This is a genomic window from Martinezella sp. CNPSo 3964, assembly GCF_057784375.1.
In genome coordinates this window covers 1-57671 of the sequence record NZ_JBXSOW010000004.1, presented here as the reverse complement: position 1 = coordinate 57671, position 57671 = coordinate 1, and the positions used below count along the sequence as shown (strand labels likewise).

The window sequence follows — 57671 nt, the reverse complement described above, 5'->3', positions numbered from 1 at the left end:
ATCCCCGTCAAGATCATGATTGCGATTTTCCTGGACGCGTTGATGTATGGCCACTCACCCAGTTTCTATATACTCCATGACACTAGTGGCTTTGCATTCATCATATGATCCTGTAGTCGAAGGCAGATGACGCACAAGTTTCTTGCTCTCCTCCTGATCGGTCTTGCGCTTTCCGCATGCGAGCAACACGGCACCGAGGCTGTGGATTGCCCATCGCAAGGGCCTAACCTGGAAGCCCAGGGTCCCAATGGGGTGTATGAGTTCCGCGAGGACTGTGAACCCAATGCCTTGACCTGTATCGATCCTAACAAGAAGGCGCGAACGGGTGACGGCACCGTCATCTGCAGGCTTCGGAAGCAATAGAGGTTATCTGCAAGTCTACCGAATTCTTGCAAAAGAGATCAGTCCCTTTTCGCTTTTGCAGCAAGTCCGATAGCAGGCCTTTGCCTGCTATTCCCCGTGTTCAGCGCAAGACTGTGATTGGTGTGATTTGCACCACCTCACAACGCTATCGGATCAATATTACGCCAATCGTTCGCACCGCATGGCGATCGCAATAAACCGGCGCCTGTGATGAAGCCAAATGCCCCATTTGAGCACAGGAACGGGTCTCACGTGCCGGGAATTGGCTCCCAGGCCGAATTGCCGGTATTGGAGAATTGGGGGATGTGGGCGAGGCTCTGAATGAGGTCGCAATCGGATCCCAGCGTCTCCTTCCAATCGCCAGCCTCAGTCAGGATAACGCCAATGCCGACGACCTCGGCACCGGCCTTGCGCACCAGTTCCAGCGAACCCTTGAGGCTTGACCCGGAGGCGACCACGTCGTCGACGACAAGCACGCGCTTCCCCTTGAGAAGAGGTATCGCCGCGCGGTCCAGCAGCAAGCGCTGCTCGCCCTTGGAGGTGATGGACGAGATGCGTTGTTCCAGCGCATTTGCCAAATGGATCTTCGGCGACTTCTGCAAGACGACATAATTGTCGAGGCCGAGCGCACGCGTTACTTCAATGGCGACGGGAATACCAAGTGTCGCCGTGCCGACCACAATGTCGGGCTTGAGCGATGCGAATTTGGCCGCAAGCTTGACGCCGACATGCTCGCCGAATTTCACGCCGAGATCGATGACCATCATGAGGGAAATGGCAAAATCCGGCTTGATCGCTACGATTGGCAGATCAACGGCATAGCCGGCAACATCGACCTTCCAGTTCTGTCCGGTTCTCGGGTCCATGGTCTCAGAGGTCATTGGTCTTATCCTTCATGCTAAGGCGTTGCTCGACCATCAAGCCGACTTCTCGCCAGGTTGTTCGCTTGTGTTTCAGATCATACCCGTAAAGGGTGAGGGAAAACGAGATGGCATGCGCCATGCGGATCGCCTGGACGAGCAGCGGAATGCCGCGTGCCAGCGCGAAGCGCAATTTCGTCGGCAGGCTGACATCGTCGATCTCCATGCCGCGAGAACGCTGAGCATCTGCAATGCGCTCGAAATCGTCGCGCAGCATGGGAATGACGCCGAAGGTCAGCGACAGGACGAGCGTGGCAATGGACGGCAGCCGCGCAGCGCTTGCCGCCGCCAATATTTCGCCCGGCGAGCTTGTCTCCATGACGAAATAGAAGGCGGCTGTCGTCGTCACCAGCCTGGCGGCCATCGCCGCCGCGACCGACAAGGCCTCGGGTGTCGAAAGACCCTGTAGCCAGAGATTTATCATCCAGCTCACCATGACCATGCCTGTCAGCAGCGTGGCGCCGTTGACGTAGCCACGGAGACCGGGGACCTTCAAGCCCCATAGAAGGGCCAGGCAGATCAAAGCAAGGGGTACGCCGAACCGCCAGTCCGGGGCAAACCAGGCGGCCAGCATGATGATGAAGGCAATTCCCAGCTTGATAAAGAAATTGAGCTCATGAAGCCGCGTCATGCCATGCTCCATGCTGTCATATCGTAAGGCGCTTGCCAGCCCAGGGAACGGAAGGGACTGCTTTGCCAGCCGTCTTCGGGCACTCCCTCGAACGCGATCGTGCCATTGTCGAGGATCATCAGGCGGGTGGCCAGATCGTCGACCAGTTCCAGATCATGCGAGATCAGCATGACCGCCCGCCCCGAAGACTGCATTGACGAGATGAAAAGTTCCAGCATTTGCCGGCCTTTGATGTCTCTGCTCAATAACGGCTCATCGATGATGGCAACAAGCGCGCCGGTCGCATCGGCGCAAGCAAGGCCCAGCAACGCCTGTTGGCGGGCCGAAAGAGCAAACGGATTGGCTTCCGCCAGCTCGGAGAGCGCGTAACGTTCCAGCGCCGCCGTGGCGCGCGCAATGACGGCCGGATCGTTCGACGACGCACTCGATGCCGTAATCGCAAAGATCACCTCACCGAGTACTGTCATGTTGAACAGAATATGGCGCATGTTTTGGGGAATATAGGCGATCTTGCGCGCCCGCGCTGCGACAGACCAGTCGTCGGCCTTTGTCCCGTCGAGGAGAATGGAACCCGAAGTGGTTTTCACCAGCCCGAGGATCGATTTGAACAGCGTCGTCTTGCCAGCGCCGTTGCGGCCGATAAGCGCCAACACCTCTCCAGCCCGGACATCGAAGCTGACGTCCTTCAGCACCGGGTTTCCACGCGAGCGGGAAAGCTGGCTTGCCAATCCCGAAACAGTCAGTAGCGGACGGCCCGGCTCGACGGTCTGCCGCGCGGACCGGGAACGCATCGGCGGCAGAATGCCGGCCTCGATCCAGGCGGCATCCTCTCTAAGTACGGTCTCCACCGGCATGCTTGCAGAAACGCCGCCGCGACGCAGCAAAGCGATGCTGTCTATCACGGTGCATAGTGCCAAAGGGTCCTGCTCCGAGATCAGCAATGTCGGAGTGCTGTCCAGCACTTTCTGCAGGATGTTGGAGAGCCGCACGCGCGCGGCCGGATCAAGCCCGGTCGTTGGTTCGTCCAGCACAAGGATCGATGGGCTCGAGACGATTGCCGCAGCAATGGTGACCATTCGCCGTTCACCCCCCGAAAGGGTCAGAACCCGACGGCCGCTCAAGGCCTGCAATTCGAACTCGGTCATCAGTTCGGCGAGCCGATCCCGGATCGTGTTTCGCTCGACGCCCTTGTTTTCCAGCGGAAAGGCGATGACATCCTCAACGCAGATATCCCAAAGCTGGTCTTCGCTATTTTGCGACACGAAGCCGATCGCGCCGAACAGCTCTTTCTTTGTGAAGGAAAGCAACGGACGGCCATCAAGCTCCACCTGCCCGGAGAATTCGGCAACTGGAATAAGGCGCGGGATCAGGCCAGCGGCAACGCCGAGCAATGTCGACTTGCCGCTGCCGGCTTCACCACAGACGAGAAGTCGTTGCCCCTCGTCGAGCATACAATTGGTTTCGGCAAGCACCGGTGCGGCACCGCCGAAACCAATCGTCAGATTGGCAATATTGAGCACTTGTTGATCCAGATTCGGTTCAGAAGCGCTTGAAACCGGTGGGATGAGCACTCTTCAGAATTTTCAGGGCCGGGATGATTAGAAGCGGCGTGCCGACGACCATGGGCACGATGTCGGACAGGCCGAGATAACCAAAACCCCACCAGAACGGGAAAATGCCGAGATAGGCAAGGCTTGCAGACACCGCCGCCACCATAACCAGTCCGACGACGAGGCAGACGACGGCAATCTTGATCAGCGTGCTGCGATCGAAGGCCGTCTTGGCCGGATCGAAAAGGAGCCCGGGCACAAGGCCGGTCAAGCCAACCATGATGCCATCGACGAGAAGCGAATGCGCAGGTATGAAGGTGCCGGCCAGAAGCGACCAGACGATGGTGCCGAGATAGCCGCAAATGAAGCCGCTGCGCCAGCCGAGAAGAATGCCGATCACCGATGGCAGGAAGGCGAAAATGCGCCACTGAATGACGCCGGGGACGAGCTGGATCGGATTGGCATAGGCCCAAAGCACGCCAGTCGCAGCCGCTGCCACGATCGAGAGAACGATGGGAAAGAGTGTATTGCCGTCTGTTTGTGATACGGTCGCTGGTTGCATGATCTTGGTCCCTTTAAAAAGTAATTTCCAGAAATTCTCGGAAAACCCATTGGTACGGCTCCCCGCGATCATTCAGGCGCAGTTCGCGCTCTTTTATTGACGCATCCCGTCACTCAAATCCCGCACTCCGTCCAACCACGAACGGAGGCCAGGACATCACACTCTATCGACCCTCGGGGTCCCTTACAGGTCATCGCTCTGGCCCCTAAAACTCACAGGGGACGATGGAAATAAGGCAGCGTAACGCGCAGATTGGAATTGCAAATAGGAATGAATTGCCCGCTCACGAAAGTTCTCTCCAAAACTCAAATGACGTACAGGAAATTCAAATCACAAAACCACTCATGATTGCATATGAAATCTGATGTAACACACGCAATATCGGCAGGCCAATCCAATCATTCGCACGGCGCCCAATGGTTGTGGCAAAGATAGCTCAGCAAGTCGCTGGCGCCATGCTTATATCCGCGCGACGTCTTTCTGGGCCACGGAACGTCTCCGCCGGATCTGCCCGATAGGCTTGTTGACCAAAGCACGGTCTTTCGTCCAAGCATCCTTTTCGGTCGCGGCATCCGGCGTCGCCACTCCATCGACAATATCAAACTGCGGAATATGGCCCAGACTGGTCACCAGCTTGGCGTCCTCTCCGAGCAGGTCCCGCCAAGAATGACCTTCGGTCAGAATGGCGCCCGCCCCAATTATGTTTGCGCCGGCACGACGCACAAGCCTGATTGCCGCCGCCATGCTGGAACCGGTAGCGATGACATCATCGACAACGAGAACACGTCTGCCTTGAAGCAGCTTTATCGAACGGCGATCCAGCAGAAGACGCTGTGGTACTGCGGTCGTGATGGAGCGAACATCCTCAACCAAGGCGTCCGCAAGGTGAAATTTGGGTGATTTCTGCAAGATTACATATCGATCGATGCCAAGGCGCCGCGAGACCTCGATGGCGACAGGGACGCCCAAGGTGGCGCTTCCAACGACGATGTCAGGCCGCAACTGCGCAAAATGACAGGTAAGAGCGTCGCCGACGAGATCTCCGAACCGGATACCCATGTCGATTACCATCAGCAATGCGATTGCCCGCCGATCGCTCAGCTGGACGATCGGCAGGCTGAAATTCTCGCCGGCAATCTGTACCTGATGGGTTTGCGGGGTCTCCAGATACATACTTGCGGCCTTCTTGGCACCATTGATTGCATTCAAATTATTGTCTTAATAGACACTAGGTCACACAATTTTTACAACCAACAAAATTCGTCCGGTGTGTTTCCTTTTCTTCAACGAGGTATACCTCCCGAATGAGCAGACTCATGTTTTCTCGCTTCGCGCACTACCTCGACGAGATCGCCAACCATGGCTCGATCAGAAAAGCCGCGGAAAAGCTGAATGTGTCGGCTTCGGCGATCAACAAGCAGCTCATCAGCGCCGAGGAGGAATTCGGTGTTGCCCTGTTCGAGCGCCTGCCGCGCGGCATGCGGCTGACATCGGCGGGCGAACTGCTCGTCAACGGCTACAGGGAATGGAATAAAGACCTTTCCCGCATCAAATCCGAGATCGAAGAACTGAAGGGGCTGCGCCGCGGCGAGGTGAAAATAGCCGCCGCCCAAGAAACCGTGCCCGATTTTCTGCCCGCAGTGATTGCGCGGTTCACGAAGGATCATCCTCGTATCCGCAATGCGATCGCAGTGGAGGATTCCGATCGCGTCCGGCAGCTGGTCAGGGACGGAGGCGCAGACTTCGGACTGACCTTCAGCCCCCTGCCCTTACCGGGGGTCATTGTTACGCGCTCCGCCGACTTTCATCTCATCGCCATGCTGCCCGCAGATCCCGGCGTAGAGCAACCGGACAGCATCTCCATAGGCGAATTCTTCAAGAAGCCGACGATCGTTCCCGACACCAGCAGTCATCTACGGGATGTCGTCGACATTGCAGCGGCGCGCATCGATATCCGCTTTCAGCCCGTCTTGACGACCAACAGCCTGTCGCTCATGCGTTCCATGGTCCGCGAAGGCTGCGGTTACGGGGTTACGGCGCTCGCTTCCGGCATGACGCTCCCACATGAGGACGGATTACACTACGCTCGCATAGCCGACAGCGGCTTGCCGCCAATGGTACTTTCCCTGATCGTTGATCCCAGGCGCAATCTCTCGATGACATCCATCATTGCCCGCAGGTACTTTGAGGAACATCTCGATGAGATCGCGGTTCGAGCCGGAAAAGCACCCCCGCATTCATTGGAGTAGTCAGTCTTCTATCCGGGCAAGCTGCCCGCTGCACGACGACCGCATCTATCATGGCACTACCTCGTCTCCATCAGGATTTATCAATCAAAGGTAGCAGACATCGCGCTTTCCACGGCAACCCGAGATGTCAGCGCTCGTGTCCTTTTTCGTAAGCGACATGCCGTGGCGCCGGCGCTCGGCATTATCCATGCGTTGCGAAAGTACTCCGGAGGCCGCGGAAACAAGCATCGCTGCGTATTCGGACAGAGGTTGTCAAGGACACCCTGCCGTTGAAGAAAAGGCAACACACCGAACGAATTTTGATGCTTGCAAAAGTTGCACAAGCTCACGCCTATAGGGGACAATATCTTCTAATGCTAATTCTCGAGGTAGCAAGGGAATGGCGAATGATTATACCCCATACGAGTCCTATAGAAGAGCACGAACGAGACTCCGCCTTGTTCCCGCGCCAGAGCCGCGCCTCATCGAACGGCAAACGGAAGGCATTCCCCTGCCTGAGGCCAAGTCATATCTTTTAAGCACAACCGACGGAACAATCCGGTCGGTGATGCTTCCCGCCGGCAATCGGATCGAGCACATCCACAAGTTGGTCGGCTCCAACGGGGTCGATGTCGTTCGCATCGAGGACTCTCATCTTCTCTATGCCGACAATAACAGTCTTACCGACGGGCTTTCCAGCGTAGCGGATTTGAAGGGCCACCCCGCGCCGCTGGCTGGCAATCTGTTGATCCTTGGCAAGGATGAAAGCGGCAAGACCGCAAGCGTCCGAGCAAGCATCGACGATGTCGCTTCCTGGTTTACGATCATTCGCCCGGTTTTCCTGCCCGTTTTCGAGACCCTGTGCGAATCTCAAATTCTCAGCACGCGCGTCATCCGCCTGGATGTTCGCATTGAACGGTCGATCCCAAATGTCATCGACTAGGGCCTGAGAAGATGTGCTGTCTCACGCTACGATTCGGCTCATAGGACAGCGCCCTCCCGGAGAAGGTAAGGCTGTCAGAAATCCTCCCATACCGGACTTGCCGCTGGTGAAGTCTTTCCAAAAGCGGAGCGCAACTTCTCGCCCAACGCTCTCTGACCGGAAAGCTCCGCGCCCCTGTTGGGAGTTGCAGATGTCTTCAGGGGTGTTGCAGCTTTCTCTCGGGGAGAAGCCGCCAGCTGCACCACCTTTCCTGCCGTATGATCCAATTTGAACTGAGCAAGACGCGCGGACAACGATGAGACTTCACTTGCCAGCGTATGGGTCGCGGCATTGGATTCCTCGACCATTGCGGCATTTTTCTGCGTTGCCTGGTCCATCTGATTGACGGCGGTGTTGATCTCCTGAAGCCCGGTCGATTGTTCTCTTGCCGATTGCACGATCGCCTGCACATTGCTGTCGATCGATTGCACCTCCTGAACGATCGCACGAAGCGCCTCTCCCGTCTGACCGACGAGATTGACGCCTCTTTTGACCTGATCGCCCGACGAATGGATCAAGGCCTTGATTTCCTTTGCTGCCGTGGCGGAACGCTGCGCCAGCTCGCGGACTTCCTGGGCAACGACCGCAAAGCCCTTGCCCGCCTCGCCCGCGCGCGCGGCCTCGACGCCGGCATTCAGCGCCAAGAGATTGGTCTGGAAAGCAATGTCGTCGATGACGCCAATGATATTGGAAATGGACTGGGAAGACTGCTCAATGCCATTCATGGCCTCGACCGCGCTATGAACGATCTGACCCGACCTCTCGGCGCTATCCTTGGTACGACCGACCAGTGCGGCGACCTCTTCGGCACGCGTGGTGGAATCCTTGATGGAAGTCGTGATCTGTTCAAGCGCTGCGGCGGTCTCCTCGACGGAAGCTGCCTGCTGCTCAGTTCGCCTGGCCAGATCATCCGCACCCGTGCGAATTTCCTCCGATCCGCACTGAATCACCGACGCGTTTTCGGAGAAGGAGATCATGGCCGCCTGCAGTTTCTCGACCGAGGCATTGAAATTGCCACGAATTTCATCGAGGGCCGAGGTGAAGGGCTGATTGAGCCGCGCGGTCATGTTTCCGTCGGAAAGCTGCTCAAGCCCGGCGGCCAGCTCGCCAACAGCGAATTTCACTTCCGCTTCCTGGGCGTCGCTGATGCGGACACGCTCCGCCTGCTCGGCCTCTTGTGCGGCGCGGCTGGTTTCGGCCTCTGTTTCGAGCCGAACCTTTTCGCGATTATTTTCCAGCAAGATGTGCAATGAGCGGGAAAGGTCGCCGATTTCGTCGCGGGCCGCGCGATCCCTGAGCGTGACGTTCAGATCACCGTTGGCAATCTGGTCGGTTTCAGCGATGACATTCTCGATGCGGCGAATGAAGCGCCGCGCGATCAGCCAGCCGGCAAGACCGAGGAGAACAGTGGCGATCGAGGTCACTGCTATTGCGTTTCTGACCACACTGTTGACCTGCGCAAAAAGCGTGGCTTTCGGTACGGCAACGATCGCGTACCACGATATGGCATCGGTCAGCTTTACGGGCTCAGCAACAGCAAAATAGGCAGTGCCGTCAGCGCTGGTGATTTCGCGCTCCTTACCGGGATTGGCGATCAGCTGGTCCCAGCCGGCCGTCTCGGCGCCGCCATCTTTTATGTTCTTTCCGATCAGCGCCGCGTCGGGGTGGCTGATCATGCCGCCCCCAGCAGTAACCAGGCTCATGAAGCCGGTCCCCATTGGGTGTATGGCGGAAATCGCCTTCTGGGCATCGTCGAGGGCCATGTCCAGGCCGGCCACGCCCACAGGCTTTCCGCCGATCATGATCGGTTGGGCAATGGAGGTCATCAGCACCTGCTTGCCGTCGATCGCATAGGAATATGGCTCGATGACAACGGTCTTTTGCTGGGTGAAGGGTAGCTGATAATAGTCGCCAGCACCCGATACCGTGTAGTCCGCGAGAGGAACATGGGTGATCTGGCCGCCGCTACGAACCCAGTAGGGAATATAGCGGCCGGTGGCATCATGGCCTTCCTTGCCGACGAAATCCCTGTCCTTTCCATCGAAGGCATTCGGCTCCCAGCCCGTCCAGACACCAAGGGCCATCGGATTATTCACGAGCATATTTTTCAGGATTGCGTCTGCGGTTGTTCGGTTCGCATCGCCGGCGTCCTTCATGGTTGCAAGGACGGTCTCCAGCGAATTGACGACAGCAATCGCCGTGCCAAGGGCCTTTTCCGATCCGGCTGCGGTCGTGCTCGCGATCTGGCGCATCTGGTCGAGGCTCGATTGGCGAACGGTCGTGTAGGCTGAATCAAACAGGATGGCGGACGCGGCCACCGTTGCGATGACGCCGCACGCGGCGACCGAGAAAATATTGCGGCTAGTTGCGGATTTCAAAATCATATCACCACCTTGTTGGGTGGCGTTGCGATCGCGCGGCGCGCCCCCCGCGTGCCTCTGACAGAAATAATATTCCGCAAGCGGCAAACAACGATCCAGGCCGCTTGTATCAGGATGATGCTAGATATTCTTGATTAAAATTCGGTATCCGCAGGTATAGATGTCACCGCCAAAACCAATATGACTTTTAATCATCAACAAAGCTCCGGAAGCATTTCTCGGAATTTAACGATTTTGACGGAATGAATGCCGCGGAATGGATATCGCAACGCAAAATTAGAAATATCAATTATATTTCATTTGCCTGATACGATCACCCATCGGTGTGAAGGCGTACCGAACGGCTTCAGGATTTCAGCGCGTGCCGGACCCTCAGGATCGCGAGGGCAACCGTTCCGATCACCACGGGAATAGAGATCAGCATGTAGATTGGATCGATATGAATACCGGCATGATCCGCCGTCTCGATCGCGACCTTGATCAGGCTCAGGAGATAGTAGCTGATCGCGATGATCGACAGACCCTCCACCGCACGCTGGATCTTGACCTGGGTTTCGGCGCGCTCGGCCATGGCCTGGATCTGAATCGCGTTCTGAACCTCGATCTCCACTTGGATACGGGTCTGGAGCAAGTCGATCAAATGCATGGTCGCATGCGACAATTGCTCAAGTCGCAGCGCAGTCGCCTCACAACTTCTGATCGCGGGCTTGAAACGGCGCGCGACGAACACGCCAAACCTCTGAAAACCCGCGACATGGGTTTCGCGCAACTCGGCTATGCGCTCCTCGACGATCTTGGCATATGCGGCCGTTGCGCCAAAGCGGTTGCGCGTCTGCGCCGCCGCGGAGATCACCTCTGCGGAAAGCTGAGAAATTTCATCGAGCAGTCGCTTATGGTCTTCCGCGGAAGTCGACACGTGCCGATTGGTCAACTCGACAAGCTTTCGGTCGTAGCCACCAAGAACAGGACCAAGCCGCCGCGCCTCCGGGAAGCCCAAAAGCGCCATGACGCGATAGGTCTCGATTTCATATATTCTGCGCACCATGCGGCCGAGCCGGTAGGCGTTGAGGTCATGATTGAAGAGGATCGTCCGGCTGGTACCCCTCTCTCCGACGCGAAAGTCCGAACAAACGAGTGCCGCTCCGCCGCCAATGGTGGACGCCGCCGTATCGCCGAATTGGAACGTCGAAAGGAGAGGTCCGAGTTCGCTCGGCGCCGATCCGCAAATGAGAATTTCCAGTCGGCAGATGAATGACCAGTCGGCCAGACCGGCGACCCGTGCCGCCTCATCGATCTCCAGGGAGCCCGAAGGCCAGATCGAGGGATCGGCCTCAAGAGGCGTAACCCGGGTGACGGTGACGAACTCGGTGTGAAATTCGATCTGTGTTCGAGGACCTTCGATTGCATCCTCGGCAACGACGACGCGGTGGCTCAGGTCTGAGATCGACGGTGACGTGCCCGACAGAGCTATATGCTCGACGAGCGCCGGACCCGAAAAGTAGATCGATGGTCGCGCGTGAAGTTCCGAATTGAAATCGACTGCCACCGTTTTCGCTCCCCCAAGCAAATGCCTGCCTTAATCGTATGCCGGCCATTGCGGCAATCGGCAATGCTTCGATCCCTGCGACAGAGTGTCCCGAGGTTTTGAAGAGCCGCCTTATTCGGCCGGATTTGGACATAAGGTAAGCTCGACGCAACCAACATTGATCGCATGACTTGCGAACCGAGACTTTCGGTAGAAAATAGCGGCGAACGCGCGATCAGGCTCAGAGAACCACATAAAAGGGGAGTTGCATGACAAATGTCGCAAGCACGGGGTTGCCGGGCCTTCTGGGGCAGGATCACACGGGCATCACTGTTCCCGATCTCGATGAAGCGCTGGATTTCTTCGTCCGGATACTCGGCTGCAAACATGCCTACACATTCGGCCCGATCGGTGATGATGAGGGCGATTTCATGCGCCGGGCGCTGGGCACTCATCCACGCGCCCGCATCAGGCGTGCCGCCCTTATTCGCATCGGTCACGGCTCCAATCTGGAACTCTTCGAATATGAAGCACCGGACCAGCGCCGCCTTGAACAAAAGAACAGCGACATCGGCGCCTTCCATGTCGGACTTTACGTCGAAGACATTCAGGCGGCCAAGGCTTACCTCGACGCGCAAGGCATCACGACCCGCCTCGGCCCGCTCCCCATCAGCGACGGGCCGAATGCCGGACAGAGCATTCTCTATTTCCAGTCACCCTGGGGACTGCAATTGGAGGTCATCAGCTATCCCGGGGGCATGGCCTACGAGAAGACGGCCGAAACCATTCTTTGGTCGCCAAAATCTCCAGAAAAGTGATGATCCGCACGGACACCAGCTCAGATGTGCAGGGCATGGCCGAGTGCCTTCAACGCGGCCTCTTGCAGGCTTTCGCTGCGGGTCGGATGGGCGTGAATGGTGCCAGCAATGTCTTCCAGCCTGGCGCCCATCTCAAGCGCCAGCGAGAACGCGCTTGACAGTTCCGAGACACCGGCACCGACTGCCTGCAGACCAAGGACCAGATTCGAGTCCGCACGCGCCACCGCCCGCACGAAGCCGTCTTCCGACTGGGTCGTCATCGCGCGGCCGTTGGCACTGAACGGAAAGAGACCGACGCGGATTTCGTAACCTTGGACCCTTGCCTCCTCAGGCGACAGTCCCGCGGTAACAATCTCCGGATCCGTAAAGCAGACAGCCGGGATCGCGCGCTTGTCCCAGACCCGCTTGCGGCCGGCAACGATCTCCGCGACCATCTCACCCTGCGCCATGGCGCGATGGGCAAGCATCGGCTCGCCGGTAACGTCGCCGATCGCATAGACGCCGCGCATGGACGTGCGGCAGTGCTCGTCGATCCGGATGAAACGGCCGGCGCGATCAAGATCGAGCTCTTCGAGACCCCAACCTTCTGTGCGCGGCTTGCGCCCGACGGTGACGAGAACCTTGTCTGCAGCGATCCGCTCCTCCTCTCCGGCAGCGGTCTCGATCAGCAGCGCCTCTCCCGAATAGGCCTTCGCCTTTGCCCCCGTCAGCACATGCACGCCAAGCTCACTAAGGCGCTTGGCAACCGGTTTGACGAGTTCGGCATCATACTGCGGCAGGATCTGCGCCATCGCCTCGACCACCGTGACCTTCGCACCCATCTTGGCGAAGGCGGTACCGAGTTCCAGGCCGATATAACCGCCGCCAACGACGGCGAGCGTGCTGGGGACACTCGGAAGCGACAGCGCTTCCGTGGACGAGAGGATCGCTCCGCCGAAGGGCAGCGACGGCAACTCCACGGGTTCGGAGCCTGTCGCAATGACAACCACTTCGGCGCGGATGATCTGGGTTCCGGTCTCGGTCTCGACCTCGACGGTCTTGCCGTCACGGAATTTAGCCTGTCCGTGCACGATCTTGACCTTGGCCCTGCGCAAGAGACCGAGCACGCCGCTGTTCAACCGGCCGACGATACCGTCCTTCCAGCGCATGGTCTGGGCGAGATCAAGCTTGGGTGCCTCGACCGTAATGCCGAGCGCATTGGGGCTGGTCATGTGGCTGACCTTTTCGAACTCCTCGGCCGCATGGATCAGCGCCTTGGAGGGAATGCAGCCGATGTTCAGGCAGGTGCCGCCAGCCTTGGTAGATTCGACGATCACCGTATCGACACCGAGCTGACCGGCGCGAATGGCGCAGATATAGCCGCCGGGGCCGGCACCGATGACGAGGAGCTTGCAGACGATTTCTTTCATGTCATCAACCTTCGATGAAGATCAGTGCGGGGGTTTCCAGCAGCGCCTTGATCCGCTGCACGAAGACTGCCGCATCCCAGCCGTCGACGATCCGATGGTCGAAGCTCGACGAGAGGTTCATGATCTTGCGCGGGATGAACTGGGTGCCATCCCAGACAGGTCGGGTCATGATCTTGTTGACGCCGACGATCGCCACTTCCGGATGGTTGATAATCGGCGTCGTGACAATGCCGCCAAGCGCGCCGAGCGAGCTGATGGTGATCGTGGAGCCAGAAAGCTCCTCGCGTGCCGCGGTACCGTTGCGGGCGGCCTCCGCGAGGCGGGCCAGTTCGGCCGCAACATCCCAGATCGACCTTGCTTCGGCGTGGCGAACAACTGGCACGGTGAGGCCAGATGGCGTCTGCGTGGCGATGCCGATATGGACGGCGCCATAGCGGGTGACAACGCCGGCATCGTCGTCAAAGGTGGCATTGACACCAGGCTGTTCGCCAATCGTCTTGACCAACGCCCGCATCAGGAACGGCAAGATCGTCAGCTTCGGCTGGTCAGGCTTGCGCCCGGCGTTCATCGTCCCGCGCAGATCCTCGAGGTCTGTGACATCAACCTCCTCCACATAGGTGATGTGGGGGATGCGCGAGCTCGCGAGACGCATCTTCTCGGCGATGCGACGGCGCAGGCCAGTGACCTTGATCTCTTCGATGTCTGTCTTGCGGGCAAGCCCAGGTGCGACAACGGCGACGGGCTGGGCACCCCGCGCAATGAACTGATCGAGGTCTTCATGCGTGATGCGACCAGCCGGGCCTTTACCGATCACCTGGCGCAGATCGACGCCGGCCTCCTGAGCCCGCAAACGCACGGCAGGCGAAGCCAGCGGCCGCTCTGCCGGCTCGCGAGCGGCGAGACGCTCCGCGATTTTTTCCGGCTGAATGACCTTGGTCTCGGTAGCCGGCCTGGCCGGAGGCGGCGCGGCCGGCTTAGCCTCTACAGGCTTCTCTTTCGCGAGCTCGACCTTCGCAGGCGGCTCATTCGTAGCGGAGGAAGCCACGCCGGCTTCACTCCCACGATCCCCGGCGACCTGGATACGCAGCAACGGCGCCTTGACAGCGACCGTATCGCCAACATCGGCGCCAAGCCAGAGCACGACACCTTCGACCGGAGAGGGAATTTCCACCGTCGCCTTGTCAGTCATTACAGCAGCGAGAATCATGTCCTCGCGCACCGGGTCCCCCGGCTTGACATGCCATTCGACCAGCTCCGCCTCGGCCACGCCTTCGCCCACATCGGGCATCTTGATGACAAACTCGCCCATCCTCAGCCCTCCATCACTTCTTTCAGTGCCCGGCCGACGCGGGCGGGACCAGGGAAGTAGTCCCATTCCTGCGCGTGCGGATAAGGCGTGTCCCAGCCGGTTACGCGCACGATCGGCGCCTCGAGACTGTAGAAGCAGTATTCCTGAACCAGCGAAGCGATTTCGCCGCCGAAGCCGGAGGTGAGCGTCGCCTCATGCACGACGACGCAGCGGCCGGTCTTCTTCACCGATTGGACGATGGTGTCGAGATCGAGCGGCAAGAGGCTGCGCAGGTCGATTACCTCGGCGTCGGTCCCCGTCTCTTCCGCCGCGGCGAGCGCCACATGCACCATCGTGCCATAGGCCACGACCGTGACTGCACTGCCGGACCGGCGGATTTCCGCCTTGCCGATCGGGATCGTGTAATGCCCTTCCGGAACCTCGCCGAGATCGTGCTTCGACCAGGGGGTAACAGGCCGTTCGTGGTGGCCGTCGAAGGGTCCGTTATAGAGGCGCTTGGGTTCGAGGAACATCACCGGGTCCGGATCTTCGATCGCCGCGATCAACAGGCCCTTGGCGTCGTAGGGGTTGGAAGGCACGATCACCTTCAGTCCGCAGACATGGGTGAAGAGTGCTTCCGGGCTCTGGCTGTGCGTCTGGCCGCCAAAGATGCCGCCGCCAGTCGGCATGCGGACCACGATCGGGCAGGTGAAATCGCCGTTGGAGCGGTAGCGGATGCGTGCCGCCTCCTGAGTGATCTGATCATAGGCGGGGTACATGTAATCGGCGAACTGTATTTCCACGCAAGGTTTGAGGCCGTAAGCCGCCATGCCGATTGCGGTGCCGAGGATGCCGGATTCGTTGATCGGCGCATCGAAGCAGCGGGTCTTGCCATACTTGGCCTGGAGTCCCTGCGTGGCGCGGAAAACACCGCCGAAATAGCCGACGTCCTCGCCGAAAACGACGACATCGTCGTCACGCCCCATCGAGACGTCCATGGCGCTGCGAACGGCCTCGATCATTGTCATTCTTGCCATGTCAGTACCCTGCCTTCTGCCGCTGGCGGCGGATATGGGGGGGCATTTCCGCGTAGACGCCTTCGAAAATGTCGCGCACGGACGGCTTGCCGCCGGCATGGAGCGTACCGTGGCTCTCGGCCTGCTTCTGCGCCTCGATGACCTCGTCGAGAATTTCGGCCTCGGCCTGGGCGTGGCGTTCCTCCGACCAGACACCGCGCACGATCAGATGCTTCTTCAGCCGCAGCACCGGATCACCGAGCGGCCAGGCCTCGGATTCGGTTTTCGGACGGTACGCGCTCGGATCATCGGAGGTGGAATGAGCACCGACGCGGTAGGTGACATATTCGATCAGGGTCGGCCCGAGATTGCGCCGGGCACGCTCGGCCGCCCATTTGGCGACGGCGTAGACGGCCAGATAGTCGTTGCCGTCGACACGCAGCGCCGGGATACCAAAGCCGAGGCCGCGGGCCGCAAAGGTGCCGGAGCCGCCGCGGGCAATGCCTTGGAAGGTTGAGATGGCCCACTGGTTGTTGACGATGTTGAGGATGACGGGCGCCTTGTAGGTGGAGGCGAAGACCAGCGCGGAATGGAAATCGGATTCGGCAGTCGAGCCGTCGCCGATCCAGGCGGCAGCGATCTTGTTGTCGTTCTTGATCGCCGAGGCCATCGCCCAGCCGACGGCCTGCACATATTGGGTGGCAAGATTGCCGGAGATCGTGAAGAAGCCATGCTCCTTCGACGAATACATGATTGGCAGCTGCCGGCCGCGCAAAGGGTCCGCCTCATTCGAGTAGATCTGGTTCATCATCTCGACCATCGGATAGTCGTCGGCAATCAGAAGCCCCGCCTGGCGGTAGGTCGGGAAATTCATGTCTCCCTTGTTCAACGCCTTGCGGAAGGCGGAGCTGACCGCCTCCTCGCCGAGATGCTGCATGTAGAAGGAGGTCTTTCCCTGCCGCTGCGCCATCAGCATGCGGGCGTCGAAGGCCCTGAGCTTCATCATGTTGCGCAGGCCCGTCAGCAACTCCTCATCGGAGAGCAGCCCAGCCCATGGACCGACCGCCTCGCCGTCGCGATTGAGAACGCGGATAATGGAATAGGCGAGATCGCGGATCTCTTCCGGCGCCACGTCGACCACCGGCTTTGGTACGGCACCGGCTTTGGCGATCTTGACGTTGGAGAAATCCGGCTGGCCGCCGGGCCGGACCGCCGGCTCTGGCACGTGCAGGCTCAGATTTGGAACCTCGTTCATGTCCTGTGATACCTCCCTTGTCGACCGCCCCGCCCGTTGCTCCCCACGGCGGGCACAGCCGCAAACATTCTAGGAAAACATACTATAAGTTGCGCGCGATAACGATGCGCTGAACATCGCTCGTTCCCTCATAAATCTGACAGATGCGAACATCGCGATAGATGCGCTCGACCGGATAATCCGCCATGTATCCGTAGCCGCCATGGATCTGGATCGCATCGGAGCAGACCTTTTCGGCCATCTCCGAGGCGAACAGCTTGGCCATCGAGGCTTCGGTGAGGCAGGGTTGCCCCTCCTCCTTCAACTGCGCTGCGTGCAGCACCATCTGGCGGGCCACCTCGATCTGCGTCGCCATGTCGGCAAGCCGGAAAGCCACCGCCTGATGATCGATGATCGGCGAGCCGAAAGCGGTGCGCTCGCGGGCATAATCACGCGCCGCCTCGAAAGCCGCGCGCGCCATGCCCACGGATTGCGATGCGATGCCAATGCGCCCACCCTCGAGGTTCGACAGGGCTATCCTGTAGCCGTCGCCCTCCGCACCGAGCCGATTTTCGGCAGGGATGCGCATGCCGGTAAAGGCGATCTGGCATGTATCGGACGAATGCAGGCCGAGCTTGTGTTCGACGCGCACGACTTCATAGCCGAGCGTATCGGTCGGTACGATGAAGGCGGAAATGCCCTTCTTGCCGGCATCGGGATCGGTGACAGCGAAGACGATGATGACATTGCCGTTCTTGCCAGAGGTAATGAACTGCTTTGCGCCATCGATGACATAGTGGTCGCCGTCGCGGCGGGCGCGTGTCTTCAGGTTCGAGGCGTCGGAGCCAGCCTGTGGCTCGGTCAGGGCAAAGCCGCCGATCCATTCGCCGCTTGCCAGCTTCGGCAGGAAACGCTGCTTCTGCTCCTCCGTGCCGTATTTCAGGATCGGCACGCAGCCGACGGAGCTGTGCACACTCATGATGGTGGAGCAAGGACCGTCTCCGGCGGCGATCTCCTCGAGCGCCACAGCATAGGCGATCACACCCGTCTCCGAGCCGCCATAGGCTTCGGGCACAAGCATGCCGAGGAAACCAAGCTCGCCCATCTCCTTCAGTTCTTCACGAGGGAAGCGGCTTTTCTCGTCGCGCTCCGCAGCACCCGGCGCCAGCCGCTCGCGGGCAAAATCGCGCGCCATGTCGCGGATCTGGATCTGGTCTTCTGTCAGAATCATTTCCGGTCTCCTCCTCGAAACCGTTCAGCTCAGTTCAGTTCGACGGCCATCGCCGTTGCCTCGCCGCCGCCGATGCAGAGCGTCGCCATGCCGCGCTTCATGCCATGACGCTTCAGCGCCGAAAGCAGGGTGACGAGCACGCGCGCGCCGGATGCCCCGATCGGATGGCCGAGCGCGCAGGCGCCGCCGTGAACATTGACCTTGTCATGCGGCAAGTCGAGATCGCGCATCGCCGCCATGGCGACGACGGCAAAGGCCTCGTTGATCTCGAACAGGTCGACATCCCCAAGGTTCCAACCGGTACGCTCGCCGAGCTTGCGCAACGCGCCGATCGGCGCGGTCGCAAAAAGATTGGGTGCCTGCGAATGCGTCGCATGGCCGACGATGGTGGCAAGCGGTGATATGCCCTCGCGCTCTGCCTGGGAGCGCCGCATCAGTACCAGCGCGGCGGCGCCATCGGATATGGAAGAGGCATTCGCGGCGGTTACCGTGCCGTTTTCGCGGAAGGCGGGCTTGAGCGTCGGAATCTTTTCCGGCTTCGCCTTGCCCGGCTGCTCGTCGCGGCTGACGATGAACTCGGACCGCCCTGCCTTCACCGTGACGGGAATGATCTCGGCATCGAATGCGCCCTCTTCGATCGCATTTCGGGCGCGGGTCAGGGATGTGACCGCGTAGTCGTCCTGTGCCGCGCGGGTGAACTGGTAGGCTTCGGCACAATCCTCGGCGAAGGTGCCCATGAGGCGACCCTTGTCATAGGCATCTTCCAACCCATCCAGAAACATATGGTCGATGACGCGGCCATGCCCGAGCCGGTAGCCGCTGCGCGCCCGGTCGAGCAGGTAAGGCGCATTCGTCATGCTCTCCATGCCCCCGGCAACCGCGACCGATACGCTGCCGGCCGCGATCAGATCATGCGCCAGCATGGCGGCCTTCATTCCGGAGCCGCACATCTTGTTGACGGTGGTCGCCCCTGCGGCAAATGGCAGGCCAGCCCCGATTGCTGCTTGTCTCGCCGGCGCCTGACCCTGTCCCGCTGGCAGAACGCAACCGAAGACCGTTTCCTCCACGGCCTCCGGGCTGATACCGCTTCGATCGAGCGCAGCACGGATAGCGGCGGCACCGAGCTCCGGCGCAGTGGCATCTTTAAGATCGCCCTGGAAGCCGCCCATTGGCGTACGGGCTGAACCAACGATGACGATTGGATCTTCTCGCGTCATATCAAAACCTCCCGTGCCGAGCTTGCCTCAGTGTGGCGCCATGCGCAAAGCACCATCGAGGCGGATGACTTCGCCATTCAACATAGTGTTCTCACAGATGTGGCGTACCAGTGCGGCAAATTCCACCGGCCTTCCGAAGCGCGGTGGAAAGGGTACGCTCTTGCTGAGTGAATCCTGTACTTCCTGCGGCATGCCGGCCATCATCGGCGTCTCGAAAATACCCGGCGCGATGGTGACGACGCGAATGCCGCTGCGGGCCAATTCCCGGGCGATCGGCAGTGTCATGGCGGCGACGCCACCCTTGGAGGCCGCATAGGCCGCCTGACCGACCTGCCCATCGAAAGCAGCAATCGAGGCCGTATTGATGATGACGCCACGCTCGCCCTCCGCGTCAGGTTCTCCCTTGACGATTGCCGCGGCAGCGAGCCGGATCATGTTGAACGTGCCGATAAGATTGATGCCGATTGCGCGGGCAAAGCTGTCGAGCCGGTGCGGGCCATTGCGGCCGATCACTTTTTCGCCGGGCGCGACGCCGGCGCAATTGACCAGGCCGTGCAGATGACCGAAGCGTTCCAGCGCCGTGTCGATCGCGGCTTGAGCGTCCTTCTCCTGCGTGACGTCAGTCCTGATAAAGGTTGCGCGCGCCCCAAGTTCGCCGACAATGCCGGCACCAGCATCGTCATTGACATCGGCAATGACCACGTTCGCGCCTTCACCTGTCAGCATTCGCGCAACTGCCGCCCCAAGGCCCGAGCCACCACCGGTAACGACGAAGGTTTTTCCCTGGATCAACATGGTCGCTCTCCTCCAGCGCAGTCGATTTCAACCGAGGGCCTCCACGCTTCGTGCAGTCGCCCGCAGTATCGTATCCCCGGCAGCGCGCGATTCACCTTGCGCCTCGCCCAAGCTTATCGTCGCACGATATTGCATTCGATGACAAAAGCGTCTCAAATCATCGGCCAGTTTTACCATATTTCGCAGGTCCTGACGATGACGGAAACCGCACGGCGAATGATATCACCTTTCTTCGTGAAAGAGGCCATCGACTGCCTTCGGCGGCAGGGGAAATCTCCCGAACGATTGCTGGCGACACTCGGCCTGTCCGCTCAGATCGACGTGCCGATCTCCGCGGAGAGCTACGGTGCGCTCTGGCTTGCGATCGCGGCCGAGATAGACGACGAGTTCTTCGGCATGGGCGGCAGACCCATGCGTCGCGGCAGCTTCACGCTGCTCTGTCATTGCGTGTTGCATGCAAGGACCCTCGACCAGGCGCTGCGGCGGGCGTTGCGGTTTTTGAACATTGTGCTGGAGGACCCGAAAGGGCATATCGACGTGGTCGATGGGCTGGCGCATATTGTGCTAACCGACGGGAAGGACGCGCACTCCGCCTTTGCCTACCGGACCTACTGGATCTTGCTGCACGGCATCGCCTGCTGGCTGATCGGGCGCCGCATTCCCCTGCGAATGGTCGATTTTCGCTGCGCCGAGCCGGGGCATGGCGCCGACTACCGGCAATTTTTCGGAGCGCCCGTGCGCTTCTCGCAACCGGCGAGCAGGCTTGCCTTCGATGCCTCCCTCCTGAAACTGCCCGTGACGCGCAGCGAGCAGGCTCTGAAGCAATTTCTGCGCAATGCGCCGGCCAATATCCTCGTGCGTTACCGCTATGACGCCGGCCTTGCAGCGAGCGTGCGCAAGCGGCTCCGCCAATTGCCACCTGCCTCATGGAAAGCATTCGATGATTTGGCCGCACAAATGCGCATGTCTCCTTCGACGCTGCGGCATCGCCTGCATGCCGAGGGCCAGAACTATGCCGCCATCAGGGATGAAATTCGCCGCGATCTTGCAATCGAGATGCTGCAAACGACCGAGTTCGGCGTCGGGGAGATCGCGACACGCCTCGGCTTCTCCGAACCCAGCGCCTTCCATCGGGCATTCCGAAAATGGACCGCAAGAAGCCCCGCTGCATTTCGGAAGGAGATGACCGCGCGAAACCGGTGACTATGCTCGACGATGCCCGTTTCCCGACGGCTTGTCATGCGAAAGGCTCCGCTGGCATTCCTTGTCAGTCCGTGCTCGCCCTACCGCGTCAGCGCGTTGGCAAGCCAATTCGCAGCATGCTCCGCCGCAGGCTTGCGGCGTGTTCTGGCCGGGAGCAGAACATAATACCGGTCCTCGGTGGGCATCTCGGCCACTTCCAAGGCGACGAGCGTGCCGTCCTCCAGGAAGGTCTGGATAAGAAGACGCCAGCCTAGCGCGATCCCCTGCCCGGCGCGTGCGGCCGCGATCGCCTCCGTATAGTGATTGAAGCGAAGATGCGGCCTTATTCGCAAAGCCCGGCCTGTCTCCTCGGCCCATTGCGGCCAGGACAGCCATGATCTGTCATGCACGTCTGTCTCGATAAATTCGTCGGTTTCGCTGAGATTGCCGGACGGACGCCGGTGGAGATAATCGGGCGAACATACAGGGACGACAAAGTCCTCCTGGGAGGCAACCACCTTCGCGTCGGCGAATGGCGGCCTCCCATAACGAATGGCGATATCGATATCGCCGGCGTCCAGATCAATTCTTGCATCCTGCGAGACGACCCTGATCTGCACGCCCGCGTTCTCCCGCCGAAACTCTGCCAAGCGTGGAAGTAGCCAGAAGGAGGAGAAAGCGACGGTCGCGCCGATCGTCACCACGTTCTGCTGGGAGGACCTGACCGCGTCGATCGTGTCCGCAATGTTCGCGAAGCTCTGAGCAAGCGTCGTTCCCAGGGTGAGGCATTCCGCGGTCGGTTCGATGGCGCGGTGCTTGCGTACGAACATCGGTAGCCCGAGTTCCTCCTCCAACGTTGCGATCTGGCGACTGACAGCTGCCTGCGTGACGCCAAGCTCGGCCGCAGCCGCGGTAAAGCTCCGATGCCGCAGAACGGCCTCGAGCGTCATCAATGCCGTTAGGGACGGAATTCGCCGCCGAAAGTTCATCAAACATCCCTCGCATTACATAAAGTTATGGATTGCAGAAAATTAATGCCGTTGAAGCATAGCCGATGCAAGGGCAAACTGCGGACCGTCGAGGCATAAGAGGTTATCATGCTAAACAGGCTCCCATCTTCCATCTCTGCCCTCCTTGAAGCACGCGCCGATGGTTATTCCCTGCCTGCCGGCCTCTATATCCGCGAGGATGTCTTCGAGGCCGATATCGACGTCTTCTTCCACAAGCACTGGATCTGTGTCGGCCTCGATTGCGACGTGCCGGAACCAGGCGACGCCACCGTTGTCGATATCGGCAAGACCAGCCTGATCCTGCTTCGCGACGACGATGACGAGATCCGCGTGCTTCACAACGTCTGTCGCCACCGCGGATCGCGCCTGCTTGATGCTGGCAAGACGATCGTCTCGAAGCTCGTCTGTCCCTATCATACATGGACGTATGAATTGACCGGCGAGCTAAGCTACGCGCCACACATGGGCAGGGATCTGGACAAGCAGTGTCACAGCCTGAAGCCGGTGAACTTCAAGTCTATCGGCGGCCTGATCTATGTATGCCTCTCCGACAATCCGCCGGAAGACATCGCGGCCCTCGAACAAGCAATGATCGAACGCCTTGCACCCTACGACATTCGCAATGCCAAGGTCGCTTATCAGACCGACGTCATCGAGGACGGTAACTGGAAGCTCACGATGGAAAACAATCGCGAGTGCTACCACTGTTCCGCCAATCATCCCGAGCTCTGCGTATCCTTCGTCGACCTCGACTTCGGCTTCGATCCGGAGACGCTGAACCCTGAGGACCGCGAGCAGGCCGCCGAGCATTTCCGGCTCTACGACGAACGGACAAAAGCCTGGGAGGCGGATGGCTTTCCGTCGGCGGCGGTCGAGCAGCTCGTCGATTGCGCCACGAACTTCCGCACCCAGCGCCTGATCATTGCGGGTGCCGGCGAATCCCAGACACATGATGCGACTGCGGCATCGTCGAAACTGCTTGGCCAGATGACCCGCAAGGATCTCGGCGATACGCATCTTTGGGGTCACAATAGCTGGAACCACTTCATGGGCGATCACGCCGTGGTCGCAACCGTCATCCCGCTGTCGGCTGGCAAGACGCTCGTCAGAACCAAATGGCTCGTCCATAAGGACGCTGTCGAAGGCAAGGACTACGACCTCGACAAGCTCACCGACGTCTGGATCGCCACGACGGACCAGGATGCGGACCTCGTTGCCCGCTCGCATGCCGGCGCGCTCGACCCAGCTTACCAACCCGGCCCCTATTCTCGGTTCTCGGAAACCAACCTGGACAAGTTCGCGGCGTGGTACATTGATCGGATGCGCGCCCATGGGTATTGAGTTCGCTCAAATGCAGCGCGGTCAGGCCGCTGTTTGGGATCCGGAGCACGACGAAACGCTTGTATGCATCGACGTGCACCAGGAGACGCATGACGTGAAGAGCTTCACGTTCGCATCTCCGGAAGGCAAGCGCTTCAGCTTCGATGCCGGGCAGTACTTTCTGTTCGACTTCCCGATGGGTTCGGATGGTGAAGCCCGCTGTTACAGCATCTCGTCGTCGCCCCACCGCGGCAACGCGTTCACCGTCACGGTCAAGCGCGTACCCGGCGGCAAGGTCTCGAACTGGCTGCACGACAACATGGCTGCCGGCATGACGGTCAGGGGTCAGGGACCGCTCGGTCACTTCATCCGCCCGAAAGGGGAAAAGGCTAAACTCCTGCTGCTCTCGGGTGGGTCGGGCATCACGCCCGTCATGTCGATCACGCGCGATCTGGCGGATCGATACGAACCCTCGGATATCGTTTTCCTTCACGCAGCGCGCACGCCTACCGACCTCATCTTCCGCCATGACCTTTCCGGTCTCGCAGCGCGGATGAAAGGTCTGCGTCTCCATTTCCTGCCGGAGACAGTGGTTGGCGAACCGGCTTGGCCAGGGCTGACCGGCCGGATCTCGGCCGAATTCCTCAAGCTCGCGGTTCCCGACATCGCCGAGCGGGTCGTCATGTGCTGTGGTCCGGCACCTTTTATGGCCGCAGCCCGCTCGATTACCACCGCACTCGGCGTCCCCGCGTCAAACTATATCGAAGAGAGCTTCGATGCGGCTGTCATCGACGAACCTGGGCTGGACGTCGAGCAACAGCCTGCCCAGAAGGTCTATCAGGTCGAATTTTCGAAGCAGAAGCGAACGCTGCAAGTCTCTTCCGATCAGACGGTACTCGCAGCCGCGAAGAAGGGCAGCATCAGGCTTCCTTCGTCCTGTTCGAATGGCATGTGCGGCACGTGCAAGTCGAAGCTCGTCTCGGGCTCTGTCGAAATGAACCACAATGGCGGGATCAGACAGCGCGAAATCGACGCCGGGATGTTCCTACCTTGCTGTTCGAAGCCGCTTAGCGATCTTGTCGTTGATCGCTGACGAAGGATCGATGGGAGGGGAAATGCTGGGTGGAGAAGAGAATTCGTCGCCTTCATCCGCAGCACCCGTCTTCAAGGACGACCGCAAGCAAGCCTATCTCAACCCTGATGGTGCCGATCGTCCTCTGATCAGCCCGATCCCATCATCGACCCTGGACAGTGCAAGACGCTACCGTCTCGGGCGTTTGCGGGCGAAGATGAAGGAATGGGACTGTCCGGCGCTCCTGCTCTACGATCCGGTCAACATCCGCTACGCCTTCGACTGCTCGAATATGAGCATCTGGACAATGCACAATCCGTCCCGATATGCGCTCATCCTTACCGACGGGCCGGGGATCATGTTCGAATTCGAAGGATCGGAGCATGTCAACAATGGCCTGCCCGGCATCGACGAGGTCCGAACATCGAAGCCCTTCCTCTTCTTCACTGCGGGCAATCTGGTCGAGGAGCGGATGAAAGCATGGGCGGACGAGATTGCAGACGTGGTCAAGCTCCACTGCCGCAACGGCAGGATCGCCGTCGACAGACTTGAACCGGGGCCTGCCCATGAACTGCAAAGCCGCGGTTTCACGTTGCTTGACGGCCAGGAGCTTGCAGAGCGCGCGCGCTCGATCAAGAGTGCGGAAGAAATCGAGCTCATGCGCTGGACGATTCGCGTCTGCGAGGCTGGGATGGCCCGGATGTACGCAGTCTCCGAGCCGGGCCGCACCGAACGGGAAATCTGGGCCGAGCTCCATTTCGAAAATGCGCGCAGCGGCGGCGAATGGCTGGAGACCAAGCTTCTGACCGCAGGCCCGCGCACCAATCCCTGGTATCGGGAGTGCTCCGACTACATCATCAAACGTGGCGAGATGATCTCCTTCGACACCGATATGATCGGGCCTTATGGCTACTGTGCCGACCTTTCGCGGTCATGGACCTGCGGGCACGTGGCAATGAACGGGAAGCAAAGGGGGCTTTACGCGGCGGCAAGAGAGCAGATCGAGCATAATCTTTCGATCATTCGACCTGGCATGACGTTTCGCGAGTTCAACGAGAAGAGCTGGCGAATTCCCGAAAAATACATTCCCCATCGTTACACCCTGGCCGCGCACGGCACCGGCATGGCCGATGAATGGCCTGGAATTCTGCTGCATCCGGACTTTGATGAAAATTTCAGCGGCGTCATCGAAGAAAACATGGTGCTTAATATCGAAAGTCTCATTGCCGAAGACGGCTCCGAAAGCATCAAGCTCGAAACCCAGGCGCTTGTCACCGCTATCGGAATCGAGCGTCTTGATACATTCCCCTGGGAGGAGATCTGACCGCAAAAGGGATCGGTCGCCTCCGATACCGGGCTAATCGTATGGTCGTGCGGGAAAGTCAGATAATGGCGGCCATTGTCGCCGACCTTCACATAAAGCTGCGGCTCCCCACTCATGGATCTCGAATGCCCTACGAGGCACATCCACGGTGACCCTATAGGCCATCCCCGTCAGCCGCTGGCAATCTTTGCAGTGACAGATCGATACCCGTTCGGGATCGATTTCCGCCTTGTACGAAACAAATCCACAATGACATCTTCCGTCTATGTGCACCTGCCTCACCCCATTTCTCGCTGTATGCGATAGCTGAGGTCTAGGGCGGCGCCAGAACGGTTTCCACCGAAATGGCGCCGCCTTCACCCCCTTAGGCAGGCAGAGCGCCGCTCTTCCTGGCGGTCCAGGTGGCGATGTAGTCCATCAGGCCGGGCGACAGGCAATCATAGGGCTCGAGGCCGGAAGACTTCAGCTTCGACCGGACCTCGTCCATCTTCGAAGGATAGAACCCGCTTTCGATGATCGAGGAGACGAAGGCCGCAAAGCCCGGCTGCGCCCAGCCCTTGGCTTCGAAGCGCTCAGGGTGGATGAACGACAGTCCCTGGAAAGGATGCTCGCGTTCGACCGGCCCGTACATGTGGACTCCGCATTCCTTGCAGGCGTGACGCTGGATCAGGGCGGCCGGATCGACCACCGCGAGCTTGTTGCCGTTTTCCAGCACCTCGACCTTATCGGTCGGAGCAACAGCCACGACCGAGAAGTTCGCGCCGGCAGGCTTCCAGCACTTGGTGCAACCGCAGGCGTGATTGTGCGCGATATCGCCGCTGACCTTCACCTTCACCGTATTGCTTGTGCAATTGCAAACGAGCGTCCCGCCGGCAAAGCTGGCGTCGGTCGCCCGATATCCGGAATCCACAACCGGATGGATATTGATGCTACTCATAGATGTTCTCCTCCCTCCTGGGCCGGGCGGAATGCTCCGGCCGAGCTGCAGTCGCTCGTTTCGCCAGCCTTTCAGCATGGCAGCGGCGATGATCGTCCATGAACGTCGAATGAAGAAGCAGGAGTGGCCGCAACCCTCCTCCGTCCTCAATTTAAGCTCGATACTTGCAGCCTCGCAAGCGTTCTTGAATTCCGGAAACCATCCTCGATAAGCGCGCAGGCGCCGACATCGCGCCAGGCCGTCACATCGGCATCGCGATATTCTCAAAAAAACCAGAAGTGACCAACCGGCAGCGCTCGGAGGGCAGATCGGCACCAAGGCGAAGAAACTTCACGCTAAAGCGCGGGGCGATCTTCCAGATTCGCTTTTCGCGCTTTAGGTCTTTGATTTTCCCCGGGTCGTTGTCGCAAAGCCGCTGCGCGACATGCGTTAGATGTCCTTTGCGATCCTCAGGCCATCGTAGATCGCGGCATGCGTATTGCGCGCGGCCACCGCATCGCCGATCCGGAAGAGCTGGAACCTGCCTTCCGGATTGCGGATGACGGATTGCGGCTTCCCGTCCAGGAGCTGATCGTAGGAGGTCTCGCCCAGATTGCTCGAGAGCGGCTTAAGTTCGAAGTACAGCTCGTCGAGCGGGATCGTACCCTGATTGACCACGATCTGATCGACGACACGTTGTTTGGAAACGCCGCCGTAGTCACTGCCGACATTGGCGACGATCTGGTTGCCGTTCCTTTCGGCCGATTCCAGCCGGAACGTCACTGTGAAGGTAACATCAAGCGTCTGCAGTGAACGCATGTAGGGAACGAGATTCATCGCCATGACTTCGGGAGCAAAGGAGCGATCCGGCGTCATGATCTCGACCTTCGCTCCGGCCTTCGCCAGGAATTCTGCCGCCTGCAGACCTGCGTGGTCGCCGGCATCGTCGAATATGAGCACGTTCGATCCCGGTTTCACGTCGCCCGAGATAATGTCCCACGAGGAGACTACCAGTTCGTTCCCCTTCGAAAGCACATCGGTATGCGGCAGGCCACCCGTCGCGATAATGACAACGTCGGGATTTTCAGCCGTTACGGTTTCGGCCTCAGCCCATGTGTTGAAGTGAAAGGTGACGCCAAGCTTCTCGCACTGACTCATGCGCCAATCGATGATGCTGATCATTTCGCGGCGACGTTCGCTCTGCGCCGTGAGACGGATTTGGCCGCCTGGGTCGTTCGCCGCTTCGAACACGATGACGTAGTGTCCGCGCTCGGCTGCCACCCGTGCGGCTTCAAGGCCCGCCGGCCCTGCGCCGACCACGACCACCTTCTTGCAGATCTCCGCTCTCTCGATGATGTGAGGCATCGTCTGCTCGCGCCCGGTCGCCGCATTGTGAATGCAGAACGCCATGCCGCCCTGATAGATGCGGTCCAGACAGTAGTTGGCGCCCACGCAGGGACGGATGTCCTCTTCGCGCTTCTCGATGATCTTGCGGACGATATGCGGGTCCGTCATGTGAGCGCGTGTCATGCCGATCATATCGACCTTGCCCGCCGCAATGGCATGACGTGCAGTGGCAACGTCCTGGATCTTGGCGGCATGGAAGGTCGGAAAGCTCGTCGCAGCGCGGATTTCGCCCGCGAAATCGAGATGAGGCGCACTGGCCATCCCCTGGATCGGGATGACATCGGTCAGGCCAGGATCCGTATCGATGTGGCCACGGATGACGTTCAGATAGTCGATGAGGCCGCTCTCCTTGAGCATCCTCGAAATCGCTATGCCATCAGCCTTGTCCGTCCCGCCAGGAAGGCGCTCGTCGGCGGTGTAGCGCACCCCGAGGATGAAGTCGTCGCCGACCCGTTTTCGCATCGCCTTGAACACGTCAAGACAGAAGCGCATGCGGTTCTCGAGCGGGCCGCCATAGGGGCCGTCGAGTTCGTTGGTCAGCGGCGAGGCAAACTGGTCGATGAGGTGGCCATAAGCCTCCAGTTCCACGCCATCCATGCCGCCGGCCTTCATGCGCTCGGCAGCGTCGGCGAAATCCTTGATGATGCGTTCGATGTCCCAGTCTTCGAGCTTCTTTGGAAACGCGCGATGAGCCGGTTCGCGGTGGTGGGATGGCGACACAACGGGCAACCAGTCTCCCTTGTCCCAGCGCGTACGCCGGCCAAGGTGCGTCAACTGGATCATGATTGCCGCCCCCTCCTCGTGAACCGCATCGGTCATCTCCCTGATCCACGGAACGATCTCGTCCTTGTAGGCGAGAAGGTTGTTGAACACTGGCGGACTATCCCTGGATACGGCGGCTGAACCCGCCGTCATGGTTAGGGCCACGCCACCCCTCGCTCTCTCCAGCGTGTATGCGCGATAGCGTTCCTTCGGCATGCCGTCTTCGGGATATGCCGGTTCGTGAGACGTGACGATGATGCGGTTGCGCAGCGTCAGATGCTTGAGTTGATAGGGTTGGAGAAGAGGATCGTTCGACATGTGCCGGGCTCCAGATTAGGAATGCAGCAGGACGCTAAACAGTAATGTACACATGCGTCAACATCGGAAAACATAGATATTATCTTTCCGGACACTTCTGTACATTTTCGTTGTGCGGGTTCTACCGATTTGTTAGGAAACGACCATGGATCAGAGTTTGAACGATAGCGGCTGGCGAGGATCGCAGGAGGGGTGGCTGGAGGCCGCCTATTCGCTGCTGATCGATTCCGGTATCGATTCCGTGAAAATCCTGCCATTGGCGAAGAAGCTGAAGCTGTCACGCACGAGCTTCTATTGGTTCTTCAAGGACCGCGAAGAACTCCTTGAGGCGCTGGTGGGGAAATGGCGGGACAAGAATACCGGGAATCTGGTCAAGCAGTCCGAGGCCTATGCGGAATCTCTTGTCGAGGCGATGCTCAATGTCTTCGACTGCTGGCTGAACAAGGACCTGTTCGATTCCCAGTTTGAATTCGCAGTGCGCAGTTGGGCCTTGCAATCCCCTGATATCCTCAAGGAAGTTCGTGAAGCAGACCAGGCGCGGGTAGAGGCGCTCTCACGGATGTTCATGAGGTTCGGTTTGGACCCGGCTGCCGCCGATGTTCGCGCGCGGACGACCTACCTTGTCCAGATCGGCTACATCTCGATGCAATCGCAGGAGGATATCGCTCTTCGAATGAAGCGCATTCCGGAATATATCGCGATTTATACCGGCCAGATTCCGCAGCAACGAGAGCTGGATCGCTTCTTCTCCCGACACGGTTACAAACCAGGCTAAGAGGAAATACAGAACAGATCGAGAAGGACTGGCACGTCGCAGACCTCGGTTGGCTCGGAGGAGCAATTGCCGGCGGCTTGATCGAGGTCGCGGCAATCGCCGAAAATGACCTTCCCTCTCCTGCGTTAGCTGGCCAGCATTGCGCTGACCAGCTGAGCCGTGCGGGGCGCCAGGGTCAATCCGATGTGCCCATGCCCGAAGGCAAGGATGACGTCCCTGCCGCCTTTTGATGGCCTGATGACCGGCACGGAATTGGGCATTGAGGGCCGGAACCCAAGCCAGGAACGACTTGGCGCCCCGAGTTCGGGGAAGAATCTGCGCGCATTCCTCACAAGGGCTTGCGTAAGCCGCGGATTCCCCGGAGCGGTCAGTCCGCCAAGTTCCACCAGGCCGGCAACACGCAGCCGCCCCTGCATCGGGCAGAAGTAAAAGCCGTGGGCGGTGGGGCAGACCGGCCGCTCGACCGGCAGGTCCGCCATGTCATATTCAACGTGGTAGCCACGCTCGGTATCAAGCTGCACGGCATCACCGAGCGCTGCAGCCAGCTTGCGCGAATGGGCACCGGCAGCAATGACGACCGTGCGTGCGCGCAGCTCGTAACCCGAAGCTGCGATGCAAAGGCCGCTTCGCTCGCGCACGATGCTGCTAACCGATGCCTGGACGAATTCCACGCCTGCCCGCTTCACGGCTGCGGTGAGGAGGTGCATCACCTGGCCCGGATCACTGAGACTGATCGCATTCGGGAAGAAAACCCCGCCTTCAAATCCAGTGAGGCGAGGCTCCAGCCGGGCTACTTCGCCGGCCGAGAGAAGCTCTTGCGAAACGCCATGGTTGCGACGCAGCTCTATATCGGCACCAGCCGCCTTGAATGCCTTTCGCGTCTCATAAAGGTAGAGGCAACCCTTTGCGGATAGAAAATTCGAAGCGTTTATCTCTGCGGCGAGCTCCGTCCAGGCGGACGAGGCGTCCGAAACAAGCTCGGCAATCCGGCCGGCATTTCCACGATAGCGATGTGGGAGAGATTCGTAGGCAAACCGCGCCAGCCAGGGGAAGAGGGTCGGCAACGCCGATGTCCGGACCGCCAAAGGGCTATCGGGACTGAGGATAAGCGACAGGAAATTTCGAAGCACCGATGGGGTTCCCACTGGTATGATCGCATAGTCCGCCACGGTTCCCGCATTGCCGTAGGAGGCGCCTGATCCCGGCTCGTTTGGTTCAATGACGATGACCTCGCGCCCATCGGCGCGAAGTCGAAGGGCGATCGCCAGGCCGATGACGCCGCCGCCCACGACGGCGATATCTGTCGAAATCCGTTTCATTTCTTCCATATTTTTCAGGGAAATGCAGTCACTGGCACGGTCGCGATACCAGGACGGCACGGCTGGAAACTTCGTGCTCAGCCTGGTTTAGCGTATCTTGCGACATAAGCGACCGTTCGAGGTTCCCTGGGATTATCAAGCACATCTGCAGCCGGACCCTGCTCGATAATCCGGCCGCCGTCGATGAAGACGACCCAATCCGATACCTCCCGGGCAAATGGAAGTTCATGCGTGACGATGATCATCGTCATCCCATCCCCTGCAAGCTCGCGCATCACACGCAGCACTTCACCGGTCGATTCCGGATCGAGCGCGGAGGTCGGCTCGTCAAACAGGAGCACGGTTGGCGACAAAGCCAGAGCCCGCGCGATCGCGACGCGCTGCTGCTCGCCGCCCGACATTTGTTCCGGATAAGCAAGCGCCCGGTGCACAAGGCCAACCCGGGTCAGCAATCGCACGGCGCGCTCCACCGCCTCGTGCTCCCCGACGGCTGCAGCATGCATCTGTGCCAGCACGACATTTTCCACCGCGGTCAGATGCGGAAACAGATTGAAGCGCTGGAACACCATGCCGACCCGCTGGCGCAGCTTTGCAAGATCTTTGCAGGTCACCGCTCCCTTCGAAAAGATCGCCTCGCCGTTTATGTCGATGGCGCCGTCTTCGGGCTGTTCAAGCAAATTCACGCAGCGCATGAGCGTTGTCTTGCCGCCGCCGCTTTGCCCGATGATGCTGACAATCCGACCGCGTGGAACGTCGAGGTCTATGCCATCGAGAACCAATCTTCCGTCGAAGGATTTTCGAAGCCCCCTGATCTTGATCGCGGCGGCGTTGTCTGGCGCAGTCACTGGGCGCTTTGCTTCAACTGTTACCTGAGCCATTCGTCTAGCTCCCTGCCTGAATCAACGTTCTTGCCAGCCTCAACCGCCGGCGGCGACCAAACGACAAGGGTATGCCGTCATGGATCGTACGTTCGAGCCAGAGAAGGCATTGCGAGACGGGATAGCAGACGGCAAAATAGATCACCGCAATCACCAGATAGACTTCGAGCGACCGGAATGTCTCCGAAGCGATCAATTGCGCTCTCGTCATCAGCTCCGCCGCCGAGATCGTCACCAGCAATGAGGTCGACTTCAACAGATCGACAAACATCGTATTGGTACCCGGCAGCGCAAGGCGGAGTGCTTGCGGCAGGATCACATGACCAAAGGTGGTGGCACGGCCAAGACCCAAAGCATGCGCCGCCTCATTCTGACCCGAGTGAATGCCTGCTATCGCCGCGCGAAAGATTTCCGACAGATAGGCTGCATAGAACAAGACCAGGCTGAGCACACCGGCGACAAAGACGCTGAATCTGATCCCGACCGAGGGCAAGCCGAAGTAGGTGACGAAGATGATCGCAAGCAGGGGCACATTCTTGAAGACTTCCGTGTAGATGGTCGCCGGCAGGCGCACGATGCGCAACCGATTGAGGCGCATCAAGGCAAGCGCGAGTCCGAGGATCGCCGCCCCAACGAAGCTAGCCACCGTATAGGCAAGGGTCCGTAAAAGACCCTCGCCGAGATTGCCTGCATAGTCGCCCCAGGGAACTTGAAACAATTGAGCAAGAGGCTGCCAAAAGCTCATGTCCGTTCCTCCACTCAATCGGCGACGGATGGAGGTGACCAGGTCTGCGGTCGGTCGACGCCACGCCGCTGTGCCGCCATCTCCGGCGACGGAACCAGGAACTGCTTGGGATCGCCGCCCCATTTCGTCACGAGCGCGGCAAGCGAGCCGTCCTTATACATCGCATCGATCTGGTCGGAGATTGCCTGTGCGAGCTTCGGCGCCTGCTTGGGCAGGTAGAAGCCGGTCATATAGGGCTGGAAATATTTGTAGTCGGGATGAGCGGCAACCTGCTCTGCGGTCGGCGCGTTGAGATAGGCAACCCGAAACTTCATGTCGGGCCGTTGCTGTTGCTGATAGATGATCAGCAGCGGATCGAGAAAACCGATGTCGAGCCTTCCCGATGAAAGATCCGAAAAGACGCTATCGGCTGTCGGATAGGTGCGCGCATCGGCCTTCGGAACTTCGGCAATCGACTTGGCCCAGACGTATCCTGTCACCGTGCCGAGTGCCTTGCCCTCCAGGCTCTTGACGTCGGGATAGGAAGCATCGCCATGCACGGCCATGGCCGGCGGCGAATAGTAGGGCGGATCGGTGAACAAGCCCACCTTCTGCCGTGCATCGGACCATGCGATGCCGCCGATCGTGATATCGGCGCGTTGTGACTGTACCGCGGCAAGCATGCCGGGGAAATCGGTTACCGTCGTCTCGATCTTGAGGCCTAGCTTCTTGGCGACCGCGTCGAGAATGTCGCTATCGAGCCCGACGAGCTTCTCATCCTTCAATGCCGTGTAAGGCATATAGGGCTCTATTGCGACCTGCAGCACACCCGGCTTCAGCGTTTCCAGGTCTTCGGCATTTACAACCGTGGATAATGACATCAGGCCAAAGCCAAATCCCAGGATTGCTGCCATCCCGCGTTTGAACCGAGAATGCGGGAAAATATCGTTGCTAATCACGTTCACCCTCCTTATATTTTTGTAATATATTACAGAGTATATTATTGAGGTGCATTGTCAAGTGATTCAGCTCAAAGCGGATCGGATCACGCGCACGGATGGAGACGAGGTGTATGGACACTTGGATGTCGGAGGAGATGCTCGACGACCCGGAAGCGTCGCTGACGTTGGCCGAACGCACCTATCTGCAGCTGCGCGAGGACATCATCACGGTGCAGCTGGCGCCAGGTACCATCCTTAAGGAAAATGACGTGATGCGCCGGCTCGACGTCGGCCGTACGCCCGTACGGGAAGCCTTCCTGCGACTGCAACGCGATGGTTTTGTCGACGTCAATGCACGACGAGGCACCTTTGTCAGCAGGATCGACATCAGTGATCTCACCGCAATCTATGAGGCCCGGGCCAGGATCGAATCCTGGGCAACGCGACTGGCGGCAGAACGCTTGCGCGAACCGGAACGCCGCGAGGCCGGCGAGCTGATTGAGGCGCTAAAGGCGCTCTCTCTCCCATCGGAACTGGACGCGCTGCTCGCGCTCGACCGGCGTATTCACCGTTTCATTTATCGCTGCGCCAAGAACCGGTATCTCTTCGACACACTCGACCACTACCATAACCTTTCGCTCAGAATCCTGCATGTCGCGATGCGGCGGTTTCCTGAACTTTCCCCGGAACTCGATAAGGTCGTGCAGGAGCAGATCCTTATGCTTGAAGCCGTCTGCCGCGGAGATGCCGATACTGCGGAACGAATTGCCCTGCATCATGTCCTCAGTTTCGAACAGGAGGTCCGCAAGGTCATCTGACCGCGTTGAAGAAGCTGAAGCTTTCCACCTCGCCGCACCATTGATTCGATGAACTTCGACGATCGGCTCCGAATGCTCGTCTAGTGACGATGATCTGCCAATTTTTTCAAGGCAATCTTACCGCCAGTGCTCGCATGGCTAACCAATTGCCGCAACGCTAGAGATCGACCCAAGTACTAAAGTGTACGTTTATCATATCAAACTTGGTGCAGATGATAGAATGTACAGCTTTTACAAGAAAACACCTTCTTCCGATTAAGCTAACAAGCATGCATCCGATGGTTGAGGCAATTGTTTTTTGATTAACCGTGTGCATTTCAAATAATGTAACAACATATATGCCATAAATGGCGCATTACTCTATGAGCTGCGCTATGGAAATACTAAAAGCCAAACAGAAATTTCAGCGTTTTATGTCCATTCGGTCCGATAATCCGGACTTGCTGAAAGCTCAGTACCGCGCTTTCACACGGCAGATGCCGATGATGTATTTGATCCTGATTTCGAGTACATGGGCGCTTTCCATTACCCATATGCAATCAGCGCCGACTTGGCTCACCATCGGTATCCCAACTTTCTTCACGCTCGGCTGCATGCTCAGGATCACGTTCTGGTGGAGGACACGCAATGTCGATCCCCAGCCCGAAGTGGCTTATGCAGCGCTCGTCCGCACCAATCGCCTGGCTATCGGGATCGCCACTGCATTCACCATTTGGTCATTCTTGCTGGTGCCCTATGGCGATGCATATGCTCAATCTCATGTCGCCTTCTATATGGCGATTACCGTCATCTCATGCATTTTCTGCCTGATGTATGTTCGCTCCGCGGCATTCATAGTCACTGTGATCGTCAATGGAGCATTCGTTTTATTTTTCGTGGCCTCAAGGCAACCGACTTTCATTGCGATCGCTATCAATGTGGCACTGGTCTGTGCGGGCATGATGTCGATTCTCCTGACGAACTACCGCAATTTCGAGCGCATGGTTATCTCGCAGCAACGCACGGAAGCGCTTAGCAATGAGAACCTCTTGCTTGCAAATATCGATAGCCTGACGGAACTACCCAATCGCCGCGCGTTTTTTACGCATCTGGAAGCCGAATTCGAAAGGGCCAAGGCCGAAAACACGCGACTGGCCCTGGGCGTCATTGATCTCGATGGCTTTAAGCCGGTCAACGACCTTTACGGACACTCCGTGGGGGATAGGCTGCTGATCGACGTCAGCAGGCGCCTAACGACCAGCTTGAAAGCCAGCCGGGCGTTTCGATTGGGCGGCGATGAGTTTGCAATTGTCGCTCCGCTCGCGCCTGAAGATGCTCAGCTCGTTAAAAACGCGAATGCGATTTCCGAATGGCTCGGAGCGCCTTATCATCTGCCGGAAGGAACGGTGCATGTATCCGCATCGATGGGAATAGCAGTCTTTCCAAACCTCGCTTCTACTCTCGAGCAGCTTTTCGACAGGGCTGATTATGCCCTCTACTATGCCAAGAGAAATCGTCGCGGGGGCGCAGTCCTATTTGACGCTGAGCACGAAAAGCAGATCAATATAGAGGCGCGCATTGAGCACCTGCTCAAGCAAGCCAATCTGGAAGACGAACTCTCGGTCATGTTCCAACCGATTGTGGACTTGGAAAATGACCAGACGGTTGGCTTCGAGGCCCTGGCCCGCTGGCACAGCCCGGTTCTTGGACATGTCTCGCCCGCACAGTTCTTCCCCATTGCCGAACGGGCTGGTATCGTCGGTTCGCTGACGCGGCCTCTGCTTAAAAAGGCACTGGCCTTCGCATCGGAGTGGGAAGAACCATTGCGCCTGTCGTTCAACCTGTCCGCCTTCGATCTCAATTCCAGCGAAGGGGCGCTGTCGTTGGTTGGAATCATCGAGAGCAGCCGCTTTGACGCGAAGCGTCTTGATCTCGAAATTACCGAAACGGCCTTTACGCACGATTTCGACCAGATCAAATCGTCGGTCGAAATGCTGCGGCGCCTCGGTTGTGGCATTTCACTGGACGACTTCGGCACCGGTTATTCCAGCCTGACGCGGCTGCATGCTCTTCCCTTGACCAAGATCAAGATCGACCGCAGCTTCGTCACAGATTTGCACAAAAGGCCCGCCAGCTACAAAATAGTGAAATCTCTTCTCACCCTCAGCCGAGACATGGGGCTGGAATGCGTGGTTGAGGGCGTTGAAACACCCGAAGAGCTTGCGGCCCTTCGAGGGTTGGGAGGTACGCTGGTGCAAGGCTACCTCTATTCGCGGCCACTGAGCGAAAAAGGCGCTGCCGAATGGTGTTTCACCGCCGCGCGGCAAGCTGGCTCATCAGCAAGCTGAAACCCCAATATCCCCGATACGTGCCACAGATGACTTGCTCCTGATGGGAATAAGGGCTCCGGCTGCCTGGCAGGCCAGAGCCCCGCTAGGGGTGTGGATGGTGTTGGCGCGACCACCGTTGCGCGTGAAAGGTCATCCGCTCGAGCGAAGTGCCGCGGTCAAAGGAAGCCGGCTGGCGACGGTTGCCGGTAATGCGCCACCCAGAATGCCGATCGCAAGTCCGAGCAGACCCGCCGTCGCCATGACATCGCCAGTTACGGAAAGCTGGAACGCCATGCGCGCGCCATTGGCACCAACCGTGCTTGCCTGCCAGCCATTGAAGACCAGCCAGGATGCCATCAGCCCGAACGCCACGCCAAGTGCGGCAAGCACGATCGCCTCTACCCATGTGCCGAGAAACGCGGACATTCTGCTGAAGCCGAGTGCCCGCACCGTTGCGATCTCGACGGTACGGTCCGACACGGAGTTCATCATCGTGTTGAGTGCGCCGGCGGTCGCGCCAACGGCCATCAACAGCGCAAGCGGCCAGCCGAACAGCCGGATGAGGCTGGCCGTGCGGGCCGATTGCGCCGCATAGAGATCGGCCTCCACAACGGCGCGCAGCGGCGTCGTCCTTATTATGTCGAGCTTGGCTTGCAGCCGTGGCAACAAGGCAGGATTGGCAAGGCGCAAGCGCAGGCTCTGGACCTGCCCCTGCCGGTCGAAAGCCGATCGAACAGCGTCGAGATCGCCCCAGATCTCGGACTCGAAGGCGCTGCCTCGCGCCGAGAATAGGCCGACCACCGTCCAGTCAACCGTGCCGAGCCGCAGGGTGCTGCCGATCGATATTCCGAGCTGCTGCGCGAGGCGGTCCCCGACGACAATCTCGCGCGATCCGGGTGTGAACTGACGGCCGGCCGACAAGGCAATATGGTCTCGGATCGAGGGACCGGACTGATCCATGCCGCGAAGCGCCAAGGTCCGACCCGCGTCTGATCCGCTCGATTTGGCGTCGACGGCAACGACGATTTCGCGTGAGAAAATCGGCACGCCGTTGGCGTCTCGCGTCACACCGATATCGTCAGTCATAGCGCTCAAGGTGCGAATAACAGAGGCCGGAACGTCGGAGCCGTTTTCCTGATTGGTGCCGCCACCGAGGACAACCGCGACCGAATTGGACCCAGCACTTTGCAACGCCGTCTCGAACCCCCTTACCATGGCCAGGAAACCTGCGAGAACGCAGACGACGAGCGTCACGGAAAGAACCATGGAGGCGGAGATGGCGATGCGTCGCGGCAGGCTGAGCAGGTTTGCCCTGATCATGACGAATGCTTGCTTGGCATTGGAGGACATGAATCTACCTCGTTCTAAATGCGGAGATTATCGGGATCCTGAGCGCGTTCAGGGCCGGAAGCGTGCCGGTTACAAGCGCTAACAGGGTGACCATCACCAGGGCTCTTGCAAAAATCGCATTTGAAAAGACGAGGCCGATTGCTGGCCCCGTGATGATCGTTGCAAGCAGTGCAAACATGAGACCGATGGTGGCGCCGACCACGAATATGAAGAATGTTTCACCCAGGATCAGAGCCATGATCCGCGAGCCGGAAAAGCCCAAGGTTTTCAACATGCCGATCTCGAAGGTGCGCTCGCGAACGGCAAAGACCATGGTATTGCCGACGATCATGAGCAGCGTGACGAATGCCGCCCCGACCACCATGTCGACGATCAATCCGATATCGGCATATTGGCGCAAGAAGGCCTCGAGAAACTGTTTTTCCGACCTGGTCTGTGTCGGCGCCGCAGAATTGGCGAACAGCTGATCTATCTTCGAGGCAAGTTCTCCCGCCTGGACACCTGGTTGAGGTCTGACGATGAAGGCATCGACTGTGTCCTTGTTGCGAGCTCTGAGCGTATTGACATAGTCGTATTGAGCGACCACGAAATAGGTGTCGGTGGAGGCGTTTTCGCCGTCGAAGACGCCGGCGATTTCAAAGGACCAGTCGCGGCTGCCATCCTGCTTTGCCGTATCGAAGCTAGTGACGGTGATCTTCTGGCCGACGGCCCAGCCTTGCGCCTCGGCAAGCGCCCGGCCGACAAGGACAGTACTGCGATCCTTGCCAAGTGCGCTCATCAGATCCGGCGTTAGCCCGAGCTCCTTGCCGTTCGAATTGAAGAGCCGGGCAGGTTCGGAAGCACTCACGGGAATGATGTTCTTTTCGACTGTTACAAAGCCGCGCAGGCGCGACATATAGCCGACAGTGGCTACACCTGGTTCGGCGCCGATCCGGTTCAGGTAGGAAATCGGCAGTGGCTGGGCGCGGCCAGCCGCGCTCATGACGCCAAGGATGTCCTCGCTGGCCGCCGACGAGCCCTGGCTACCGTCGATGAAGCTCGTCGTCAGGCCGTAGATGAGAAAGGCCGTGGCGACGCTGACCATCAACAACATCGTGCGCAGCGGCTTACGCCACGCACTCTTTCGCACGAGATCGAGGAACGTCATGCGTCCGCCCTCCGCTCTTCGACGAACTTGCCCTTGTCGAGATGAAGCGTTCGGCCGGCATAGCTTGCGGCTTGCGGGTCGTGGGTCACCATGATGATGGTCTTGCCGAGCTCATGGTTCAGAAAACGCAGCATTTCCAGCACCTCGTCCGCCGAACGGCGGTCGAGATCGCCCGTTGGCTCGTCGCAGAGCAGCAGGGCCGGGTCCGCGACGATCGCCCGCGCGATGCCGACGCGCTGCTGCTGGCCGCCCGACATCAGCTTCGGATACTGCTTCTGGCGACCCGAAAGTCCGACCAGATCCAGAACCTTGTCGACGCGGGCCTGGCGTTCCCGCGACGAGAGCGGCTTCAGCAGAAGCGGCAGTTCGATGTTTTCGGCCGCGTTCAGCATCGGCAGGAGATTATAGAACTGGAAGACGATGCCCATATTGTGAGCGCGCCAGGAGGAGCGGGCCGACTCGCCCATCTGGTCAAGATTGCTCACCCCGATGCGCAGGCGTCCCTGATCCGGCTTGTCTATGCCTGACAGCATGTTGAGCAGCGTCGATTTTCCGGATCCGGAAGGCCCCATGATTGCTACAAACTCGCCGCGCGCGATTTGCAGGTCGAGATTGGAAAAAATTGGGATAGTCTCCGTCCCTATCCTGTATTCCTTCTTGACGCTGTTGAGCACGATATATGGCTCGTTGCCGGTAGAAGAGGTCATTGAAGATTGTCTCCTGACTGTTGGGCTGGAACGGTGGAAATACGAATACGGGCGGCCATGTTCGGCATGATGCCGTCGGGTGGATTGAGGAGCGCAAGGCGCAGCGTGATCGTGCCTTTCTCCGCCGAGGCGACCGGCCACAGCTGCAGGATCTCGATCGCGAAAGGCTTGTCCGGGAAGCCGTCGAGGACGGCCTCGCCGCGAAGACCCGGCCGAAGCTCGCCGATATTCGTCTCGGCGACGTCGGCGTCGATCACCAGGCTCTTGGTATCGGTGATCGTCAGCAGGCTTTCATTTTCCTTGATACTGTCTATTCGGGCCAGCACCCGGCCGCCGACGTGGGCGTCGAGCCGCGTCACCGTGCCCGAGATCGGGGCTCTGACGGTCAATGCATCGACATGTTCTTGCGCGATCTGCACGCCGAGTTGCGCTCTGGCATAGCTTTGGCGCGCCTGGTCGACGGCATTCGACGCCGTGTCCCTGGCTGTTTGCGCCTCCTCGACGGATTGGATGGAGACGGCGCTCTTTGCAGAGAGCGCCACATTACGTCGCAGCGAGCTGTCGGCCTGCTTGAGCGCCAGGATCTTTCCGTCAAGGACGAGCTTTGCGGCATCACTGTCGGCCCTGGCTTGCTCGAGCGAGAAGTCGGCGCTGACGTCATCGATTCCGACGATGATCTGCCCGGCTTCGACGCGATCGCCGATGCGCACGCCAATCGATGCGATCTCTCCCTCATATTTGGAAAAAACCGTCACGATGCGTGGCGCAACGACGAAGCCGGACCCGGTTATCTCGGGCGCTGATGCCAATCTGGGCGAATTGGCGGAAGGGATGGGCGAACCAGTACCGGAACCCGCCCGACTGGGTGTCACGCTTGGTTCGCCGTCGGTTTGCGCTGTTCCCAACGTCACGACTTCCGGCTGGAGAGCGGTTTTGAGGCGAGGCGCGATATCCGGCCAGAAGAAAGCGACTGCGATCGCGCTGATGGCAAGGGCAAACATAGCAATTGAGAGGACAAGCCGCCGGTTCTTCCTGACCGGCGACTCCACTGTTTGGAACGAAGGCTCAAGAGACAACGACCTGAGCGTTTCGGCGAGTTTGCGAGTTTGTTCGGTGTTCGTGTTCATGCCGCCAACATGAACAAGATCCGCAAAGACTCGACCTCAAACGCGTTCCAGCTCGTACTCGATCGCGATCTGGTACTTTTTGCCCTTGCCTCGAAGCGGTCTTCTTGCGCCACTCCAGGGGCGTAGTCTCCGTTGCGCGGCGAAAGCCGATGAAAACAAGAACCAGGACAACATCGATCGCGCCGTGCCAGAAAATCAGGGGTATCAAACAAGGATCGCCGACGGGCAGTGGACGCCGTCGTCATTTCCTCCTACTTGCCGGAAATCATGGCCGTTTCCGATCGCATTCTTGTAGTCAAGCGCGGCCGCGTTGTCGAAGAAATGACGGCATCGAATGCATCCGAAGAGAAAATCATGTTTGCAGCCGTTCATTGATCCCCTCCCGATCCAGGCTCCTCAGCAGGTCGCTTGCACCGAGCATCGCAGGCGGCTTTTTTCTACGGTCGATCTTGTCATGATCGCATGGCGGAATATGCTCACCTTCGGAGGGGTCGATCGGTATCGATCGGCGCAAGTGAGACCACAACAATCATGCCGAATATCAATCTGAAATTGCTGCAAACCTTTCTTCTTGCAGCGGAATCCGGAAGCTTTCGTAAGGCTGCGGAAGAAAGCAACCGGTCACCTTCTGCAGTCAGCATGCAGATCAAGGATCTCGAGGAGCAGATAGGCATCAGCCTGTTCACACGCACGCCGCAGCGGGTCAACCTCACCAGCGAGGGCCAGGTGCTATTTGAGGAGATTGGGCTTGCCATGGCCGATGTGCAGGCAAGCCTCGACAAGCTGACGGAACTCGCCGCCCGTCGCAAGGGAAAGATCCAGATCGCTTGCGCCCCGACCCTTGCCACCAGCCGCCTCGGCGACATCCTATCAACCTTCAAGCTGCGTTATCCACGCAGCGTGGTCGAGGTGCAGGAAACCCCGCCACAGGCGGCGCTCGCCATGCTGCAGCAGCAAGAGGTCGAATTCTACATCGGTCCGGAGGTGCCCAACCTCAACGACTTCCATTTCGAATCGATCATTGACGATCCGCTCGTTGCCTGCATCCCTGAAGAACTCTATGCGGGTGAAAAAACGATCCGGCTGGACGCAATCACGCAGTTCCCGCTGATCATGCTCAATCGCAAGACCGCCGTTCGCGGCCTCGTCGATCGCCTGACGCGCGAGGAAGGCATCGAGCTCAATGTCCAGTATGAAGTCGAGAGCGCGCAGACCGCGCTGGCGCTTGCCTCGTCCGGACTAGGCGTGTCGATCGTGCCGGGCATCGCGCTCGGGCGGAACGTCGACCGCCGCATTCGCGTTGTGCCGCTCGACAATCCCAACGCCCGGCGGGCCGTCGGCATCATCACAACCCGTGGCTACGTGCAGCAGCGCTATGCCGAGCAGCTTATCGCCCTCATCCGCACCAATCTGCGCGGCGAAGGCTGAGCCCTGGAGCAGCTCAACGCTTCACGGAATCGCTCAACTGCTCTATCTCTTTGTTTTCACGCAATTCCGGACGGAAAACCGCTGCGCACTTTTGCTGGAATTGCTCTAGTCGGTCTGTATCCATACGGCCTTGGTTTCGAGATATTCGTGAAGGTGCTCGATGCCGCCCTCGCGCCCGTAGCCGGACATCTTCATGCCGCCGAATGGCACGGCCGGATCGAGCGCGTGATACATGTTCACCCAGACCGATCCCGCCTTGATGCGGCGTATCAACTTGTGCGCCATCCCAAGATTCTGGGTGAAGATGCCAGCCGCCAGCCCATAGGGCGATGCGTTGGCGCGCTCGACCGCCTCCTCGATCGTATCGAAGGGCATAGCTGAAATGACCGGCCCGAAGATCTCCTCGCGGGCGATCCTCATCTCGTCCCTGACATCGCCGAATACGGTCGGGGCGATGAAGTTTCCCTTATCGTAGAGAGAGCCGGAAAGGCGCGTGCCGCCCGCAACCAACGCGGCGCCTTCACTCTGTCCGGATGCGATGAAGCTCTCGACGATTTGCGCCTGGCGGGCGGATATCAGCGGCCCGATATCAGTCTCGGCATCAATCCCATGACCGATCCGCAGCGAGCGGGCAAAGTCGCCGACTTTGGCCACGAATTCCTCGTGGATCTCGCGCGCCACGAACAGGCGCGAACCGGCGATGCAAATCTGCCCCGAATGCGCAAAGACCGCCATGGCGGCGACAGGCACGGCACGATCTATGTCAGCATCACGGCAGACGATCACCGGCGACTTGCCGCCAAGCTCGAGCGAGACCCGTTTCAGATTGCCGACTGCGGCACGGGCGATCGATTGCCCCGTGGCGGTGGACCCCGTAAAGACGATCTTGTTGACGTCGGGATGTTCGGCCAGCCGGGCACCGGCGACCGCCCCCTTGCCGGTGACGATGTTGACCACTCCGTCCGGCACGCCGGCCTCTTGCATGAGTTTGGCAATCAGCAGCGGCGTGAGTGGCGCATCCTCCGAAGGTTTGAGCACCACCGTGCAGCCTGTCGCCAGCGCTGGGGCGATCTTCCAGATCGAGGCCGCGGTGGGCGCGTTCCAAGGAATGATCGCACCGACAACCCCGATCGGCTCCCGACGGGTGAAGGTCACGATCTCCCCGGGAATTGAGTTGTCGATCACCTCGCCATGAAGCGCGGTCGCCATGCCGGCATAAAACCGCAGCATGCCGATGACCCGTCGCTTGTTGGCAAGCGTGCGCATGATCGGCATGCCCATGTTCAGCGTGTCGGAAACCGAGAGGCGCTCCCAGTTCTCCTCGAACAGGTCGGCGATTTTCAGGAGCAGCGTCTGGCGCTCATAGGGCGAGAACCTCGACCATGGCCCCTCCAGAGCCCGACGCGCCGCGGCAACGGCGCGGTCGATATCGGCGGGGGCAGCCAGCGGAACCGTTGCAAGGACCGCCCCTGTTGCCGGATTATAGGCCTCGCTGACTTCGCCGGATTGGGCGGCAACCCATTGGCCGCCGATGAACATCGGCCGGAAGCCGCCATCGTAAAGCTCAGCCGCCATCTGCTTGGCGTCGAAAGTCAGTGTCATGGCGCGGTCTCCCAGTTTCATTCTGTGGTCGATATTCACTATCAGACCGCTACAACACAAATAAAGAAACCTAAAAAGGCGTTCAGATAATCGGACTGTGAAATCGCTCCGACTTATCCGATGCTGGAGCAAATGGAGGACCTTGATATGCGTCTTAAGGAAAAAGTGGCGATCGTCACCGGTGGCGGATCGGGTTTCGGAGAGGGAATCCTCCGGAAATTCGTAGAAGAAGGTGCGCGGGTCGTCCTCGTCGACCGTGACCTTGCTGCCGCCGAACGAGTGGCAAAACAGCACGATAGATCGGTCGTGCCGCTTGCTGGCGATGTCGCCACGCTCGAGAGCCTCGTCGCAGCGCGGGATCTGGCGCTGGCACGCTTCGGCGGCTTGCACATCCTCGTCAACAATGCCGGCATCGGGCAGCCGCCGATGCCGATGGAGGACATGGACGAAAGCCTGTTCGAGCGCATCTTCAACGTCAACATCCGCTCGATCTACAATGGGGCACGCGCGGTGTTGCCGCATTTCAAGGCTGAGCGGCAAGGCGCCATTCTGAACATCGCCTCCACCGGCGGCGTCTCCCCTCGCCCCAACCTCACCTGGTACAACGCCTCGAAAGGATGGGGCATCGCCGCCACCCGTGCGATGGCCGTGGAGCTTGCTCCCTTTGGGATTCGCGTCAACGCGATCAATCCTGTCGCCGGCGACACGCCGTTGCTCTCGACCTTCATCGGCTCCGACAGCGACGAAAGCCGGGCGCGGATCGTCGCCACCATTCCGATGGGGCGGCTTTCGACACCTGCAGACATGGGCAACGCTGCCGCTTTTCTGTGCTCGGACGAAGCGAGCATGATCACCGGTGTCGATCTCAATGTCGATGGCGGCAAGTGCATCTGAAGAGGCTGCCATGAAGGATATCTATGAGATTGCCGTGGTTCACATCGGACCGGAAATCTGCGCAGTGGGCCAAAGATCGTTCCTGACCAGCGGACGCCTGCGCTGGCGCAGTTTCTGGCAAAAGAACGCGGCTTATTCCCGTTGGCCAAGCCGCTTCAGGAATCGGCGCCGGTGGTCTTGCCCGCCGAAGAAGATCGCGAGCACGCGAACAAGTTGCCTCTCATCGTCTACATCGAAATAAAAGATAGCCCGGTTCTTGGTAACCTGGCGTAGGCCTGAGGCCACGGAAGGTAGGAGCGTTCCCTGGTATGGCGCCTGGGCAAGTGCTTCCATGTCCGCTTCGATCGCGTGGATCCGCGCTGCGGCGCGATCGAAAGCATCAGGCAGCGGATCGCCAAGCGCAATATAGACTTCGATCAGATGGTCGAGGATCAGGCCGAGGTCCCGGTCGCTGTCGGCCGAACGCACGACTCTAAAGACCACGAGATGCCTTCTTGGAGGAGATCAGCTCCTGGGTCCGTCGGCGACTTTCCTCCAAGGTCAGAAAATCACCTGCCTGACGGTCGGAAATCAGAGCTTTCAAGGCCGAAAGCTCAGCCTCCCTCAACTCGGCTTCTTCGCGAACGAGTTCAAGTCCATGCTGCACGACAGCACTCAGGCTCGAAAATCGTCCCTCTTCGACAAGCTTTCGGGCAAAGACGTCCTGCTGATCGGAAATCGAGACAGATGCTTTTACCGACATTCAATTTCGCTCCTGACTGCCAGGTGATATATACTACTCAGTAGTATTGCCGTCAATCCACCGCCTGATAAAGCGACCAATCTGGCCAACCACGAGAAGATGAAGATAGGCTCGTCGCCGTGGTGACCTGATGGAACAAGGCTCATATCTGCCGAGCGAATTGAGTTTGTTCTTGCGCTGTCCCTTGGATGGTCTAAGTGATGTGATCATCGCGGCGAGCGATATCGGCCTAATCGAATTTGACTATCGAAGGTAATTCAATGACCGGACAACTGTCTCTTCCTCGTGATCGGATCTCCGTCCTTCTATTGGAAGGGATCAGTCAGAGCGCGGTGGACTATTTTATGTCATCCGGCTACGTCAATCTCATTCATTTGCCGAAAGCCCTCGATGACAAGGATCTCAAAAGTCATATAGCCGAAGCGCACATCATCGGCATTCGGTCGCGCACGCAGCTAACAGAAGAGATTTTCAGCGCCGCAAAGAAGCTGATGGCCGTCGGCTGTTTTTCCGTGGGAACGAATCAGGTCGATCTGGATGCAGCGCGGCGACGTGGAATCCCGGTGTTCAACGCCCCCTATTCGAATACGCGTTCGGTCGCCGAGCTTGTCATCGGCGAAATCATCATGCTGACCAGACGGATTTTCCCGCGTTCGGCTTCCGCTCATGAAGGTGGATGGGACAAATCCGCCGAAGGCAGTCATGAGATGCGCGGAAAAACGCTTGGTATCGTGGGCTACGGCAACATCGGCTCGCAGCTGAGCGTTCTTGCGGAAAGCATGGGCATGAACGTTCGCTATTTTGATCCTTCGGACAAGCTTCGCCACGGCAATTCAGAATCCATGGCTTCGCTCGGTGAACTGCTGGAAATCTCAGATTTCGTGACGATGCATGTTCCCGAAACCAGCTCGACGCAAAACATGATAACTGAGGCCGAGCTGCGCCGAATGAAAAAGGGCGCCTTCTTCATCAATAACTCCCGTGGCACGGTGGTCGATCTCCACGCGCTTGCAAAGGTTTTGAAAGAGGGACATCTCGCAGGTGCGGCAGTCGACGTGTTCCCCAAGGAGCCGGCATCGAACAAGGAGCGTTTCGAAACGCCGCTGCAAGGTTTGGACAATGTGATCCTCACTCCGCATATTGGCGGGTCGACCGAAGAAGCCCAGGAACGTATCGGAAGGGAAGTTTCCAGGAAGCTTGTGGAATATTCCGATGTCGGGTCGACGCTGGGCGCGGTTAATTTCCCCCAGGTTCAATTGCCACCGCGTCCAAACGGCACGCGTTTCATCCATGTTCACGAAAATCGCCCTGGTATCTTGAACAGTCTGAATACGATCTTTTCATCGCGCGGACTGAATATCGTCGGCGAGTTCCTGCAGACACACGGCGAAACGGGTTACGTGGTTATCGAAGTCGAAGGCGTTGGCCAAACGGCGAATGAGATACTTGACACCCTTCGCCAGATCCCGGGAACGATACGAGCGCGATTGGTTTACTGACGGACATTGCCCCCAGACCTGCCCCGTCCCGATAGATTTCTGCGATCGGTGTGAAGCTTCCGTTCGCCCGGTCTTAGCGCAGGATTTTCAACTGTTCTTGTCCTATCTCGTCTCTGCGCGAGATCCGGCGACTCTTGGTAAGCCACTTGGAAAATCCATCGAGATAGAGGTAGACAACTGGCGTGGTGAGCAAGGTTAGGGCCTGGCTGACAGCCAAGCCGCCGAACATGGCAAAACCCAGAGGCTGGCGCAGTTCCGAACCCGTCCCGTGGCCAAGCATCAGCGGCACCGCCCCCAGCATGGTCGCCATGGTGGTCATCATGATCGGCCGGAACCGGATCAATGCTGCTTTGCGTATCGCCTGCTCGCTCGTCAATCCCTCGCTGCGTTCTCCCTCGATGGCGAAGTCGACCATCATGATGCCGTTCTTCTTGACGATGCCGAGGATCAGGTAGACCACGACGAGTGCGCCGGCCAGTGGGTGTACGATGGAGCCCAGTGACTGCTGGAACGCCTGGGCTTGTACTTCGACAAGGCTCTCAAGTTACTGTGAATTAGACCCGCCCGACGAGCCTTCTTCACATATCGCTTTTCCAGCTTCCTGGCTTCGCATGGCGGTCTGAGCCCCTTGCTGTTTGGCATCCGGCAAAAAACCGGCCAGCAACTGCGCAAGTCGTTCTTTCGACATCGGCGGGGCAGATAAGCGCATGATGGGCCTCCATTTCGACGTCTTGATCGTGCCCACGCACACTCATGGGAGCAATGGTGGGGTAGGATCATCCCCAGATAACTTCACTCGGAAGCATTTCCAGTCGATCCGAACGGGTGCAAACCCAGGGGCAATCCTACCCATGGCTGTAAAATGATAAAGGACAATTGGCCGAGCAGCCCCACCTGCCAATGTCTCCGATCTTCAACCGAGCTCGCCTGATGAGACGATGGGCAAGCTCGGCCTCGATCCGATACTCAATCGGCTCTTTTCTCCGCGTCCTTCACTGCCAACTTGGCCAGAGCGAGCGCAGCCTCTCGCGTTTTGGCGGCGGCAATAAAACGGCCGTTATGGCAGAAACTGGCGCCCTCAATTCCAGTGGCCACTTCCAGGTCATGACCGCTCAACCCCGCCCAGGCGGCTGGAAGGTCGGCGCGCAATTCAAAACCCTCCTCCGCTCGGCGGATTCCGGTCAGGCACCAATCGGCCTCGCGCGGATGGACCACGAACAAGAGATGGTCGGCGCGTGCTTTAACAATTGCCGGACGAAATGGCATGCCCATCGGCAGCTCGAGAACGCGGCTCTCGCCTGCAGATCCGATCGCCTGCAGCACCAACGCTTCAGCGCGCAGCTTCGCATGGATCCCGGCAATCCTTGCTTCGACAAAACTGCGGGCGATTGCAACAGCAGCATGAAATGCCCGGTCTGTCGCCTCCGGATCCGCATCGTCGAAGACGGGCTTCAACGTTTCGAGCAAGGACGGCAGGGTCAGTCCGGCGAGCAAGCCGGCGCTGTCCGGGCTGAGCGCGCCATTGTCAACCAGGTCGATCGGCAAGACGAAGCTGGCATCGAAAGCGGCATGCACGGTCTCGACGAAGCCGTTCGGAACGGCGAGGGCTGTCAGGTAGCCGCGGCCGAAATGTTTCCAGATCAACCCGAACGAACTGTAGGGCTGACTGTCATCGCGCTGCGGTGCGCCGCGCTGGTGATGGTCGAAAATCCCGGCAGCCCTATCATAGGCGCCGCCGACATCGTAGACGATGCGATCAGCGCCGGGCGTGATCCATTCCGGCGCTCTGCTGCGAACCAGCCGCGCATCGGGGAAAAGCCGCGTGAGAATGACACTGGACAACACTTCGTCGGCATGAAAGCCGCCGGAATGGGTGACGAGGAAACTTGGAGCCATACGGCCGTGACCTTACTGTTCGCAAATTGGACGAAGGGGCTGATAGCCAGTTTTGGCTGTCATCTCAACCGTTCATCATCAAAGTGACGGGACGAACGCAGATCGTAGAACGCAAGCGCTGCATCGAGCGGCGGTTGTGACCCGAATGCTGTCGCTGTCGAGCAGCAAGGCGACGTGCCTGGCGTGTGTCAACATTTCAAGCAGCGCGAACTCGATCGCGGCCGCTAAGCTTGGCAGCGTAGAGAGCTTGATCGGCACGTCGGTACAAATCTGGCGCGCTGTCTGTTTCAAGGCAGGCAGCAATGCCAGCCGAACAGGTGTAACCGAAATCCGGTGAGTTGGTGAGCGGGCGGGAAAACCGGATCGTCGTCAACATCCGTTCTATGAGTTCGATTGCATCCTGTTGTGCTGTTCCCGGCATAACGAGTACGAACTCCTCGCCTCCGACCCGCCCGAAACAGTCGGTACGGCGCACATATTGATGAAGCCGGTGCGCAAAATCCCGCAGAACGAGGTCTCCGGCATCATGACCGTGCTTATCGTTGATCAGTTTGAAATTATCGATATCGAATACGGCAAGGCATCCGACGCCGCCGTCCCTGGCGCCAGTCAGCATATCATCTATTCGCGCCATGACGAAACGGCGATTGGCGATCCCCGTCAACTCGTCGGTTTGGGAAGCCTTGATGGCCTGGTCGCGATCTTGCCGGACGCTCCGGCCATCGGCGCGCAACGTTGTTATATCGCTCGCAATGCACAGCATCCAACCATTCTTCTGCATGGTCTCGGTCATCCAAAGCCAGCGACCATCGGTCAAATCTGTCTCGAAGGCTCGATAGCCTATCTTTCCGCGGCGTGACTGCGTCGACCGTAGCCATCCCTCGAAATCGGCCGTGCGAATGACCGTGCCGCGTCCAAGCGTGAAGTTGCGCCGCATCAGATCCGGCCATAGCGGCGTCTCGTCGGGATCGATAAAATAGGCTGACCGAAAGGCATCGTTCGCATATCGCAGCCGGTCCTCAGCATCATAAACCGCGATGAGCGTCGAACTGGTCGCACAAAGGTGCAGAAGCTGTTCGATCATTTCGTCCATATCGAATCCTGCTAATTGAGCTACGTAATATTTACTGCAGAATCCCCACGAGAAAAGGGCGCAGACATCTGGACGGAAGCACGCTGTCCCTTCCATTTGCCATACGTAGTATCTGGAGTATTGGCTCAGCAAGATAGTAGGACGCTTCTCATCTCTGAGCTGCCCCTTTAGACCTCCCGATCGATTGATCGGATGCGCGATCGCATCTTCAACAGATCGGCTCGAGCCTGCGATAGAGCCGAAATCGGCGAGCATCGCGGAATCAGCAGGACGCCATGAGAACCTGCGAAAACTCGAACCTTGCGCAACGCTCTCAGCCATGAAATTCGGCGCGCCCGGTTGCCGTTGGTCAAGGAAGCAAGACTGAAACGATCATGCTGCAACGCGACAATTCAGTAGAATTGAATGCTCGAAATAGCGAAATCGTTGGAAGTACTTATGCGATTTCCATTGTGGGCATCTTTAAACCTATGAGGGCAATGCCTAAGTCGTTTACCGTTATGTCTATCAAGGCAACACCGATGTGAGACGACTCACGACCACGCCGCTCCCCAGTGGGGACTGGAGACGCGCGATCATTTCTCCCAGACAATGAGCAACCGAAACCTTCGACACACCCTTGGTGCGTCGACCGCATAGGCGCGCAATCTCCCCGTTTTATCAATCAATACCAACCGGGCGGCTGTCGGGTGGACGAACCCGTGCGCCCATAGGAGAGAAGAGATGGAAGCCCTCACCAATCTCAGTCCGATGGAATGGCTGGCGATCGAAATCGCCGTTCCTGTTATCGTGCTGGCAATACTCTTTCGATGGAGCGGCGTGATCCGCTATATTCCCAACGACAGGCTCGGTATCCTCGAAAAGCTTTGGAGTTTTCGCGGCTCTGTCAAGAATGGCTTCATTGCACTCAACGGCGAAGCCGGTTTCCAGCCTGAAGTCGTGCGCGGCGGCCTGCATTTCTTCATGCCGTTCCAGTATTCGATGCATCGCGCCAATCTCGTGACCATTCCACAGGGCCAGATCGGCTATGTCTTCGCCCGTGACGGCAAGCCGCTGCCGCCGACCCAGACGCTTGCCTCGAACATAGAAGCCGATGATTTCCAGGATGTGCGCGGCTTTCTGGTCAAAGGCGGCCAGAAAGGCCCGCAGCGCAAGATCCTGCGCGAAGGCACCTATGCCATCAATCTCGCGCAGTTCATCGTGCTGACCGCACAATCGATCTATGCCGTCAATCTCAGTTCATCGGAACAGACGCTGTTTGCTGATATGTCGACGCTGATCACCGAACGCGAGGGCTTCGCGCCCGTCGTCATCCATGACGCCGAAGACATGATCGGTATCGTCACCATCCATGACGGTCCGGCGCTGCCAGACGGCGAGATCATTGCGCCGACGGTCGCCAATGATCCGAAGGATACGAATTTTCACAACAATTTCCAGGACCCGGAGAAATTCCTCAATGCCGGCGGCTATCGCGGCCGTCAGCTGCAGGTGCTTGCCGACGGCAGTTACTTCCTCAACCGCATCTTCGCAACCGTCGAATTGGTCGACAAGACGATCATCAGCGTCGGCACGGTTGGCGTCGTCGTCTCCTATACCGGCCGCCGCGGTGCTGATATCTCCGGCCAGTCCTATCGCCATGGCGAACTGGTCGAGACGGGTGCGCGCGGCGTCTGGTCGACGCCCCTTCTGCCCGGCAAATATGCGTTCAACACCTATGCCGGCAGCATCGTTATCGTGCCCACCACCAACTTCGTGCTCAAATGGACCAAGGAGCAGTTTGGCGAGCACAGGCTGGATGAAAATCTCTCGGAGGTGTCGCTGATCACCAAGGACGCGTTCGAGCCCGTGCTGCCGCTTTCGGTCGTCGTGCATATCGACTATATGAAGGCACCGCTCGTCGTACAGCGCTTCGGCGATATCAAGCGGCTGGTCGAACAGACACTCGATCCGATGGTTTCGGCCTATTTCAAGAATATCGCCCAGACCAAGACCCTGATCGAGCTCCTACAGGAGCGCAGCGAAATCCAGCGCAAATCCGGCGAGGAAATGCGCGAGAAGTTTGCCTCCTACAGCCTCGAACTGCAGGAAGTCCTGATCGGCACGCCGCGCGCCAGCAACGGTCAGAACAGCATAGAGCAGATCCTGATCCAGCTGCGCGAACGCCAGATCGCGGTCGAAAAGGTCGAGACCTATAAACTGCAGGAAGCGGCTGCGATCCAGGAGCGCACATTGCGCGAGAAGGAAGCGCTCGCCGAACAACAGGCCAAGATCACCACCTCTGCACTCACCATCGAGATCAGCGAGAACGAAGGTAAGGCGCAGCTTGCCCGCACCCGCCAGCAGGCGGAAACCATTCAGGTCACCGCCAAGGCCGAGGCCGAGAAAGTGCGGCTTGCGGGCCTCGGCGAGGCCGACCGGATCAAGGCCATCGCGCTTGCCGATGCGGAACGCATCAAGGCGACCGGCTTTGCCGATGCCGAAAAGGTGCGCGCCGTCGGTCTGGCGGAAGCAGAAGCGACCGAGAAGAAGGTCGCAGCCTTCGGTGGGCCGGACTACCAGCTCAACTCGCAGGTCCTCATGCGTTTCGCCGAAGCGATCGAGAACGGCAGGCTGCCGCTCGTGCCGCAGATCCAGGTTGGCGGCGGCGCCGGCGAAAAGGGTGCTACCAATGGTCTTGTGGAAATGATGCTGTCGATGCTGGTAGCCGACCGGCTTGGACGGCAGGAGCCGCCGGCTGCCGTATCTGCGACGATCGCACATGATTGATTTTGGATGGGCCGGCGATGCCGGCCCATCGTCCGTCGCAATTATGAATTTTCGATACTGCAATTTCGATCGCGTCAAGCGAAATGCTCGCGCAGTCCTCGCGGTCGAGGCTCCAGATATCGTCTCAGGGCGTCGGCCTTTGGCACTTACGTCCGCCTCAAGGTGGGGCGGACGCTCCATCGGTAACTTTCGCCATATCGCTTTCTCGCGAACGCGGCTATTGATACCGAGCGCAACCCAATCGATAGTTGCATCGCCAACATACCCTCCTCTTCCGTTGCGAGACCTGCATGTCTTTCCTCACCTCGGGATTTTCTGCACGGCCACTGTATCTACGTGGAATTGGGCTTTCAGCCATGCCGTTGAGTCGAATCGTTGACTTGAGAATCGCGGTTCGTGATAGGGATCTGAACTATGGACCGGTCGTCCACCACCCCACATCCGCTCATAAACTTCGATGCCAACGCTTGCCCGTCGGACCCGCTATCCCAAATCTCTCCAGTGAGGCGATGACCTGGTGCTTCCTACAGAGAGGGTGCCGACGCGCGTTTGGCTGAGACCGACTTTCGAGTTTTTCCTTAACAGCTCGGCCAGTCTCCCGATCAGGCGGTGCGGCGTGCGGCGGCGATCTGGCGGGCGCCGATGCTGGCGAGAGCGACGCTGAACAAGGTTGGATTGGTGGCGGTCATCGTGGGAATGACGCCATTGCCAGCGACATAGAGGTTGTCGAAGCCCCAGACCTTGGAGTTCCTGTCGCAAACGCTGGTACCATCGTCGCGTTCGCCCATGCGGATCGTGCCCTGGTAGTGCAGCGACGAGCCGACGGGCTGCACGAAGGTAGCAAAACCGGGAGCCGGGCGACCGATAATAGCGGAAATGCGCTGGGCATGCCCCTTGGCCTCTTCGAGGCGCGCCTTGTCACCTTCCGACTGACGCCACTGGATGGAAATTGCCGGCAGGCCGAGCCAGTCACGGCGATTGTCGTCGAAGGTGACGCGGTTGTCCGCGCTGATATCCGAGGGCACGAAAACGCCCATGCCGATCGGCTGGCCGCTCATGTCGCTGGCCTGCGGCATCGAGTGCAGGCTCGCCGGAGCGATGGTAACCGAATAGGGGAAATCCTTGGTGGCCGGAATCCAGCTCATCGCGGTCATCGGGACATCGGTCTGCATCTCGGTGATCTGCGAGACAATATAGTGGTCGTTGATATAGCGGCCGAGCGCTTCGGGGCGGATGCCCGAGGCGTAGAGCAGCTGCGGCGAGTGCAGAGAATCACAAGCAACAACGACCGTGCCGGCGCTGACGATCAAGGTTTCTTCCGAGCCGGACCGGACCAGTTCGACGCCCGTGACATGGCCATTTTCATGGAGCACGCGGCGGCAGGCGGTTTCAGAGAGAATATGAAAGCTCTCGTCCGGCTCGTCGACGAGGTCGCCGAGTACGACATCGGTGCCGTGATAGCGCAGGCCATCGGCTTCGGGCGTTGCCGCGAGCGGCATCGGCTGAACGATACGGTCGGACGTGCGACCGGAGTTGAAGACCTCGCCGAGACGCTCGCGCATGGCGATGGCCGTAACATCGCCGGCGCGCGGGTCCTTGTTGGTGCCGAGCAATTTCGCCGACACAGCGAGAGCCTTGTGCATCTCATCTGTGGGGATGAAGGGCACCAGTTCGATCTCGGATGGCACGGGCGTGCCGGTCGACCATTTGGTGCCCATGCCGCCGACATTGGCCGCCGAGAAGCCGGCAAACAGGTTTTCATCCTGGGCATCGGCGTCGTTGGCGATGAAAAGGCCCGAGCGGCGCAGCAAAGAATGGTCGAAGCCACCAGCCCGGCGGGCTTCCCACTCCTCCTTGTTGATCGGCATGCGCGGACTGCGGTCGCCACCCTGGGCATGCACTTCGAACGCCGCACGTTCATCGAGGTCAGCGATATTGTCGAGATGTGCGCCCTTTTGCGGCAGGATCTGCGGGCCGGCTTCAACCATCAGAATGCTTGCTTCCGGCCAGTTATTCCTGATGACCCGTGCATAGGCCGAGCCAGTCGGGCCACTTCCGATGATGACGACGTCGGCAGACTGACGAGACATTCCTGCTATTCCCCATTCTTAAATCAATTTGATTGTAAACAAAGATGTATCGTAGCCGAAGTCAACTGGGATTGTTAAGTTACCGAACAAAGTTTTGCGAAAGCACTCGAGGAGAGGCACGATGAAGATAGGTCTGAGTTCATACAGTTTCCGTCCGTTGATGCAGAGTGGCGCCATGCAGATCGAGGATGTCTTTGCCTGGGTCGGCAAACATGACGGCGATCATGTCGAACTGGCGACGCTCTCCGTCGCGCCCGAAGGGCAGGATCTTCAATATGAACTCGCCAATGATGCAGAGATGCTGGAGCGGCTGAAGGGCGCTTCCCAGAAAAGCGGCGTGCCGCTTTCCGGCCTCTGCATGTCCGGCAATTTCATTGACGACGGCGAGCGAGCATTCCAGCTTGGCCGGCTAAAGCGCTATGTCGAGCTTTGCGACAAGCTCGGCGTCCGCTTCCTGCGCCACGATGTTGTGCCGTGGTCGCTGCGAGCAACGGAGCCCGGCCAGTTCGAAGTAGCATTCCCGGCGATCGCCGACGCCACGCATGAGCTTGCCGCGCATGCCGGGCGCTATGGCGTGACCACCAGCGTCGAGGATCACGGTTTCTTCATGAACTCCAGCGAGCGGATCAAGCGGCTGCTGCATGCCGTCAATCTGCCGAGCTTCAAACTGACCGTCGATATCGGCAATTTCCTCTGCGTCGACGAGAACCCGCTGACGGGAACGCGCGCTTGCCTTTCCCAGGCAAGCTTCGTTCATCTCAAGGATTTCTATGTGCGCCAGACCGCGCCTGGCACGGACTGGCTGCAGACGGTCGGCGGCCAGGCAATCCGCGGCTCGGTCTTCGGCTACGGCGACCTGCCCGTCAGGTCGATCGTCGAGGACATCGTCGCCTCAGGTTATGACGGCTTCGTCTCGCTCGAATATGAAGGCAACGAGCCGACGCAATACGGTTGCGAAACCGGCCTGAAGAATGCGAAGGCGATGTTTGCGGCCGCCGGCCGCTGAATCTTGCCGTTCTGCAATCGCAAGACTAGAGCGCGGCGATCCGGTCGACGCGCTTCTTGAGATCGGCGAGGCGGCGTCGGTCGCCGCCCGGCACCTCGATCGAGGCCCAGCCGGAATAGCCGATATCAGACAGCGCCTTGTTAACGGCCGCCCAATCGCAGTCGCCCTCGCCCAGCTCGACGTCAAAGCCCTTCCATGGGCCTTCGCTGTTCATCTTTTCGAGACTGTATTCCTTGATGTCGATCTTCAGGATACGCTTGCCGAGCGCCTCGATCCAATCTGTCGGCCGACCGTAGCGCAGAACATTGCCGACATCGAAATACCAGCCGAGCTTCGGATGGTTGAAGCGATCGACGAAATCGGCTGCCTCCAGCGGGCTCAGCAGGAAGTCGTTCCACACGTTTTCGAGCGTAATCGACACGCCGCTCTCTTCCGCGGCTGGCAGGATCTTGGCGATTTCCTCGCCGGCTCTCGCATAAGCGGTCTTGTAACTGGTGCCTGCATTGACGACGCCGGGGACGAGTAGCACCGTCGTGGCGCCATAGAGCTTCGCATCGTGCAGAGCCTTGACCATCGACTCGACACAGGCCTGGCGCGCCACTGGATCAGGATCCGTCAACGGACGCTTCCAGTGCACGGCATTGACGAGGCCAGGGATATCAAGGCCGGTCTTGTCGCGGGCGTTCAAGACCTCATCGAACGGCAGATCATTGGGCGAATCGAGCTCAACGCCATCATAGCCGAGATCCCGCAGGAGCTGGAATTTCTCCAGGACGGAAAGTGAAGGCTCCTCGACCATACCCCATTTCAGGCTGATCTTCGCCAAGGGGCGAACGGAAACGGGTGAGGCAATACTGGCAGATTCGGTCATTGATGGGTCTTTATTTGGCATGGAGAGATAAGCGGCGCCACTATGTCAGCCAATGCAAAGCCGATCAATCGGTCATTGGAGGGCAAGACGCGATGCCACCACGCGCGGCTGAATGGGGCCGCGGCGTCCCAGTCTCGCAGTTGAAGATTTTCTCGCCATCATGCTGTCCAGAGGACTTTCGACTTCCATCAGACTAAAGTCCTGCTCTTGATCGGACCTAGGTCT

The 57671-nt window shown here is 59.1% G+C and carries 49 protein-coding genes and 1 pseudogene; 16 read left to right on the top strand and 34 right to left on the bottom strand.

Translation table 11 applies throughout. The features are described 5' to 3' along the window. Positions 1-611: 611 nt before the first annotated feature. The 5 genes from AC13Q5_RS14190 to AC13Q5_RS14170 all read right to left on the bottom strand — a co-directional run bounded on the left by AC13Q5_RS14190 (position 612) and on the right by AC13Q5_RS14170 (position 5199). The gene (locus tag AC13Q5_RS14190) at positions 612-1244 is read right to left on the bottom strand and encodes a phosphoribosyltransferase family protein (protein WP_488502057.1); all 633 of its coding nucleotides are present in this window, start codon (positions 1242-1244) and stop codon (positions 612-614) included. Further along, complete coding sequence (locus tag AC13Q5_RS14185; protein WP_457880364.1) at positions 1234-1914, bottom strand: energy-coupling factor transporter transmembrane component T family protein; 681 nt, start codon at positions 1912-1914, stop codon at positions 1234-1236. The genes AC13Q5_RS14190 and AC13Q5_RS14185 overlap by 11 nt, the downstream gene beginning before the upstream one ends. After that, entirely contained in the window at positions 1911-3434 is a 1524-nt protein-coding gene (locus AC13Q5_RS14180; protein ID WP_488502056.1) for an ABC transporter ATP-binding protein, read from the bottom strand. The genes AC13Q5_RS14185 and AC13Q5_RS14180 overlap by 4 nt, the downstream gene beginning before the upstream one ends. Positions 3435-3453: 19 nt before the next feature. Continuing rightward, a complete protein-coding gene (locus tag AC13Q5_RS14175; protein WP_075854359.1) occupies positions 3454-4026 on the bottom strand; it encodes an aminotriazole resistance protein in 573 nt (190 codons plus the stop codon). A 459-nt stretch (positions 4027-4485) separates the two neighbouring features. Next, positions 4486-5199 (bottom strand): phosphoribosyltransferase family protein, encoded by a 714-nt coding sequence (locus AC13Q5_RS14170; protein WP_488502055.1) that lies wholly within the window; start codon positions 5197-5199, stop codon positions 4486-4488. Between the two features lie 143 nt (positions 5200-5342). Between AC13Q5_RS14170 and AC13Q5_RS14165 the strand changes: the two genes are divergently transcribed. Together AC13Q5_RS14165 and AC13Q5_RS14160 are read left to right on the top strand one after the other, a co-directional pair. Next, entirely contained in the window at positions 5343-6275 is a 933-nt protein-coding gene (locus AC13Q5_RS14165; protein ID WP_457880368.1) for a LysR family transcriptional regulator, read from the top strand. Between the two features lie 547 nt (positions 6276-6822). After that, entirely contained in the window at positions 6823-7197 is a 375-nt protein-coding gene (locus AC13Q5_RS14160) for a hypothetical protein (RefSeq protein ID WP_487247465.1), read from the top strand. Between the two features lie 74 nt (positions 7198-7271). Here the strand turns inward: AC13Q5_RS14160 and AC13Q5_RS14155 are convergent, their stop codons facing one another. Both AC13Q5_RS14155 and AC13Q5_RS14150 read right to left on the bottom strand, forming a co-directional pair. Continuing rightward, positions 7272-9620 (bottom strand): methyl-accepting chemotaxis protein, encoded by a 2349-nt coding sequence (locus tag AC13Q5_RS14155; protein ID WP_488502054.1) that lies wholly within the window; start codon positions 9618-9620, stop codon positions 7272-7274. Between the two features lie 343 nt (positions 9621-9963). Continuing rightward, positions 9964-11163, bottom strand: a complete 1200-nt coding sequence (locus tag AC13Q5_RS14150) for a DUF3422 domain-containing protein (protein WP_488502053.1) — start codon at positions 11161-11163, stop codon at positions 9964-9966. Between the two features lie 248 nt (positions 11164-11411). On the opposite strand from AC13Q5_RS14150, the gene AC13Q5_RS14145 reads away from it, so the two are divergent. Beyond that, the gene (locus AC13Q5_RS14145) at positions 11412-11960 is read left to right on the top strand and encodes a VOC family protein (protein ID WP_457880374.1); all 549 of its coding nucleotides are present in this window, start codon (positions 11412-11414) and stop codon (positions 11958-11960) included. 20 nt (positions 11961-11980) lie between these two features. On the opposite strand, the gene lpdA is transcribed toward AC13Q5_RS14145, so the two are convergent. The 7 genes from lpdA to AC13Q5_RS14110 all read right to left on the bottom strand — a co-directional run bounded on the left by lpdA (position 11981) and on the right by AC13Q5_RS14110 (position 20150). Beyond that, a complete protein-coding gene (lpdA, locus tag AC13Q5_RS14140; protein ID WP_488502052.1) occupies positions 11981-13369 on the bottom strand; it encodes a dihydrolipoyl dehydrogenase in 1389 nt (462 codons plus the stop codon). A 4-nt stretch (positions 13370-13373) separates the two neighbouring features. Then, positions 13374-14678 (bottom strand): dihydrolipoamide acetyltransferase family protein, encoded by a 1305-nt coding sequence (locus AC13Q5_RS14135; protein WP_488502051.1) that lies wholly within the window; start codon positions 14676-14678, stop codon positions 13374-13376. A 2-nt stretch (positions 14679-14680) separates the two neighbouring features. Next, the gene (locus AC13Q5_RS14130) at positions 14681-15694 is read right to left on the bottom strand and encodes an alpha-ketoacid dehydrogenase subunit beta (protein WP_488502050.1); all 1014 of its coding nucleotides are present in this window, start codon (positions 15692-15694) and stop codon (positions 14681-14683) included. 1 nt (position 15695) lies between these two features. After that, positions 15696-16928 (bottom strand): 3-methyl-2-oxobutanoate dehydrogenase (2-methylpropanoyl-transferring) subunit alpha, encoded by a 1233-nt coding sequence (locus tag AC13Q5_RS14125; protein WP_075854368.1) that lies wholly within the window; start codon positions 16926-16928, stop codon positions 15696-15698. 82 nt (positions 16929-17010) lie between these two features. Continuing rightward, a complete protein-coding gene (locus AC13Q5_RS14120; RefSeq protein ID WP_488502049.1) occupies positions 17011-18138 on the bottom strand; it encodes an acyl-CoA dehydrogenase family protein in 1128 nt (375 codons plus the stop codon). A gap of 29 nt (positions 18139-18167) precedes the next feature. Then, the gene (locus tag AC13Q5_RS14115; protein ID WP_488502048.1) at positions 18168-19355 is read right to left on the bottom strand and encodes an acetyl-CoA C-acyltransferase; all 1188 of its coding nucleotides are present in this window, start codon (positions 19353-19355) and stop codon (positions 18168-18170) included. 27 nt (positions 19356-19382) lie between these two features. Continuing rightward, the gene (locus AC13Q5_RS14110; RefSeq protein WP_488502047.1) at positions 19383-20150 is read right to left on the bottom strand and encodes a 3-hydroxyacyl-CoA dehydrogenase; all 768 of its coding nucleotides are present in this window, start codon (positions 20148-20150) and stop codon (positions 19383-19385) included. A 138-nt stretch (positions 20151-20288) separates the two neighbouring features. Here AC13Q5_RS14110 and AC13Q5_RS14105 point away from each other — a divergent pair, with 138 nt between their 5' ends. After that, positions 20289-21353 (top strand): AraC family transcriptional regulator, encoded by a 1065-nt coding sequence (locus AC13Q5_RS14105; protein ID WP_488502046.1) that lies wholly within the window; start codon positions 20289-20291, stop codon positions 21351-21353. A gap of 80 nt (positions 21354-21433) precedes the next feature. On the opposite strand, the gene AC13Q5_RS14100 is transcribed toward AC13Q5_RS14105, so the two are convergent. Then, positions 21434-22321 carry a LysR substrate-binding domain-containing protein gene (locus AC13Q5_RS14100; protein WP_488502045.1) on the bottom strand — a complete coding sequence of 296 codons (888 nt, stop codon included), beginning with the start codon at positions 22319-22321 and terminating at the stop codon, positions 21434-21436. A gap of 108 nt (positions 22322-22429) precedes the next feature. On the opposite strand from AC13Q5_RS14100, the gene AC13Q5_RS14095 reads away from it, so the two are divergent. The 3 genes from AC13Q5_RS14095 to AC13Q5_RS14085 are packed head-to-tail and all read left to right on the top strand — an operon-like array spanning position 22430 to position 26058. After that, the gene (locus tag AC13Q5_RS14095) at positions 22430-23683 is read left to right on the top strand and encodes an aromatic ring-hydroxylating oxygenase subunit alpha (protein ID WP_457880383.1); all 1254 of its coding nucleotides are present in this window, start codon (positions 22430-22432) and stop codon (positions 23681-23683) included. Then, the gene (locus AC13Q5_RS14090) at positions 23673-24755 is read left to right on the top strand and encodes an FAD-binding oxidoreductase (RefSeq protein ID WP_457880384.1); all 1083 of its coding nucleotides are present in this window, start codon (positions 23673-23675) and stop codon (positions 24753-24755) included. Before AC13Q5_RS14095 ends, AC13Q5_RS14090 begins: the two co-directional genes overlap by 11 nt. Positions 24756-24777: 22 nt before the next feature. Then, positions 24778-26058: a M24 family metallopeptidase gene (locus AC13Q5_RS14085; protein ID WP_488502044.1), complete on the top strand. Its 1281-nt coding sequence runs from the start codon at positions 24778-24780 to the stop codon at positions 26056-26058. A gap of 33 nt (positions 26059-26091) precedes the next feature. Here AC13Q5_RS14085 and AC13Q5_RS14080 read toward each other — a convergent pair whose 3' ends face one another. The 3 genes from AC13Q5_RS14080 to AC13Q5_RS14070 all read right to left on the bottom strand — a co-directional run bounded on the left by AC13Q5_RS14080 (position 26092) and on the right by AC13Q5_RS14070 (position 29461). After that, entirely contained in the window at positions 26092-26331 is a 240-nt protein-coding gene (locus AC13Q5_RS14080; protein ID WP_488502043.1) for a GFA family protein, read from the bottom strand. 91 nt (positions 26332-26422) lie between these two features. After that, positions 26423-26995, bottom strand: coding sequence for an S-(hydroxymethyl)glutathione synthase (gfa, locus tag AC13Q5_RS14075; protein WP_488502042.1), 573 nt, complete (start codon positions 26993-26995; stop codon positions 26423-26425). Between the two features lie 429 nt (positions 26996-27424). Next, positions 27425-29461: an oxidoreductase gene (locus tag AC13Q5_RS14070; RefSeq protein WP_488502041.1), complete on the bottom strand. Its 2037-nt coding sequence runs from the start codon at positions 29459-29461 to the stop codon at positions 27425-27427. A 145-nt stretch (positions 29462-29606) separates the two neighbouring features. On the opposite strand from AC13Q5_RS14070, the gene AC13Q5_RS14065 reads away from it, so the two are divergent. Beyond that, on the top strand, positions 29607-30236 hold the full coding sequence (locus tag AC13Q5_RS14065; RefSeq protein WP_457880388.1) for a TetR/AcrR family transcriptional regulator: 630 nt from the start codon (positions 29607-29609) through the stop codon (positions 30234-30236). A 125-nt stretch (positions 30237-30361) separates the two neighbouring features. Here the strand turns inward: AC13Q5_RS14065 and AC13Q5_RS14060 are convergent, their stop codons facing one another. The 4 genes from AC13Q5_RS14060 to AC13Q5_RS14045 form a co-directional block, all read right to left on the bottom strand. Next, positions 30362-31555 carry an NAD(P)/FAD-dependent oxidoreductase gene (locus tag AC13Q5_RS14060; RefSeq protein ID WP_457880389.1) on the bottom strand — a complete coding sequence of 398 codons (1194 nt, stop codon included), beginning with the start codon at positions 31553-31555 and terminating at the stop codon, positions 30362-30364. A 77-nt stretch (positions 31556-31632) separates the two neighbouring features. Next, positions 31633-32433: an amino acid ABC transporter ATP-binding protein gene (locus tag AC13Q5_RS14055; RefSeq protein ID WP_488502040.1), complete on the bottom strand. Its 801-nt coding sequence runs from the start codon at positions 32431-32433 to the stop codon at positions 31633-31635. Between the two features lie 4 nt (positions 32434-32437). After that, positions 32438-33178, bottom strand: a complete 741-nt coding sequence (locus AC13Q5_RS14050) for an amino acid ABC transporter permease (protein ID WP_488502039.1) — start codon at positions 33176-33178, stop codon at positions 32438-32440. Between the two features lie 14 nt (positions 33179-33192). Beyond that, positions 33193-34071, bottom strand: coding sequence for a substrate-binding periplasmic protein (locus AC13Q5_RS14045; RefSeq protein WP_488502432.1), 879 nt, complete (start codon positions 34069-34071; stop codon positions 33193-33195). A 158-nt stretch (positions 34072-34229) separates the two neighbouring features. On the opposite strand from AC13Q5_RS14045, the gene AC13Q5_RS14040 reads away from it, so the two are divergent. Then, the gene (locus tag AC13Q5_RS14040) at positions 34230-34916 is read left to right on the top strand and encodes a GntR family transcriptional regulator (RefSeq protein WP_075854384.1); all 687 of its coding nucleotides are present in this window, start codon (positions 34230-34232) and stop codon (positions 34914-34916) included. A 374-nt stretch (positions 34917-35290) separates the two neighbouring features. After that, positions 35291-37243, top strand: a complete 1953-nt coding sequence (locus AC13Q5_RS14035) for a putative bifunctional diguanylate cyclase/phosphodiesterase (protein ID WP_457879075.1) — start codon at positions 35291-35293, stop codon at positions 37241-37243. A gap of 132 nt (positions 37244-37375) precedes the next feature. Here AC13Q5_RS14035 and AC13Q5_RS14030 read toward each other — a convergent pair whose 3' ends face one another. The 4 genes from AC13Q5_RS14030 to AC13Q5_RS14015 are packed head-to-tail and all read right to left on the bottom strand — an operon-like array spanning position 37376 to position 41184. Beyond that, positions 37376-38575 carry an ABC transporter permease gene (locus AC13Q5_RS14030; protein ID WP_488502038.1) on the bottom strand — a complete coding sequence of 400 codons (1200 nt, stop codon included), beginning with the start codon at positions 38573-38575 and terminating at the stop codon, positions 37376-37378. 4 nt (positions 38576-38579) lie between these two features. Beyond that, positions 38580-39722 carry an ABC transporter permease gene (locus AC13Q5_RS14025; protein WP_488502037.1) on the bottom strand — a complete coding sequence of 381 codons (1143 nt, stop codon included), beginning with the start codon at positions 39720-39722 and terminating at the stop codon, positions 38580-38582. Continuing rightward, entirely contained in the window at positions 39719-40429 is a 711-nt protein-coding gene (locus AC13Q5_RS14020) for an ABC transporter ATP-binding protein (RefSeq protein WP_488502036.1), read from the bottom strand. Before AC13Q5_RS14020 ends, AC13Q5_RS14025 begins: the two co-directional genes overlap by 4 nt. Next, positions 40426-41184, bottom strand: coding sequence for an efflux RND transporter periplasmic adaptor subunit (locus tag AC13Q5_RS14015; protein WP_488502431.1), 759 nt, complete (start codon positions 41182-41184; stop codon positions 40426-40428). The genes AC13Q5_RS14020 and AC13Q5_RS14015 overlap by 4 nt, the downstream gene beginning before the upstream one ends. Here AC13Q5_RS14015 and AC13Q5_RS14010 point away from each other — a divergent pair. Together AC13Q5_RS14010 and AC13Q5_RS14005 are read left to right on the top strand one after the other, a co-directional pair. Continuing rightward, complete coding sequence (locus tag AC13Q5_RS14010) at positions 41132-41569, top strand: hypothetical protein (RefSeq protein WP_488502454.1); 438 nt, start codon at positions 41132-41134, stop codon at positions 41567-41569. The genes AC13Q5_RS14015 and AC13Q5_RS14010 overlap by 53 nt on opposite strands. A gap of 518 nt (positions 41570-42087) precedes the next feature. Then, positions 42088-42984 (top strand): LysR family transcriptional regulator, encoded by an 897-nt coding sequence (locus tag AC13Q5_RS14005; protein ID WP_075854389.1) that lies wholly within the window; start codon positions 42088-42090, stop codon positions 42982-42984. Between the two features lie 105 nt (positions 42985-43089). On the opposite strand, the gene AC13Q5_RS14000 is transcribed toward AC13Q5_RS14005, so the two are convergent. Continuing rightward, positions 43090-44586: an aldehyde dehydrogenase family protein gene (locus tag AC13Q5_RS14000; protein ID WP_488502035.1), complete on the bottom strand. Its 1497-nt coding sequence runs from the start codon at positions 44584-44586 to the stop codon at positions 43090-43092. A gap of 147 nt (positions 44587-44733) precedes the next feature. Between AC13Q5_RS14000 and AC13Q5_RS13995 the strand changes: the two genes are divergently transcribed. Next, positions 44734-45480, top strand: a complete 747-nt coding sequence (locus AC13Q5_RS13995; protein WP_488502034.1) for a glucose 1-dehydrogenase — start codon at positions 44734-44736, stop codon at positions 45478-45480. 132 nt (positions 45481-45612) lie between these two features. Here AC13Q5_RS13995 and AC13Q5_RS13990 read toward each other — a convergent pair whose 3' ends face one another. Further along, positions 45613-45963 carry a type II toxin-antitoxin system RelE/ParE family toxin gene (locus AC13Q5_RS13990; RefSeq protein WP_488502033.1) on the bottom strand — a complete coding sequence of 117 codons (351 nt, stop codon included), beginning with the start codon at positions 45961-45963 and terminating at the stop codon, positions 45613-45615. After that, positions 45953-46222 (bottom strand): type II toxin-antitoxin system ParD family antitoxin, encoded by a 270-nt coding sequence (locus AC13Q5_RS13985; protein ID WP_457879084.1) that lies wholly within the window; start codon positions 46220-46222, stop codon positions 45953-45955. The genes AC13Q5_RS13990 and AC13Q5_RS13985 overlap by 11 nt, the downstream gene beginning before the upstream one ends. Positions 46223-46482: 260 nt before the next feature. Here AC13Q5_RS13985 and serA point away from each other — a divergent pair, with 260 nt between their 5' ends. Further along, positions 46483-47721, top strand: a complete 1239-nt coding sequence (gene serA / locus AC13Q5_RS13980) for a phosphoglycerate dehydrogenase (RefSeq protein ID WP_488502032.1) — start codon at positions 46483-46485, stop codon at positions 47719-47721. 73 nt (positions 47722-47794) lie between these two features. Here serA and AC13Q5_RS13975 read toward each other — a convergent pair. The 3 genes and pseudogenes from AC13Q5_RS13975 to AC13Q5_RS13965 all read right to left on the bottom strand — a co-directional run. Then, a pseudogene (locus AC13Q5_RS13975) lies at positions 47795-48172 on the bottom strand (efflux RND transporter permease subunit); the annotation flags it as partial. 515 nt (positions 48173-48687) lie between these two features. Then, positions 48688-49617, bottom strand: coding sequence for an MYG1 family protein (locus AC13Q5_RS13970; protein ID WP_488502031.1), 930 nt, complete (start codon positions 49615-49617; stop codon positions 48688-48690). A gap of 196 nt (positions 49618-49813) precedes the next feature. Next, positions 49814-50710: a GGDEF domain-containing protein gene (locus tag AC13Q5_RS13965; protein WP_488502430.1), complete on the bottom strand. Its 897-nt coding sequence runs from the start codon at positions 50708-50710 to the stop codon at positions 49814-49816. Positions 50711-51433: 723 nt separating this feature from the next. On the opposite strand from AC13Q5_RS13965, the gene AC13Q5_RS13960 reads away from it, so the two are divergent. Further along, entirely contained in the window at positions 51434-53479 is a 2046-nt protein-coding gene (locus AC13Q5_RS13960) for an SPFH domain-containing protein (RefSeq protein WP_488502030.1), read from the top strand. A 602-nt stretch (positions 53480-54081) separates the two neighbouring features. Here the strand turns inward: AC13Q5_RS13960 and AC13Q5_RS13955 are convergent. Continuing rightward, positions 54082-55569: a GMC oxidoreductase gene (locus AC13Q5_RS13955; protein WP_488502029.1), complete on the bottom strand. Its 1488-nt coding sequence runs from the start codon at positions 55567-55569 to the stop codon at positions 54082-54084. Between the two features lie 121 nt (positions 55570-55690). On the opposite strand from AC13Q5_RS13955, the gene AC13Q5_RS13950 reads away from it, so the two are divergent. Then, positions 55691-56575, top strand: a complete 885-nt coding sequence (locus tag AC13Q5_RS13950; RefSeq protein ID WP_488502028.1) for a sugar phosphate isomerase/epimerase family protein — start codon at positions 55691-55693, stop codon at positions 56573-56575. Between the two features lie 25 nt (positions 56576-56600). On the opposite strand, the gene AC13Q5_RS13945 is transcribed toward AC13Q5_RS13950, so the two are convergent. Beyond that, positions 56601-57446 (bottom strand): sugar phosphate isomerase/epimerase family protein, encoded by an 846-nt coding sequence (locus tag AC13Q5_RS13945; protein WP_488502027.1) that lies wholly within the window; start codon positions 57444-57446, stop codon positions 56601-56603. Between the last annotated feature and the right edge of the window lie 225 nt (positions 57447-57671).

Coding starts and splice junctions, on each gene's coding strand:
- AC13Q5_RS14190 (WP_488502057.1), bottom strand. CDS start 1,244: ATGACCTCTGAGACCATGGACCCGAGAACCGGACAGAACTGGAAGGTC.
- AC13Q5_RS14185 (WP_457880364.1), bottom strand. CDS start 1,914: ATGACGCGGCTTCATGAGCTCAATTTCTTTATCAAGCTGGGAATTGCC.
- AC13Q5_RS14175 (WP_075854359.1), bottom strand. CDS start 4,026: ATGCAACCAGCGACCGTATCACAAACAGACGGCAATACACTCTTTCCC.
- AC13Q5_RS14170 (WP_488502055.1), bottom strand. CDS start 5,199: ATGTATCTGGAGACCCCGCAAACCCATCAGGTACAGATTGCCGGCGAG.
- AC13Q5_RS14165 (WP_457880368.1), top strand. CDS start 5,343: ATGTTTTCTCGCTTCGCGCACTACCTCGACGAGATCGCCAACCATGGC.
- AC13Q5_RS14160 (WP_487247465.1), top strand. CDS start 6,823: ATGCTTCCCGCCGGCAATCGGATCGAGCACATCCACAAGTTGGTCGGC.
- AC13Q5_RS14155 (WP_488502054.1), bottom strand. CDS start 9,620: ATGATTTTGAAATCCGCAACTAGCCGCAATATTTTCTCGGTCGCCGCG.
- AC13Q5_RS14145 (WP_457880374.1), top strand. CDS start 11,412: ATGACAAATGTCGCAAGCACGGGGTTGCCGGGCCTTCTGGGGCAGGAT.
- lpdA (WP_488502052.1), bottom strand. CDS start 13,369: ATGAAAGAAATCGTCTGCAAGCTCCTCGTCATCGGTGCCGGCCCCGGC.
- AC13Q5_RS14135 (WP_488502051.1), bottom strand. CDS start 14,678: ATGGGCGAGTTTGTCATCAAGATGCCCGATGTGGGCGAAGGCGTGGCC.
- AC13Q5_RS14130 (WP_488502050.1), bottom strand. CDS start 15,694: ATGGCAAGAATGACAATGATCGAGGCCGTTCGCAGCGCCATGGACGTC.
- AC13Q5_RS14125 (WP_075854368.1), bottom strand. CDS start 16,928: ATGAACGAGGTTCCAAATCTGAGCCTGCACGTGCCAGAGCCGGCGGTC.
- AC13Q5_RS14120 (WP_488502049.1), bottom strand. CDS start 18,138: ATGATTCTGACAGAAGACCAGATCCAGATCCGCGACATGGCGCGCGAT.
- AC13Q5_RS14115 (WP_488502048.1), bottom strand. CDS start 19,355: ATGACGCGAGAAGATCCAATCGTCATCGTTGGTTCAGCCCGTACGCCA.
- AC13Q5_RS14110 (WP_488502047.1), bottom strand. CDS start 20,150: ATGTTGATCCAGGGAAAAACCTTCGTCGTTACCGGTGGTGGCTCGGGC.
- AC13Q5_RS14105 (WP_488502046.1), top strand. CDS start 20,289: ATGACAAAAGCGTCTCAAATCATCGGCCAGTTTTACCATATTTCGCAG.
- AC13Q5_RS14100 (WP_488502045.1), bottom strand. CDS start 22,321: ATGAACTTTCGGCGGCGAATTCCGTCCCTAACGGCATTGATGACGCTC.
- AC13Q5_RS14095 (WP_457880383.1), top strand. CDS start 22,430: ATGCTAAACAGGCTCCCATCTTCCATCTCTGCCCTCCTTGAAGCACGC.
- AC13Q5_RS14090 (WP_457880384.1), top strand. CDS start 23,673: ATGGGTATTGAGTTCGCTCAAATGCAGCGCGGTCAGGCCGCTGTTTGG.
- AC13Q5_RS14085 (WP_488502044.1), top strand. CDS start 24,778: ATGCTGGGTGGAGAAGAGAATTCGTCGCCTTCATCCGCAGCACCCGTC.
- gfa (WP_488502042.1), bottom strand. CDS start 26,995: ATGAGTAGCATCAATATCCATCCGGTTGTGGATTCCGGATATCGGGCG.
- AC13Q5_RS14070 (WP_488502041.1), bottom strand. CDS start 29,461: ATGTCGAACGATCCTCTTCTCCAACCCTATCAACTCAAGCATCTGACG.
- AC13Q5_RS14065 (WP_457880388.1), top strand. CDS start 29,607: ATGGATCAGAGTTTGAACGATAGCGGCTGGCGAGGATCGCAGGAGGGG.
- AC13Q5_RS14060 (WP_457880389.1), bottom strand. CDS start 31,555: ATGAAACGGATTTCGACAGATATCGCCGTCGTGGGCGGCGGCGTCATC.
- AC13Q5_RS14055 (WP_488502040.1), bottom strand. CDS start 32,433: ATGGCTCAGGTAACAGTTGAAGCAAAGCGCCCAGTGACTGCGCCAGAC.
- AC13Q5_RS14050 (WP_488502039.1), bottom strand. CDS start 33,178: ATGAGCTTTTGGCAGCCTCTTGCTCAATTGTTTCAAGTTCCCTGGGGC.
- AC13Q5_RS14045 (WP_488502432.1), bottom strand. CDS start 34,071: ATGGCAGCAATCCTGGGATTTGGCTTTGGCCTGATGTCATTATCCACG.
- AC13Q5_RS14040 (WP_075854384.1), top strand. CDS start 34,230: ATGGACACTTGGATGTCGGAGGAGATGCTCGACGACCCGGAAGCGTCG.
- AC13Q5_RS14035 (WP_457879075.1), top strand. CDS start 35,291: ATGGAAATACTAAAAGCCAAACAGAAATTTCAGCGTTTTATGTCCATT.
- AC13Q5_RS14030 (WP_488502038.1), bottom strand. CDS start 38,575: ATGTCCTCCAATGCCAAGCAAGCATTCGTCATGATCAGGGCAAACCTG.
- AC13Q5_RS14025 (WP_488502037.1), bottom strand. CDS start 39,722: ATGACGTTCCTCGATCTCGTGCGAAAGAGTGCGTGGCGTAAGCCGCTG.
- AC13Q5_RS14020 (WP_488502036.1), bottom strand. CDS start 40,429: ATGACCTCTTCTACCGGCAACGAGCCATATATCGTGCTCAACAGCGTC.
- AC13Q5_RS14010 (WP_488502454.1), top strand. CDS start 41,132: ATGCGCACGCCAATCGATGCGATCTCTCCCTCATATTTGGAAAAAACC.
- AC13Q5_RS14005 (WP_075854389.1), top strand. CDS start 42,088: ATGCCGAATATCAATCTGAAATTGCTGCAAACCTTTCTTCTTGCAGCG.
- AC13Q5_RS14000 (WP_488502035.1), bottom strand. CDS start 44,586: ATGACACTGACTTTCGACGCCAAGCAGATGGCGGCTGAGCTTTACGAT.
- AC13Q5_RS13995 (WP_488502034.1), top strand. CDS start 44,734: ATGCGTCTTAAGGAAAAAGTGGCGATCGTCACCGGTGGCGGATCGGGT.
- AC13Q5_RS13985 (WP_457879084.1), bottom strand. CDS start 46,222: ATGTCGGTAAAAGCATCTGTCTCGATTTCCGATCAGCAGGACGTCTTT.
- serA (WP_488502032.1), top strand. CDS start 46,483: ATGACCGGACAACTGTCTCTTCCTCGTGATCGGATCTCCGTCCTTCTA.
- AC13Q5_RS13970 (WP_488502031.1), bottom strand. CDS start 49,617: ATGGCTCCAAGTTTCCTCGTCACCCATTCCGGCGGCTTTCATGCCGAC.
- AC13Q5_RS13965 (WP_488502430.1), bottom strand. CDS start 50,710: ATGGACGAAATGATCGAACAGCTTCTGCACCTTTGTGCGACCAGTTCG.
- AC13Q5_RS13960 (WP_488502030.1), top strand. CDS start 51,434: ATGGAAGCCCTCACCAATCTCAGTCCGATGGAATGGCTGGCGATCGAA.
- AC13Q5_RS13955 (WP_488502029.1), bottom strand. CDS start 55,569: ATGTCTCGTCAGTCTGCCGACGTCGTCATCATCGGAAGTGGCCCGACT.
- AC13Q5_RS13950 (WP_488502028.1), top strand. CDS start 55,691: ATGAAGATAGGTCTGAGTTCATACAGTTTCCGTCCGTTGATGCAGAGT.
- AC13Q5_RS13945 (WP_488502027.1), bottom strand. CDS start 57,446: ATGACCGAATCTGCCAGTATTGCCTCACCCGTTTCCGTTCGCCCCTTG.